General features: G+C 39.7%; 50 protein-coding genes, 3 pseudogenes and 1 riboswitch (1 of these 54 only partly in view). Of the genes and pseudogenes, 21 read left to right on the top strand and 32 right to left on the bottom strand.

Annotated features, from left to right (window positions below; all coding sequences use genetic code 11):
- The 5 genes from D5F11_RS12045 to D5F11_RS12035 all read right to left on the bottom strand — a co-directional run.
- A protein-coding gene (locus D5F11_RS12045; RefSeq protein ID WP_120115594.1) for a sigma-54-dependent Fis family transcriptional regulator crosses the window boundary here: on the bottom strand, positions 1-720 show its beginning. It extends 1,260 nt beyond the left edge of the window; 720 of the gene's 1,980 nt are visible here — the first part of the coding sequence; the start codon lies at positions 718-720; the stop codon falls past the left edge of the window.
- Positions 721-1,060: 340 nt separating this feature from the next.
- On the bottom strand, positions 1,061-1,204 hold the full coding sequence (locus D5F11_RS26385; RefSeq protein ID WP_185830651.1) for a hypothetical protein: 144 nt from the start codon (positions 1,202-1,204) through the stop codon (positions 1,061-1,063).
- Positions 1,205-1,296: 92 nt separating this feature from the next.
- On the bottom strand, positions 1,297-2,781 hold the full coding sequence (gene argH / locus D5F11_RS12040) for an argininosuccinate lyase (protein WP_120115593.1): 1,485 nt from the start codon (positions 2,779-2,781) through the stop codon (positions 1,297-1,299).
- 78 nt (positions 2,782-2,859) lie between these two features.
- On the bottom strand, positions 2,860-3,021 hold the full coding sequence (locus D5F11_RS26380) for a hypothetical protein (RefSeq protein WP_185830650.1): 162 nt from the start codon (positions 3,019-3,021) through the stop codon (positions 2,860-2,862).
- 183 nt (positions 3,022-3,204) lie between these two features.
- Positions 3,205-3,405 (bottom strand): helix-turn-helix domain-containing protein, encoded by a 201-nt coding sequence (locus D5F11_RS12035; protein ID WP_120115592.1) that lies wholly within the window; start codon positions 3,403-3,405, stop codon positions 3,205-3,207.
- A 164-nt stretch (positions 3,406-3,569) separates the two neighbouring features.
- Between D5F11_RS12035 and D5F11_RS12030 the strand changes: the two genes are divergently transcribed.
- Positions 3,570-3,926, top strand: coding sequence for a helix-turn-helix domain-containing protein (locus D5F11_RS12030; protein ID WP_120115662.1), 357 nt, complete (start codon positions 3,570-3,572; stop codon positions 3,924-3,926).
- Positions 3,927-4,235: 309 nt separating this feature from the next.
- Here the strand turns inward: D5F11_RS12030 and D5F11_RS12025 are convergent.
- The 3 genes and pseudogenes from D5F11_RS12025 to D5F11_RS12015 form a co-directional block, all read right to left on the bottom strand.
- Positions 4,236-4,715 (bottom strand): annotated as a pseudogene (locus tag D5F11_RS12025) (RNA-guided endonuclease TnpB family protein); the annotation flags it as partial.
- A gap of 132 nt (positions 4,716-4,847) precedes the next feature.
- Complete coding sequence (locus D5F11_RS12020) at positions 4,848-5,732, bottom strand: polysaccharide deacetylase family protein (RefSeq protein ID WP_120115591.1); 885 nt, start codon at positions 5,730-5,732, stop codon at positions 4,848-4,850.
- Positions 5,733-6,356: 624 nt separating this feature from the next.
- Positions 6,357-7,760 carry an MFS transporter gene (locus D5F11_RS12015; RefSeq protein ID WP_120115590.1) on the bottom strand — a complete coding sequence of 468 codons (1,404 nt, stop codon included), beginning with the start codon at positions 7,758-7,760 and terminating at the stop codon, positions 6,357-6,359.
- Between the two features lie 441 nt (positions 7,761-8,201).
- On the opposite strand from D5F11_RS12015, the gene D5F11_RS12010 reads away from it, so the two are divergent.
- On the top strand, positions 8,202-8,558 hold the full coding sequence (locus D5F11_RS12010; protein WP_120115589.1) for a helix-turn-helix domain-containing protein: 357 nt from the start codon (positions 8,202-8,204) through the stop codon (positions 8,556-8,558).
- A 622-nt stretch (positions 8,559-9,180) separates the two neighbouring features.
- On the opposite strand, the gene D5F11_RS27765 is transcribed toward D5F11_RS12010, so the two are convergent.
- Positions 9,181-9,312 (bottom strand): hypothetical protein, encoded by a 132-nt coding sequence (locus D5F11_RS27765; protein WP_280519813.1) that lies wholly within the window; start codon positions 9,310-9,312, stop codon positions 9,181-9,183.
- Between the two features lie 319 nt (positions 9,313-9,631).
- Here D5F11_RS27765 and D5F11_RS12005 point away from each other — a divergent pair, with 319 nt between their 5' ends.
- The 4 genes from D5F11_RS12005 to D5F11_RS11990 all read left to right on the top strand — a co-directional run bounded on the left by D5F11_RS12005 (position 9,632) and on the right by D5F11_RS11990 (position 14,073).
- Positions 9,632-11,053 carry a sigma-54 interaction domain-containing protein gene (locus tag D5F11_RS12005; protein WP_120115588.1) on the top strand — a complete coding sequence of 474 codons (1,422 nt, stop codon included), beginning with the start codon at positions 9,632-9,634 and terminating at the stop codon, positions 11,051-11,053.
- Positions 11,054-11,257: 204 nt separating this feature from the next.
- The gene (locus D5F11_RS12000; RefSeq protein ID WP_120115587.1) at positions 11,258-11,512 is read left to right on the top strand and encodes a hypothetical protein; all 255 of its coding nucleotides are present in this window, start codon (positions 11,258-11,260) and stop codon (positions 11,510-11,512) included.
- Complete coding sequence (locus tag D5F11_RS11995) at positions 11,512-13,047, top strand: sodium:solute symporter family protein (RefSeq protein WP_120115586.1); 1,536 nt, start codon at positions 11,512-11,514, stop codon at positions 13,045-13,047. The genes D5F11_RS12000 and D5F11_RS11995 overlap by 1 nt, the downstream gene beginning before the upstream one ends.
- 12 nt (positions 13,048-13,059) lie before the next feature.
- A complete protein-coding gene (locus D5F11_RS11990) occupies positions 13,060-14,073 on the top strand; it encodes a carbon-nitrogen hydrolase family protein (RefSeq protein WP_120115585.1) in 1,014 nt (337 codons plus the stop codon).
- Positions 14,074-14,161: 88 nt separating this feature from the next.
- Here the strand turns inward: D5F11_RS11990 and D5F11_RS26375 are convergent, their stop codons facing one another.
- Positions 14,162-14,320 carry a hypothetical protein gene (locus D5F11_RS26375; RefSeq protein ID WP_185830649.1) on the bottom strand — a complete coding sequence of 53 codons (159 nt, stop codon included), beginning with the start codon at positions 14,318-14,320 and terminating at the stop codon, positions 14,162-14,164.
- A 186-nt stretch (positions 14,321-14,506) separates the two neighbouring features.
- Between D5F11_RS26375 and D5F11_RS11985 the strand changes: the two genes are divergently transcribed.
- Positions 14,507-16,171 (top strand): amidohydrolase, encoded by a 1,665-nt coding sequence (locus D5F11_RS11985; RefSeq protein WP_120115584.1) that lies wholly within the window; start codon positions 14,507-14,509, stop codon positions 16,169-16,171.
- A gap of 140 nt (positions 16,172-16,311) precedes the next feature.
- On the opposite strand, the gene D5F11_RS11980 is transcribed toward D5F11_RS11985, so the two are convergent.
- Positions 16,312-16,701, bottom strand: coding sequence for a carbon-nitrogen hydrolase family protein (locus tag D5F11_RS11980; protein WP_281277086.1), 390 nt, complete (start codon positions 16,699-16,701; stop codon positions 16,312-16,314).
- 510 nt (positions 16,702-17,211) lie between these two features.
- Between D5F11_RS11980 and D5F11_RS11975 the strand changes: the two genes are divergently transcribed.
- From D5F11_RS11975 to D5F11_RS11965, 3 genes are all read left to right on the top strand, one after another.
- A complete protein-coding gene (locus D5F11_RS11975; RefSeq protein WP_120115661.1) occupies positions 17,212-17,418 on the top strand; it encodes a helix-turn-helix transcriptional regulator in 207 nt (68 codons plus the stop codon).
- Positions 17,415-17,879 carry an MFS transporter gene (locus D5F11_RS11970; protein WP_120115582.1) on the top strand — a complete coding sequence of 155 codons (465 nt, stop codon included), beginning with the start codon at positions 17,415-17,417 and terminating at the stop codon, positions 17,877-17,879. The genes D5F11_RS11975 and D5F11_RS11970 overlap by 4 nt, the downstream gene beginning before the upstream one ends.
- A 102-nt stretch (positions 17,880-17,981) precedes the next feature.
- A complete protein-coding gene (locus D5F11_RS11965; protein WP_120115581.1) occupies positions 17,982-18,872 on the top strand; it encodes a CPBP family intramembrane glutamic endopeptidase in 891 nt (296 codons plus the stop codon).
- Between the two features lie 90 nt (positions 18,873-18,962).
- On the opposite strand, the gene D5F11_RS11960 is transcribed toward D5F11_RS11965, so the two are convergent.
- The 3 genes from D5F11_RS11960 to D5F11_RS11955 form a co-directional block, all read right to left on the bottom strand.
- Positions 18,963-19,184: a M20/M25/M40 family metallo-hydrolase gene (locus tag D5F11_RS11960; protein WP_120115580.1), complete on the bottom strand. Its 222-nt coding sequence runs from the start codon at positions 19,182-19,184 to the stop codon at positions 18,963-18,965.
- Positions 19,171-19,323 (bottom strand): hypothetical protein, encoded by a 153-nt coding sequence (locus D5F11_RS26370; protein ID WP_185830648.1) that lies wholly within the window; start codon positions 19,321-19,323, stop codon positions 19,171-19,173. The genes D5F11_RS11960 and D5F11_RS26370 overlap by 14 nt, the downstream gene beginning before the upstream one ends.
- 341 nt (positions 19,324-19,664) lie before the next feature.
- The gene (locus D5F11_RS11955; protein WP_120115579.1) at positions 19,665-21,131 is read right to left on the bottom strand and encodes a sodium:solute symporter family protein; all 1,467 of its coding nucleotides are present in this window, start codon (positions 21,129-21,131) and stop codon (positions 19,665-19,667) included.
- Positions 21,132-21,470: 339 nt separating this feature from the next.
- On the opposite strand from D5F11_RS11955, the gene D5F11_RS11950 reads away from it, so the two are divergent.
- The 3 genes from D5F11_RS11950 (at position 21,471) to D5F11_RS11940 (ending at position 25,069) form a co-directional block, all read left to right on the top strand.
- On the top strand, positions 21,471-21,995 hold the full coding sequence (locus D5F11_RS11950) for a DUF6241 domain-containing protein (protein ID WP_120115578.1): 525 nt from the start codon (positions 21,471-21,473) through the stop codon (positions 21,993-21,995).
- A 193-nt stretch (positions 21,996-22,188) separates the two neighbouring features.
- Positions 22,189-23,907, top strand: a complete 1,719-nt coding sequence (locus tag D5F11_RS11945; RefSeq protein ID WP_120115577.1) for an ABC transporter ATP-binding protein — start codon at positions 22,189-22,191, stop codon at positions 23,905-23,907.
- Between the two features lie 304 nt (positions 23,908-24,211).
- A complete protein-coding gene (locus tag D5F11_RS11940) occupies positions 24,212-25,069 on the top strand; it encodes a PhzF family phenazine biosynthesis protein (protein ID WP_120115576.1) in 858 nt (285 codons plus the stop codon).
- A 287-nt stretch (positions 25,070-25,356) separates the two neighbouring features.
- Here D5F11_RS11940 and gad read toward each other — a convergent pair whose 3' ends face one another.
- Positions 25,357-26,967, bottom strand: coding sequence for a glutamate decarboxylase (gene gad, locus D5F11_RS11935; protein ID WP_120115575.1), 1,611 nt, complete (start codon positions 26,965-26,967; stop codon positions 25,357-25,359).
- Positions 26,968-27,367: 400 nt separating this feature from the next.
- Here gad and D5F11_RS26365 point away from each other — a divergent pair, with 400 nt between their 5' ends.
- Entirely contained in the window at positions 27,368-27,538 is a 171-nt protein-coding gene (locus D5F11_RS26365; protein ID WP_185830647.1) for a hypothetical protein, read from the top strand.
- 477 nt (positions 27,539-28,015) lie between these two features.
- On the opposite strand, the gene D5F11_RS11930 is transcribed toward D5F11_RS26365, so the two are convergent.
- A complete protein-coding gene (locus tag D5F11_RS11930) occupies positions 28,016-28,972 on the bottom strand; it encodes a siderophore ABC transporter substrate-binding protein (protein ID WP_120115574.1) in 957 nt (318 codons plus the stop codon).
- Positions 28,973-29,428: 456 nt separating this feature from the next.
- Complete coding sequence (locus D5F11_RS11925; protein WP_120115573.1) at positions 29,429-29,749, bottom strand: MazG nucleotide pyrophosphohydrolase domain-containing protein; 321 nt, start codon at positions 29,747-29,749, stop codon at positions 29,429-29,431.
- Between the two features lie 95 nt (positions 29,750-29,844).
- Between D5F11_RS11925 and D5F11_RS28330 the strand changes: the two are divergent.
- A pseudogene (locus D5F11_RS28330) lies at positions 29,845-30,046 on the top strand (LOG family protein); the annotation flags it as partial.
- 127 nt (positions 30,047-30,173) lie between these two features.
- Here D5F11_RS28330 and D5F11_RS26360 read toward each other — a convergent pair.
- The 5 genes from D5F11_RS26360 to D5F11_RS11900 all read right to left on the bottom strand — a co-directional run bounded on the left by D5F11_RS26360 (position 30,174) and on the right by D5F11_RS11900 (position 36,197).
- Positions 30,174-30,329, bottom strand: a complete 156-nt coding sequence (locus D5F11_RS26360; RefSeq protein ID WP_185830646.1) for a hypothetical protein — start codon at positions 30,327-30,329, stop codon at positions 30,174-30,176.
- A 290-nt stretch (positions 30,330-30,619) separates the two neighbouring features.
- Positions 30,620-32,095 (bottom strand): sodium:solute symporter family protein, encoded by a 1,476-nt coding sequence (locus D5F11_RS11915; RefSeq protein WP_120115572.1) that lies wholly within the window; start codon positions 32,093-32,095, stop codon positions 30,620-30,622.
- A 120-nt stretch (positions 32,096-32,215) separates the two neighbouring features.
- Positions 32,216-33,694: an aldehyde dehydrogenase family protein gene (locus tag D5F11_RS11910; protein ID WP_120115571.1), complete on the bottom strand. Its 1,479-nt coding sequence runs from the start codon at positions 33,692-33,694 to the stop codon at positions 32,216-32,218.
- Between the two features lie 49 nt (positions 33,695-33,743).
- Positions 33,744-34,913, bottom strand: coding sequence for an iron-containing alcohol dehydrogenase (locus D5F11_RS11905; protein ID WP_120115570.1), 1,170 nt, complete (start codon positions 34,911-34,913; stop codon positions 33,744-33,746).
- A gap of 114 nt (positions 34,914-35,027) precedes the next feature.
- Positions 35,028-36,197: a M20 family metallopeptidase gene (locus tag D5F11_RS11900; RefSeq protein ID WP_120115569.1), complete on the bottom strand. Its 1,170-nt coding sequence runs from the start codon at positions 36,195-36,197 to the stop codon at positions 35,028-35,030.
- A 430-nt stretch (positions 36,198-36,627) separates the two neighbouring features.
- Between D5F11_RS11900 and D5F11_RS11895 the strand changes: the two genes are divergently transcribed.
- A complete protein-coding gene (locus tag D5F11_RS11895) occupies positions 36,628-38,262 on the top strand; it encodes a PucR family transcriptional regulator (protein WP_120115568.1) in 1,635 nt (544 codons plus the stop codon).
- A 128-nt stretch (positions 38,263-38,390) separates the two neighbouring features.
- Positions 38,391-38,879 (top strand): DinB family protein, encoded by a 489-nt coding sequence (locus D5F11_RS11890; RefSeq protein WP_120115567.1) that lies wholly within the window; start codon positions 38,391-38,393, stop codon positions 38,877-38,879.
- Positions 38,880-39,009: 130 nt separating this feature from the next.
- Here D5F11_RS11890 and thiO read toward each other — a convergent pair whose 3' ends face one another.
- The 9 genes from thiO to D5F11_RS11845 form a co-directional block, all read right to left on the bottom strand.
- Entirely contained in the window at positions 39,010-40,125 is a 1,116-nt protein-coding gene (gene thiO / locus D5F11_RS11885) for a glycine oxidase ThiO (RefSeq protein ID WP_185830645.1), read from the bottom strand.
- Positions 40,126-40,405: 280 nt separating this feature from the next.
- Positions 40,406-40,516, bottom strand: a riboswitch (TPP riboswitch).
- 109 nt (positions 40,517-40,625) lie between these two features.
- A complete protein-coding gene (wecB, locus tag D5F11_RS11880) occupies positions 40,626-41,786 on the bottom strand; it encodes a non-hydrolyzing UDP-N-acetylglucosamine 2-epimerase (RefSeq protein WP_120115565.1) in 1,161 nt (386 codons plus the stop codon).
- Positions 41,787-41,811: 25 nt separating this feature from the next.
- Positions 41,812-44,517, bottom strand: a complete 2,706-nt coding sequence (locus tag D5F11_RS11875; protein ID WP_126646566.1) for a glycosyltransferase — start codon at positions 44,515-44,517, stop codon at positions 41,812-41,814.
- The gene (locus D5F11_RS11870) at positions 44,510-45,292 is read right to left on the bottom strand and encodes a class I SAM-dependent methyltransferase (RefSeq protein WP_120115564.1); all 783 of its coding nucleotides are present in this window, start codon (positions 45,290-45,292) and stop codon (positions 44,510-44,512) included. Before D5F11_RS11870 ends, D5F11_RS11875 begins: the two co-directional genes overlap by 8 nt.
- 327 nt (positions 45,293-45,619) lie before the next feature.
- Positions 45,620-46,900, bottom strand: a complete 1,281-nt coding sequence (locus D5F11_RS11865) for a nucleotide sugar dehydrogenase (RefSeq protein WP_120115563.1) — start codon at positions 46,898-46,900, stop codon at positions 45,620-45,622.
- A 194-nt stretch (positions 46,901-47,094) separates the two neighbouring features.
- Positions 47,095-48,387 carry a glycosyltransferase gene (locus D5F11_RS11860; protein ID WP_120115562.1) on the bottom strand — a complete coding sequence of 431 codons (1,293 nt, stop codon included), beginning with the start codon at positions 48,385-48,387 and terminating at the stop codon, positions 47,095-47,097.
- A gap of 23 nt (positions 48,388-48,410) precedes the next feature.
- Positions 48,411-49,601 (bottom strand): glycosyltransferase family 4 protein, encoded by a 1,191-nt coding sequence (locus D5F11_RS11855; protein WP_120115561.1) that lies wholly within the window; start codon positions 49,599-49,601, stop codon positions 48,411-48,413.
- A 636-nt stretch (positions 49,602-50,237) separates the two neighbouring features.
- A complete protein-coding gene (locus tag D5F11_RS11850) occupies positions 50,238-50,798 on the bottom strand; it encodes a competence protein ComK (protein WP_120115560.1) in 561 nt (186 codons plus the stop codon).
- Between the two features lie 188 nt (positions 50,799-50,986).
- On the bottom strand, positions 50,987-51,178 hold the full coding sequence (locus tag D5F11_RS11845; protein WP_120115559.1) for a hypothetical protein: 192 nt from the start codon (positions 51,176-51,178) through the stop codon (positions 50,987-50,989).
- Between the two features lie 625 nt (positions 51,179-51,803).
- Here D5F11_RS11845 and D5F11_RS11840 point away from each other — a divergent pair.
- Positions 51,804-53,015, top strand: a complete 1,212-nt coding sequence (locus D5F11_RS11840) for an MFS transporter (protein ID WP_185830644.1) — start codon at positions 51,804-51,806, stop codon at positions 53,013-53,015.
- A 240-nt stretch (positions 53,016-53,255) separates the two neighbouring features.
- Here the strand turns inward: D5F11_RS11840 and D5F11_RS11835 are convergent.
- A pseudogene (locus D5F11_RS11835) lies at positions 53,256-53,764 on the bottom strand (LCP family glycopolymer transferase); the annotation flags it as partial.
- A gap of 527 nt (positions 53,765-54,291) precedes the next feature.
- Between D5F11_RS11835 and D5F11_RS11830 the strand changes: the two are divergent.
- The 3 genes from D5F11_RS11830 (at position 54,292) to D5F11_RS11820 (ending at position 57,641) form a co-directional block, all read left to right on the top strand.
- A complete protein-coding gene (locus tag D5F11_RS11830; protein WP_120115557.1) occupies positions 54,292-54,840 on the top strand; it encodes an NADPH-dependent FMN reductase in 549 nt (182 codons plus the stop codon).
- A gap of 125 nt (positions 54,841-54,965) precedes the next feature.
- Complete coding sequence (locus tag D5F11_RS11825; RefSeq protein ID WP_221768451.1) at positions 54,966-56,096, top strand: LLM class flavin-dependent oxidoreductase; 1,131 nt, start codon at positions 54,966-54,968, stop codon at positions 56,094-56,096.
- A gap of 75 nt (positions 56,097-56,171) precedes the next feature.
- Positions 56,172-57,641, top strand: a complete 1,470-nt coding sequence (locus D5F11_RS11820) for an aldehyde dehydrogenase family protein (protein ID WP_120115556.1) — start codon at positions 56,172-56,174, stop codon at positions 57,639-57,641.
- Positions 57,642-57,671: the final 30 nt, after the last annotated feature.

Here is a 57,671-nt window from a genome sequence, read left to right as displayed (position 1 = left end):
CTCCTCAACCCCTTCCAAGGCCGTATTTAAAAATAAATGATTTTGTAATGCATGTTTGAAAAAATATTGACGAATTGTTTCAGAAATTTGATTGGCTGCTGAAAAGATGTACTGAATCTTTTTCGGGTTCACTTGATGATCAGCGCCAGCAATGTTAATGACGCCTAATAATTCATTTGTGTAAGGGTATAAAATAGGAAAAGCGGCGCAAAACCAATCATGGTTTTTCTCACAAAAATGCTCTGAATACAACACTTGGGAAGATTGCTTTGTTCTCAAGACAAGCCCAACGGCATTCGTTCCCGCCGATTTCTCCGTCCAAATGCCTCCATTATAAATATCAATTTTCTCTGCTTTTTTCAACACATTCTGTTCCCCGCTGGAATGCAAAATCGTCCCTTGCTGATCGACAATGGAAAGCATTGTTTTCGATTCGATTAAAAGATCGGATAAATGGTTCATTTGAGGCGCAGCAAACGAAAGCAATTCCGCATTTTTCTCAAGTCGTTCTTCCAAATCATTTCCATTAACCATTTCATGATTTCGATTTTGAAAAGGATTAATCCCGAGTTTCTTCGAATTCTCCCATGAACCGATAATCGGCTTCCGCAGCCCCTCGCCCGAATACTTCCCTAACTCTTGATAATGTTTCCAAATCTGATTAACCGAAGCATTGTACTCCCTAACCCTAACAAGATCACTAGTCAGCATATTCCCCATCAAATTCCACCACCACAGAATCGGAAATTTTAAAAATATTATATCATAAACAAACTTAGTCCGACGCCTGTGTCACTCTTTGAAAGCGGTATGTATTTATTTCCACCACTGACAAACAAAGATTTGGTAGAGGGCCATATAAAGGGGCTGAAAACATTGGGCCTCAACTTCCGTCTTGAAGCTTTTCATCTTGCCTCGCGCAAGATTTTCGTTTGCAGCTGCCCAACATCCTTTTAATGGATAGACTGAACGACACAGCCAGCACCACTCCGGCTCTGATCATCATCCAAGAAACACATCCTGTCGGCAAAGTAGCTTGGACTCCTCCAGGATATCGTTTTTACTTTTTTCCATAAATATGTCCCTTCAGCCCTGGTTTATTCATTTTGGTTTCCAACACCCTTGCTTCAAATAAATTCAGCAGTATGCGTTCTGCATCTATAATGGTAATTAGATATTCTTTTTTAAGCCAAGTAAATGTCATTCAGGGGTTAATCTCCCAGCCTCCTACTCCACTATCTTTACTATAGAAGTACCCGACATAATGAATCCGCTTTCAATATATACTCCTTCTAACTATGGTGCCTGTCGCAAATCTGTCCTCAACTTATCCTTACTCCAATGATTTTTCTGCACTTGTTGATTCAGCCAATTCTCGTCTTGTGAGAGATTATGTTTAAGTCTCTCTAGCTGATTTTTCACCTCTTGGGAGACTGGTCCGCTTTGAACTTTTTTTGCTTCTACTTTTGTAACAGAATGTAGGGCGCTTTTAATTTTCTCTTGAGGAACAGAAATTCTCTTTCCAAACATTTCGATGGATAATTGTTCAATCAGCTTAGCATCCAATTGTTTGAATGACATTTGATGTTGAAAGATATAATTGATCAGATGTCCGATCAACTGGTGTGCCCGCCGTATCGAAATTCTCGCTTCTCCAACAAGCAGATCTGTCAATTCCGTTACAATGGAAAAGTGGTCAGAGGCCCTTTCTAACATTTCTGGTTCTTTAAATGCCAATGTCTGTATGTTCTCCAATAACAACTCTACAGCAGCTTCAACTTCATTTAATGCGCCCCAGAAATACTTTGTACTTTCGCCCGCTAGATCCGGGCAATGCCCATAAGGAATATTGCTCATACAAGAAGTTGCCGAAACAACCGCAGCCAATACATGAGATGATTTTGCTTTGACATGCTCCGCAGTAATAAGTCTTTTTTTCTGGGACATCGTGTTGCTTGTGGCAGCATTGGAATCTCCGAACTCAACAATTCCATACTCATTCCTCGACAACATATACAAATCATAGCTTAAGCGATTGATGTGACTCATAAAAATGTTCATTGCAGATAAAGACTCAAGAATATAATCACGTGAAGCAATCCCGTCTAATGAGTTTTTCATCGTATCCGTAAACCCTAGTAATCTGGCAGCCTGTTCTCGATTGATGGAAAAAGCTGTGCCCGCCATGCCCCCTAATCCCAAAGGTGAAACATTAGACTGTTGCAGTGCCTTTCGGATACGAGTAAAATCCCGCTCCAATGCATGAAGAGTCGCTGAAAAATAATGACCTAGAGTAATTGGCTCCAATGATTGTATATGTATATAACCACTTATGTCTATATCACAATAATCGTCAGCCAGTTCTATTAGGATAGAACGGAGCTTTAATAAAAGCTTACAAACCTTCTGTAATCTGTCACGGCTATTCATCCTTATGACCGCAGCATCCAGATCATCCCTGCTTCTGCCTATACACAATTGTCCGGCAACCTCTATGCCGACTCTATCAATCAATCCCTGTTCAATAGTGAAATACAAGTCCTCCAACTGATGATCAACTTTCAAATGCTCGACGCCAGCATCTTGTATTTCAATCAATGCTTGCATAATGGTGTGACCTGCTGTTTCTGACACAATGCCTTCAGACATCAACATGGTTAAATGGGCCTTGTTCACATCCATCATATTTTTAAAGGAACGCTCCACCTCGTTCTCAATCGCAGGTTCGAATAAATAGCGAATGACTTTTTCAGGCAACTCTGAAAAAAGTCTTTCTCTCACTTCATTCCACTCCTTCTAAAAAAAATACAATCATTTGGTTATATGGATGTTCGAACAATTACATTAAAGAAGAATCACTTAGACCTTGTAATCAAATGCGCCTTGGCGTATTTGTCCCCAGATTTTATCGAGCTCCGCTCGATAAATTTCCTCTGAAAATCTGTGGCATCCGCCAGAGGCTTTGACTTTATTCAGCCGGGGTTTGAACCCCCACTGAATGAAATACCAATAGGCATTCATCTCCACTTATAGATGTGGGAGACTTCTGCTGAAAGAAATTAAAACGATCATTGCTAAAGCTTCACCATCCGCTGCAACGAACACTGCTATTCTAGTACTCAATTGTAAATCAGGATGTATCGCTACGTTTAGTAGAGAAGGATTTACTTAACCTACTTTACTATCCCAAGATTAACTTTACGTTTATTTTTCCTCCTCCCGAAAAAATAGTGATACTGGTACGTCCAGTACAGCAGCAATCGATTCTAACTCAACTGTCGTTATAGGGCGTCTCCCTCTTTCTTTCATACTGTATGCCTGTACAGTAATACCAAGAGTATTTGCTATCACGGCTTGTTTTACATTTTTAGATCTCCTTATCTCTCTAACTCTCTCATGTAACAAGAATAGATCACCACCGTAATTAAACGAAAAGTTTAATATATAGCTTCATTATATATACAAAAAGTTTAAAGTCAAGTGAACAAATAAACTTTTTGTTTAAAATATTTAACATAGCGTTTATTTGATGTAAACTATTTATATATAATATAAAGCGGTGATGTATGATGAGCTTAGGAGCTCGTTTAAAAAAAGAAAGAGAAAGAAGAAACTGGTCGCAGATTTATGTAGCCGAAAAGATCGGAATAACCAACGCGGTCTTATCCAACTACGAACGGGACTATCGTGATCCTGACACTGAAACCTTAAAAAAACTGGCTTTACTATATGAAGTGAAAACAGATTATTTACTCGGCATTACCGATAACCCCATAGCCTATGAAAAAGATGGTACATTTCCAACCATCATTAAGGACCCCGAACTTGAACGGTGGCACAAGGAATTACCTAAATCCGATGAAGAGGATTTGCGTAAACTGAGGCAAATGTGGGAGATTATTAAAAGTAAGGGAAACAATGAATGAGAATTGACAAATTCGAAAACAATAAATCCCTTACGATCGGGGGACAGGCGGGTTCCTGCCCCAATCCAACGTAAAGGATTCCCCCGTTACAACTTTTAGTTCCACGGCTGTCTGCACACACATCCCCGCCGCTTTCGTCATTCACTTGGCAACTTTTATCTAATCATTTTTTCCCGTCAACCACTTTTCAATGAGCATTCTCTAGCGTAGCTATTTTGGCTTTCATCAGTTCTCTCGAAAACACTTTGAACCTCTCATGACTAAAGTCACGAGATTCTTGGGAAAAGAGCATACTTGTTGGCGTATTTCTTTACCAACAGCGGTTTCTCTTATGAACCAAGCTATCCCCGTAGTTCCTACGGTTCTTTGTTTAGCTAACCTAGGCTTAAGTTTAGGCAGTTTCACGTGTTTCTCTTTCAGTTCGATACTATTATTCACATTTTTGGTTATATAGCTTTGAACAGGATTCTTTTTACTTTTAAATTTTGGTCGATGATTCTGTTTTTTGAAAAAGCGAGAAAACGAATCCGCCAGATTTTTTAAAGAGGATTGAAGGGCCGTGCTATCGACTTCTTTCAGCCAGCAAGTGGCTTCTTCCTGTTTCATTTGAGGAAGTAAGGCAGAACAAGCCTCATAGGACAAACCTTTTCCAGTTTTAGCATACGTCGTATTCCAACGATGAAGAAAATGGTTATAGACAAATCTTGAACAACCGATGGTTTTAGCGATGAAGATTTCTTGTTCTTTCGTTGGATAAATACGAAACTTGTAAGCTTTGTGCCGCAGCATTGGACTCACCTTACTTCATTGCTTTGATAGACAAACAACTCTATACTATTTTAACATTTGTATGAGATCACACATTGTATAGAAGTGATTAAAAATCATTTGATTTTAATAGATGTTGGTTGATTCATATAGCTAAACAAAAGCTGATCCATCTACACGGATAAAGTCGCGAGTATTCTCAGTTGAATGATAAATATTTCCCAAGGTAGTAAACCATGCCCCAGTAGACTCCATATATTGAATAAAACGTTCTAATTCTTTTATAAAATGTGCCCGACCGCTTGTTTGAGGGTGTAATGTTAAGATAAAGCAAGCACCGTCTAGCTTACATGCATAATCATAAGTTGATTTCCATCTTTCAAAAACTTCGTGAACACACCTTAATCCATCTTCTCCTTGATCGCCTACAAACTCTTGTGTAGGAAAATCATCCAAATACCATGACACTGGTATTTCTAATATTTTACTAGGAGGGCCGTATACATTTCCCTTATCTGCATTTACCTTAACTGGACGAATCCAATAAGGGTAAAAATCATTCCCCATTAAACTGCTATCATAGTTAAATCCATATTCCTCTAATATACTGAGTGTATTCTCACTAAAATCCCATGCAGGGGAACGATAGCCTCTTGGTGTAACACCGATTCTTTGTAGTGCTTCTAAGCCTTTTTCCATAACAGTCTTTTCTTCATCATAAGTTAATTCCGTTACATTCTCGTGAGCGTATCCATGATGGCAAATCTCGTGGCCTTTAGCAACCACCTCTTTACAAATATCGGTATATGTATCGATAGTATGGCCTGGGATGCACCAAGACGTTTGTATATCGTACTTTTCAAATAATCTGAGCAATCGGGGAGTACCTACTGCCGCTCCAAACTCCCCCCTTGACATATAGGCAGGAGAAAAAAGCTTATAGGTTCCCAACCAAACAGAGGCCGCATCAAAATCACATCCAATATTAACTGCTACACGCTTTCCTTCGGGCAATCTTAATTTACCTGAAATCTGCAACGAAACATCCTCCCTCAAATAGTTTTGTCTTTCTTGCGGTAGAAAGCCAATTTTCATCTTCATGCCTATACAAACACTACGGAAATTAATTGCCTGCCTTCCCCTCACGATTTTTAATTCCTGTATAGCCAAGCAGTATACCAAAGCACTTTAGACATATGTATCCAACTTTTTACGGCTATCAAATGCGCGTTGGCGTATTTGCGCCCAGATTTTATCGAGCTCCGCTCGATAAATTTCCTCTGAAAATTTGTAGCATCCGCCGGGGGCTTTAACTTTATTCAGCCGGGGTTTGAACCCCCACTGAATGGATTACCAATATGCATTCATCAAGTGGGAGACTTCTGGGTGAATGAAGTTAAAGGGAACTGAGCAAGTAACTATATAAGTATTTGATATGGAAAAGATTATGCCCATTTACCTTGTCTATTTACTAAGAAATTCGAACAGAAACCGAGATACAGATTATAAAACGCTTTCAAAAAACTGACTCCTCAAATCAATACGGCAGCCCCTTTTTGGAACTGAGCCTTGTTAAAGCCTTCAATTTTCCTAAAAAGAGGCGCCTTATGGATGACAACATTCTCATAAGCTGCCCTGACAGAAAGACCTAATAATTTCCTCTTACAATCCACTTATGTTTTTTGTATGCTGAGATGCACTTGTAGGATCCCCCGCGATTTTTGTAAGCTCTAAACCAGTGGTTCTCATCCCTCCAATGAGAATGATAAGACCTGAACATAAAACAATAACAGCCAAAACATATAAGGTGCCTATTCCGCCTATCACGTTTAATAAAGCCACTGTTAGGAAAGGTGCGATGATTCCACCTATTTGACCGCCTCCCTCCGTGATAGCCACCCCGGTTGTTCTAACACGCGTTGGGAATATCTCTGCCATATAAACATAGCCAGCGGAATTCGCGGCAATCATCATAGAGCACATAAAAGCACCCAAAATAACGAAGAAGTTACTTGAAACAATTGTCATAAGACACAGCGAACCCGCAAACACAACCGTCACAAAGAACATAAAATACTTTCTCTCTACTTTATCTATAAAAATTAAAGCGATAAGAGCACCAACTGGGGTACCCAAATAACCTAATGCAGTAAAAAGAAGTCCAGAAGAGGCAGTATTACCAGATTCAATTAATATCGTTGGTGCATAACTCAGATAGGCATAAGTGGTGATGAGCCAAACTAGCCAAAATGCCAGCGTAATAACGGTTCGTTTCAAATATGGAGGTGAAAATAAAGTTTTAGTTACGCTTCCACTACTTTCGTTTTCCGGCGGAACCATAGGGACAGGCGGCAATTCCTTACCCGTTTTCAGCCTGACTCTTCTTTCCATATCAGCTACTAATCTCTCTGCTTCCTCCGCCTTCCCATTTATAACTAACCACCTTGCCGATTCCGGAAGAAAACGCGCTCTCATAAATATCAAAACGATGGCAACTAAAGCTCCCAGACCAAAAATAATTCGCCATCCATTCTCCAGATTAATCAACGCTATTGAAATGAAAGGCGTAACGGTTAAACCAGCAGCTCCCCAAAAATACATCAACTGAAGATATTTCCCTCTACTTTTGGATGGGGAAAATTCCGTAATAATCGTGGATGCTATTGCTATTTCGGCACCTGTTCCAACTCCTGTTATAAACCGGAATATAGATAGTGACCATAAATCCCAGGCAAATGCTGAAAGAAACCCACCTATAGCTACAATTAATACGGTATATAAGAGGGCTTTTCTACGCCCGACACGATCTGCAACCAATGATAACAGGTAGTCCCCAATCACATATCCAATTAAGTACAAGGTAACTGGATAAGCAGCTTCGGTTGCAGTTAATTGAAACACTTCCGTTAGTTTCGGCAATGTAAAACCTATCACACTGATATCAAAGTATACGAAAAAATATGATAACCCTATGATTAAAAAAGTAAGATTACTAAAGCCTAATGTAGGTAATCTATCGATTCTTGCGTTCAAATCAGCAATCTTTTGACCATGAACAGCACCCATACCCTTGCCCCCCTATTGAAATCATTCATTATTATTTTTTCAAAATATTTATAGTAAAAAAATCATTCCTTATCATCGTCTATTCAACCCATGCCCCTCCCTTTTTTAACTTTACGTTTATTTCATTTTTAAAAAAATAGACATCGGTACATCAAGAGAAACTCAAATCGGTGATGGTGAAGAACCTTATATAATCCTTTCATAACTTTACCTCTGCACAATGACCTATGGCATATTTTACATTTTTAGACCTTCTTACCTTTTTAATTTTTCAGATGCTATTAACCACCTTTCAATAAACGTAAAGTTTAAATTAATAATATTAATTATATATACATAAAGTTTAATGTCAAGTTAATAATAAACTAATCGTTTAAAATATTTAACATAGCGTTTATTTGATGTAAACTATTTGTATAATGTATGAAACGGTGATGTATGATGAGTTTGGGTTCTCGCTTAAAAAAAGAAAGAGAAAGAAGAAACTGGTCGCAGATTTATGTAGCTGAAAAAATTGGAATAACCAACGCGGTCCTGTCAAACTACGAACGGAACTATCGGGATCCTGACACCGAAACCTTAAAAAAGCTAGCTTTATTATATGAAGTGAAAACAGATTATCTACTCGGCATTACCGATAACCCTACAGCCACTGAAGAAGACAATGAATTTCCAACCATCATTAAGGACCCCGAACTTGAACGGTGGCATAAGGCATTACCTAAATCCGATGAAGAGGATTTGCGGAAACTGAGGCAAGTGTGGGAAATTATCAAAGGAAATGGGAATAGCGAATAGCCGATAATATAGATAAGAAGAAATTTATTTACAGCTGTCAAATTTATGATCAGACCATTCCAAAAAGTTAATCCTCCTTTTTCCCATTTCACCAAAGGCCTTCAAAATGATCAGAAAAGAACTAGAGAACTAGTGACACAAGATTTAATTACACCTTAAAAAACTAGGTTCGGTCAGCACTGAACCTGGTTTTATTTCCGTTAATCAAATGCGCCTTGGCGTATTTTCGCCCAGATTTTATCGAGCCCCGCTCGATAAAATTTCCTCTGAAGATCTGTGGCATCCGCCGGAGGCTTTGACTTTATGCAGCCGGGGTTTGAACCCCCGCTGAATGGAATAACCAATATGCATTCACCTCACCATTTACAGAAGTGGGAGACTTCTGCTGAATAAAGTTAAATTTTATTTAAGAGCATGTAAAATTTGTGTAAAAACACTTTTTATTAATTTTTCATGAGGTATGCTGTAAATAACCTTTCCTAGGTTACCAAACATCCCCCTGGATATTTCCCTCTAATCCCGGGGGCTTTTTCTATTTCTTATTTAACCCTCCACCTTTGACCAATGATGTTTTCAACCATATCTGTGTTACGTGTGCTTCTATGTATCTAGCCCCCACGCTTTACTTTTCAAGTACAGTCCATTTCCTTTTCAACACAAATAAGTCTTCGATTTCACTGATTTGATTCAACTCGCTAACAGGTTGCTTTATTGGTGGGCAATGGCGGTCAGGGCATCCCCAAACCCTTTTCAAATTCGTATGCCCCCTACATAGTCCAGTTTTTCTACGTATCTATATAAGTTGAACGAAAGATTTGCTGTTTATTCCGATCAAATTTAAACATGTGCAACAATTTGCCGAACCTCGGATAGTACTTCTATATCCCAGACAGTATTCTGCGAACTTCGGACAGTATTTTCATATTCTATATAGTTTGAACGAAAAATCTTTGACTGATTACGGAACTGACTCTAAGCATGTGCAACAATTACAAGGGAAACTTTAATTCTACGTATCTATTCATTTCATAAATGCTATTATAGAAAAAATAATATAACTGGGAGGAGTTTTTATGGATATTTCCGAAATCAATAGCCCCTATTTGCAAAAACATATAGAGACTTTGAAAAATGAAAATGAGGACTTAAAGAAAGCTTTTGAATGCTCTTACGATGGTATATGGATCTGTGATTCAGAGGGAGTGACTCTTAGCATAAACAAGGCGATCGAAAGGATTACTGGCTTAAAGAAAGAAGAAGTGACAGGAAGAAATATGATGGAGCTGGTGGAGAAAGGTATTTTTGATCAAAGTGCCACTTTAAAAGCACTGGAAGAGAAAAATACAGTTACCATCATGCAAAAGGTCATTAGCGGGATTTCGACCATCGTAACGGCTAATCCTATTTTTGATCAGAGCGGCAATATAAAAAAAGTGATTTCCAATGTAAGGGACATCACTGAATTAATTCAACTAAGAGAACAGTTGCAGAAGCTGGAAGAAGAGAAAAATAAATATCAATCAGAGCTAAACAGTTTGCTCCACCACATTGAAGAGGTAAATGATATTGTCCTTAAATCCCCAAACATGAAGAAAGTCATTGAAAAAGTCATGCAGGTTGCCAAATACGACACAACTGTAGTATTGCTGGGAGAATCCGGAACAGGAAAAGAGGTCATGGCACAATTGATTCATGATTCAAGTCCAAGAAAAGAAAAGGGCGAGTTTATCCGGGTAAATTGCAGCGCAATTCCAGCAGAGTTACTTGAATCAGAAATGTTCGGCTATGAATCAGGCGCTTTTACAGGTGCAAAAAAATCCGGAAAACCCGGCCTCATTGAGCTAGCCCATGATGGCACTTTATTCCTGGATGAGATTGGAGAATTACCGTTAAATATTCAAGCCAAATTTCTAAGAGCCATCCAAGAGAAAGAGATTATGAGACTTGGCGGCGTAACACCAATTAAGGTGAACTTTAGAATCATTGCAGCTACAAACCGAAATCTAAATGAAATGGTCGCCAGCGGAGCATTCAGAGAAGATCTATTCTATCGGCTACATGTAGTTCCAGTTACAATCCCGCCTTTAAGAAGCAGAAAAGATGATATACCGAAACTTATTGAAAGCTTTACCAACACTTTTAACAGATACTACCATACAAAAAAATGCTTTTCTCCTGAAGCCATCCGGATGTTAATCGATTATCCTTGGCCTGGAAATGTAAGGGAACTAAAAAACATTGTGGAAAGAATGTTTGTGACAACTTCTTCGGATACAATCTACCAAAAGGATTTACCGGACTTTTTATTAAGCCATGCAAAGCCTGAAGCGTCGTATAAAAACGGCTCCCTAAAAGAACAACTGGCTCAATATGAAAGGGAGCTATTACAAAACACTTTAAGAGTGAGTACTACCACTTACGAAGCGGCCGCCTTATTAGGAATTGATCAATCAACTGTCGTAAGAAAAATGAAGAAATATCAATTATCACTGTAATCTTATACAGATTTAATGCAATTTTACATTTAATGCAATATCGCATCTAGCTTCATCTAATAAAACAATCATCGAATTTGAGTTTATTTTTAGAATTTTTAATGTAAAACTGCATCGACTGATTCAAGAAAAAGTCAATGAAAACAGCTTTTTTCTTTGGCACGATATTTGCTTTTTATACATGACAAGACTGGAGGTGAAAAAATGAGAAATTCTTTTACTGTGATTATGGTGCTTTGGTTCATATTGGTTAATGCTTCTCAGTTTATCCCAGCATTGAACAGGGTAGAGCCCTCTGCTTTTGGCATACCGTTTAACTTACTCTGGATATGGTCATTGAACCTTCTGATCTCGGTCTATTTAGTATATTGTGCAATAAAAGTTTGGAAAACCTACGACATTGATGTCAAAAAAGCTCAAGAAGAAGCTATTAACCAGGGATTGGAGGTCGAAAGATAATGAGTTTACCAACAATGGTCTTTGTATTTCTAGGTATTTCTATGATTGTATACTTATTTATTTGTTACTTGGGTTATAGAGCAACAGACCAATCCTCTATGGATGACTTTTATTTAGGCGGAAGAGATTTAGGGCCGATTGTTTTGTTTCTTACTATTGGTGCTTCTTGGTTCAGTATGTGGTTTTTACTTGGAGCTCCAGGTTCCTTCTTCCTTCACGGTGTCGGCTTTAATTCCTTTTTCATCTTAAACATTGTACTCGGTGTATTTATGTTTGTTTTCGGGAGAAGAATGTGGGCACTTGCCAAAGTATATAATTATGTGACCCCCAGCGATATGTTGGAGCATTACTACAACAGCAGATTTACCCGTCTCATTTCAAGTGTGATCGGAATGTATTTATTATTTCCTTATATAGGCATTCAATTATTAGGTGCTGGCGTCGCATTCGAATTGATCGGAAGTTCCTTTTGGCTTGGCGTAGGAAGTATGCTTGTTCTGGTAACGCTTTATAGTTTAGTCGGCGGAATGAAAGCGGTTGCCTGGACGGATGCTGTACAAGGAGTATTCTATATGCTGCTCACCTGGGGACTCGCCTTTTGGATGCTTAGCAAAGGAGTCACAGGCATCGGCTCGCTGGGGAACTTATTCTCAGCCGTCAACGACAACTTCCCGGATTTCCTTAAATACCCTGGTTCATCTGGATATTTTACTCCTTTAAACTGGTTCGCTTACATTGCTATTTATGTAACAGCGGGAATCGGTCTTCCGCATTTATGGACACGTTATTATATGGCTAAAGATATGAGCGCATTTAAAGTTGTTCCGCTTGGGCATGTCTTGTTTGCCAGTTGGGGATTCGTACCCATTCTCATCGTCGGTATGCTCGGAAAGTTGTTCCTACCGGACATTGAAGTAGTCGACCAAATTTTCCCGGCTATTGTCTTGGAATATTCTCCTGTCCTTGCAGTTGTATTAATCACAGCCGCATTTGCAGCAGCAATGTCGACCGTGGATTCACAATTAATGGCGATGGGAACCATTTTTACAAAAGATATTTGGGAAGTATTCATTAAGAAAGAAAATAGTGAAAAGACCCTTGTATGGGTTGGCCGAATTTCCATGGTTATTTTAATGGCCATCTCCGTGGTCTGGACACTCTATGCTGAAGGATCCATTGTAGCTTTATCCATGATTGCCTTTACCTGCGGCTCCCTTTTATTCATGCCCCTCTTTGGCGTACTTTTTTACCCCAAAGCAGGAAAGTATGCAGCAAACATCAGTCTAATCGCGGGCTTTTTAACACTTTTATTCACCACATATATTGTCCGTGATCCCGGAGGCATTTATGGCGGAGGCTATGCATTGTTAATACAGGTGATTCTATTCTTCATCATCGCCCAGATAGAGAAAAACCACCTGAAAGAAAGAACCATCGCCTATCACAGTATTACTCAAAAATGTATAAATGGTGATTTTCAACCATCGAACAAAGAAGATTACCACAATATAAAGAACGTAGCTGAATCTCAATAGGAGTGATCAACGATGTACAATCAAAAAGAAAAAGTCAAAGTAGCAGCTGTAAACGCTTCACCATATGTTTTTAACTTAGATAAAACCGTGGACAAATGTCTAACCATTATCGAGGAAGCAGCCAGCAATGGAGCTAGATTGGTAGTATTTCCTGAAACGTTTCTTCCCATGTATCCTTGGTGGCTATGGATGTCCGTAGACAATAAAAAGCGACTCGAGCTTTTCAAACAGCTATATTACGAATCTGTAGAAGTTGCAGAGGAACCGTTTCAAAGGATTTGCAGAAAAGCAAAAGAAAAAGAGGTTTATATCGTAATAGGAATTAACGAAAGAGAACGCGGAACCTTATATAATACACAGGTGTTCATCAATGACCAAGGCGATATCATTGGAAAGAGGAGAAAACTCGTTCCTACAAGTGAGGAAAGAACCGTTTGGGGCCGCGGGGATGGAAGCGATTTATTCGTATTAGATACCCCATTCGGAAAAATGGGAGGATTGATCTGTTATGAAAATTCAATGACCCTTTCACGTTACGCTCTCTACTCAATGGGAGAACAAATTCATATCGCAAACTGGCCGGGATCAAACTATAAAAGCCAGCCAAGAGATCGAACAAAAACGATTGAAACAGTATCCAAATTCGTTGCATTTGAAGGGCAATTATTTGTCATCGCCTCTTCCTCCTGCATAGGTCAAGAAGAATTGGATTTCTATACAACATTGGACCCATCTATCAAGGACAGTTTTGACCTGGGTGGAGGCATGTCAGGAATTATTTCTCCATACGGGGAATATGTCTCCCCTCCTGTTATAAATGAAGAAGGCATTGCCTATGGTGAAATTGATCTAGATCAAATTTTAGACGCCAAACATATGATTGATTGCACTGGCCATTATGCTCGACCTGATGTAACAAAGCTCGTATTGAATCAGGTTAAATATTCTGCTTTAAATACAAATGAACAGCCTGCCGTCATGAAGCTGTCCATCGAGGACGAAGAGCAAGCGATTGAAGTAGAATAATGCGGTAGAATGATTAATCAGCTATAGCGTACCAAATCAACGTCCGGAATCCTTGACTCCGGACGTTGATGTTTAAAATTGTAAAGTCTCACTGGAATGGCTTGCATTGATTAACATGTTTTCTATCAAATGCGCCTTGGCGTATTTGCGCCCAAATTTTATCGAGCTCCGCTCGATTAATTTCCTCTGAAAATCTGTGGCATCCGCCGAGGCTTGAACACCCACTGAATGGAATACCAATATGCATTCATCTCACCACTTACAGTAGTGGGAGACTTCTGCTGAATGAAGTTAAACTAGTTAATCAATATCCCCAATAACCCCCATTACTCAAATTAATAACTGAATCTTCCAAAACAATTGAAAGTTCCACTCCAAAGGCCCATAATTTTATTAAGTCAATTAATACAACTTTCAGAAATGAGGTTATTAAATGGTCCAAGCTGATTTAGTTATTTACAATGCCAATATTTTAACGCTTGATGAACAAAGCACAAGGGCAGGCTCTCTTGCCTCCTACAAAGGAAAGATAACAGGAGTTTGGACAGTTCAACAGCCACCCGAGGGTGGTCTGATTAAATCAGATAACTTCAAAGAGATAGACCTGAATGGAGCTACTCTTATTCCGGGGTTTATTGACACGCATAACCATATTTTGATGTACGGACAGCAAAAACACCAGGTGGATTGCCGGTCACCTTTCAATAAAAATATTAAGGATATTCAGCAAAGGCTTGCTGAAGCGGCTCAACAGAAAAATGAAAATGAATGGATTATCGGCTATGGATATGATGACTCCCTTTTGGAAGAGATGCGGCATCCGACAAAAATGGATTTGGATGCAATCAATACCAAACATCCTATTTTCATTCGTCATATCTCCGGCCATTTGGCAGTGACCAACTCTGCCGGTTTGCAGATTGCAGGCATCACCAAGGACACTCCCCAACCGGAAGGCGGACATATCGAAAAAGACAGTCTAGGAGAGCCTACAGGCGTTTTATTTGAACCCGGGGCAATGAATCTCGTATTTTCGCATGTCCCTCTTCCAGACAAGGAAGAGCTGATTCAAATCCTTAAGGAAGTCAATAATGACTACTTAGCTGAAGGTATCACTACAAACACAGATGCCGGCATCGGACTATTTAATGGCGAAGAGGAATTAGATATTTATCTTCAGGCGATAAAAGAAAACCCCCGCTCCATGAAAATGCGATTGATGATCTTGAATGAGTTGTTGATCGATAATGGACCTTTTCACACCTACACTGCCACTGAACTGGATAACGAGATACAGGAAAGAACAAATGGAAAAGCAAGGCTTGACAGCGCTAAAATTTTTCAGGATGGTTCCATTCAAGGCCTGACAGGAGCACTGCGTAAGCCTTATCATTGCGACAATCATCTATACGGCGATTTGATCTATAAGCAGGAAATCATAAATGAATTTGCTCTCGACTTTCACCAAAGAGGATTTCGGATCGCCACTCACGGGAACGGGGACCGCGCAATCGGATCCATTATTGAAGCTTATGAATATGCCTTAAAAAATGGGGAGCAAAGAGATCATAGACATCGAATTGAGCACGTGCAGACAGCCACTGAGAAAGATTTGGAAAAAATGAGCGAATTGGACATTGCTGCATCTTTCTTCATTAATCATGTTTACTATTGGGGTGACCGGCACAGAGATATTTTTCTGGGCCCTGATCGCGCAAAACGCCTCAATCCATTGAAGGAAGCCGATCATTTAAACATTCTTTACACCTTGCACTCTGATTGCCCGATCACGCCTATCTCACCTCTCTTCTCGGTTTGGGCAGCAGTAAACAGGGTTACAAGCAGTGGCGAAGTACTTGGAGCCGGGCAAAAGATTGATGTGGAAACTGCTTTAAAAACAATGACCACCTATGGAGCGAGATTAAATTTTGAAGAAAATGAAAAGGGCACAATTGAGGTTGGTAAAACGGCTGATTTTGCCATTTTGGAAAAAGATCCAACACGTATCAATCCCATGAAAATAAAAGATATACATGTATTAGCAACCTATATTGACGGCAAGCTCGTTTTTGAAAAGGAAAGCCTGAAAGTGAACTAATGAACAGCCTCCATTTGTGTGTATGGATAAGAAAGCTATTTAATCTTGTTCTTAAAAATACAATAACTACCTATCAAATTTACTGGTAGGTAGTTAACACTCACTTTCTCTAGAAGCTAACCAAAATGTTAACAACTTAATCATTTAGTAAGAATGTCGTACATATCAGCTCTTCGGTTCGCAGTGTAACTCCTCATTGGATCAAGTTCTTGCTTAATTGGTAATGAAACTGTTTTAACTTGTTCTTTATCTTTTAACGAAAGTAGAATTTCTTCTGTCGCATCAATCACCATACTATCCCCACAGAAATCAAACTCTCCTTCTGTCCCTAGCCGATTACATATAATGACTGGGATTTCGTTCTCCATTGCACGACATCGTGAAAATAAATGATGATGTAGTTCATATGGATGCATATTTATATTTACAGTTACCATGAAGCCTGCTTTCATTAGTTTAAGTGTACGCGCAATTTCAGGAAACTCCACATCAAAGCAAATTATCATGCCAATTGACCCAAGTGGAGTCAAGTTAACTCAACTATATTTTTTGGGTATTCGGATTATTGTGTGGAAAAATAGGAAAAGAGCACGCAAGCAAATGGACTATGCCGAGACTCCTGTGGAACAGTGAACGCTTTTTGCGAACGAGAAGACCCGTGGAGTGTCCACGGAAAGCGAGCATATCCCATTTGTGTGTTTATAGGTACCTCCATTTCTACATGATTTACCGATAACCCTTCTTTTATCAAATGCGCCTTGGCGTATTTGCGCCCAGATTTTATCGAGCTTAAGCTCGATAAATTTCCTCTGAAAATCTGTGGCATCCGCCGAAGGCTTTGACTTTATTCCGCCGGGGTTTGAACCCCCACTGAATGGAATACCAATATGCATTCATCTCACCACTAATAGAAGTGGGAGATTCCTGCTGAATGAAGTTAAACCTAAATGTTAACTATACTTTACATATCGTTAAATATACTTTACAATGATTTTAACGATGTTAAGTTTATTTAACATAAGGAGGAACAGATTGTGTTCATGAAAAATCGTGTAAAGGAGTTGCGTGCCAGATTCCACTACTCGCAAACAGATCTAGCCGAACAAGTCGGTGTTACTCGTCAAACGATTGCTGCCATTGAAAAAGGCGATTACAGCCCTTCTTTATTATTAGGATTATCGATCTGTAAAATGTTTAATTTGCCAATGGAAGACGTATTTTGGCTAGAAGAGGAGGGTAATGAATGAGATCATCCATTTTTTCCATGATATTAAGTATTTTCACCCTAGTTTTAATAGGATGGGTGCTTGCAACTTTATATGATGCATATACTCAATTTGCTATCATCATGAAAAATCCCACTCCCCCCTGGGAGATAAGTTTATCTATTTGGCCGTTTCTAATACTTGTTCTATACAGCATCCTTTTGTATTTTCTCTATCGCTATAAAAAGAATAATAAAGAGAAAATATCGATCTGGCTTTTCCCACTACAATTTTCAGAAGGAGATGAACGTGAACGGGAGATATCAGGAGAAGCATGTCGCAAAGCCTTTATATCTACTTGGATATCAGTCCCTATTGCCGCATCGGCTTTAGTTTTGTATCCATTATTTGCAGAGCAGTTCCGCTATTTTCCCATTTTCATTGTATTACTGATTCTGATCATTCAGATACTAACCTATTTCTTTCATATTCGAAAAATCTAAAGCTAGTCCTGATCTCGCATTTAGATCCATGAGCAGTGGAGAAGTTCAATGTGTCATTTTTACCTGACTTTTTGAACACCGCACTTAAAAGGAGGCATACAGTTGTTTACAAATCAAAACGGTCAGATCCGCTCCGGTTGGATCATTCTTCTCGGCTTGATCGCGATGTATATTGCCCAAGGTATTTTTTCCATTCCCGGGATGATTTTTTTAGCGGTTACGGAACTCACGCATCAATCCGCTACCATTACCTTTGACATAATGTCGGCTTTCGAAAATCAGCCATGGGTATTATTACTTACCCAAGGAGGTGGCACAATCGGTGGCATCCTGGCAACCATACTTCTTTGGAGGTTCTTGAACAAGAAAACGATCAAAGAGCTAGGATTTAAAGGATCATGGAAAGACCTCCTGTTCGGTCTTTTTCTTGGAGCGATTTCCATCACCATTATTTTTTTCCTATTAATTGCAACAGGAGATATAAAGCTACTGAATCTTATTACGCAGCCAGACTTTAATTCTTTTACCATCAGTTTTCTGATTATGTTTATTTTGGTTGGATTTTTTGAAGAAATGTTTTTCCGAGGTTATGTCATGCAAACAATGGCTTCTCGCCAGAATAAAAAATGGATGATATATCTCGTTTCCGCTGTTGTCTTCAGTGTTGCCCATGGAGCCAATCCTAATGTGAGTATCATCGGTTTACTCAATATTGTCTTTGTTGGTCTATTATTTGCCTATATGTTTGATCGGACGAAAAGCTTGTGGCTCCCGATCGGCTATCATATCACGTGGAATTATTTTCAAGGGAGTGTTTTTGGCTTTGCAGTGAGTGGGATTTCTCCCCATGGCCTGTATCAAATCGATATTACAGGCGGAAATACACTTTTAACAGGTGGAGACTTTGGCCTTGAAGGCGGACTATACGCCACTTTCTTCATTCTCATTGGTTTTCTGATTACCTGGTTCTATACGAAAATTAGAAACGCATAGGCTAACCATTGTCCTTAACGCAGAAAGGCTGTCTACCTTAAGGGGTACATCCCGCCTGGTAGACAGCCTTTTTCTTTGCATAGGAATTTTTTATTGTTCGTTCACAGCTTGAACGACTTCATTCGCTTGCCGCAGCAATGTCTGATATAAAAGAAGTGTTCCTTTTTCGATATCACTCCACCTCGTTCCTTCTTCCAGGCAATGGTTTTTTCCATTTATACTGGGGACAAATATCATGGCTGTTGGTGCTATTTTACTGATATACATGGCATCATGTGCAGCTACGCTCATCATTCTCTTAATTGAAGCCAAGATTGCTGCACTCTTCCTCTATCGAATTCAATAGTTCTTTCGAAAAATGAACTGATGGATGGGTTTTCATTTCTTCTAACAAATAAAGTAATGCAGCATTCGCTGTTTCTTTATCTAGTTTACAAATAGCTTTTGCCAATCCCTCCTCAGAAGGGTGCCGGATATCAGGTAAAGGCCGTTTCTCCTGGAATCACATTATTGGAACCCTGGAAACGTTCTAACCTTGCCAGTAGTAATGAGTGCTCCTCCTGTCTGCTGACAAACCCATTCACTCATTTTATGCTACAGTAACAAGGGAATCCTTTCTCATAGGCATAGGAGTGGTGCCAGAATGATCGGCTTCCCCTTTAATACTCACATTCCACCAGGAAAAACCTGAAATGCCTTCAACGATTCCAATATTTTTTCTCTCTGCTTCCAATTCCGGTCCTACTCAATATGAAGCTCAATATGTTAATCACATCATTCACCACTCTATCGTTATTTCGCCGACGGCGTTGCATCAGTAGCTACATTTATAGCTAAAACCGGATCCTCCATATCTTTCATGGCAAAATAATAGGCAGTAATATCCTCATCCTTGGAATGCTTCGTAAACAAGCTTACTACTACCAAAACTACAAAGGATACCACTAACCCCGGAACAATCTCATGCAGCCCAAAAGGTCGTCCTGCAAAATTCCAGGAAAAAGCAAATATTAAAGATATGATGATACTGGCTTGTACACCTATTTTGGTCGCACGTTTCCAAAACATCGCCGCCATTACAGGCATAACCAGCGAAACTGCTGTTAAGGAAAGAGCATAAGTGTAGATCACAATAATATTTTTAATAAACAAAGCGACACCCAGTCCGATTAAGGCCATTACCGCTACCGAGATTCTGGAGATATTCAATGCTTGTTTATCATTTGCATTGGGAGCAATCCATTTTCTATAAATATCATTGGAGATATTGGTTGCTCCACTCAGTAAAAACGAAGTAGCACCCGTAAGTACTGCCGCAAACAATGAAACCATGAACAACCCGCCTATGGCCGGGTGAGCCACCAAAGTCATAAATTGTGTATAAACAAGATCTTCTGGAGTACCGGCCGACAATACTAGCTTGGCCATAATTCCAATCGGAATTGCAAATAAACCTATTAGTCCACAAACAATGTACCCCACTGTAACAGCACGCACAGCAATTTTTTCCGTCTTTGCAGCCGAAAAACGCTGCCAAGTAGTCTGCCAAACAAGATAAAACGGGCCAAAAATGACCATGTAATTAAACAACTCTGTCTTGTTAAGAGAGAAGAAACTTAAGAATTCAGAAGGTGTTTCCTGAATGAGTGTGTTCATTCCACCCACATAATTCAACCCCATAAAGAATAAAACGATTACACCAAGCAAAATCAAAATCGACTGGACAGCATCTGTCCAAGCAACACTCGGAAGCCCTCCCATCAATGTAAACAAAACACAAACGACAAATCCAAAGATCATGGCCCAAGTCAAGGGCATCCTTACGATGGTGGTAAGAATGGACCCCATCCCTACTATCTGCATACCAAAGGTCGGAGTCATATACAACAAGCTAATAACAAGGGCAGGTATCAAACCTGTAGTCTTTCCAAACCTGCGTACAAATAAGTCGGGGATTGTATAAAGCTTTAACTTTCGTATCGTTTTGCCTAGAACAAGTGCCAATATAATGGAAACAAAAACATAGGGGATACTTCCTGTAAAATAAGACATCCCCATTGTAAAACCTTTTCCGGCCGCCCCAATAACAGCTGCAGCCCCTAATGCAGTCGCTATAATACTGCCTGCAATAGGAAAAAATCCCAAACTGAAATCAGCCATGACATAATCGTCAGCGGATTCAATCTTCCTTGAATAATAAATACTGACAGCAGTGATTCCGGCAATGAACAGCACTAACCATACAATCCACCAGTTCATTCATCTCACTCCTACTATTTAAATTTATTGGCCATGCATTTTTTAATCACTAGACCCCCTTTTTTTGAAAAAATGATATAAAGTTGTATTAAATTCTATTTCCTTCAGATTAAATAGTCAATCTATTCAATAAAATCTGATAATAGAAACAAATAATACAACCTATTATTTATTTAAATAACTAGATGGGTGGAAAATTTTCGGGATCAGAAAGATATCCCGCGGATAGTAAAACAAGGCCCTACAAATGACTATCAAAAATTTCTTACAGATGTTAATGTGTAATAAATAGATTCATCATTTCAAATGAAAAGCCACTATGAATCGGGGGTATTCACTTTGAAACGGATATTTGTCGTGATTGCGGTTTCTGCAAGTGTATTGCTTCTTGCTGGATATGGAGGATTCCAGTATTTAATGAACAAACAGGAGAAAGAAAACCTCGAGGTGAAGGAAAAAGCAAAAGCTGTAGGTGTCACAGAAGAAGAATTCATTGAACAAACGCAGCAAATTGAAGGAATAAGCTACAAGGTTGATCTTGATGAAAACTCCACTCAAGAAGAAGTGATTGATGTGATGCACAAAATGACTCATCAGAAGGTGAGAGCCGAGCAGAAATGGGGAGCGATTCCAATGATCCCTGAAACTATTCACGACGTTTACGAAATCGTTTCTACAAGCAATTTTGACAGAAAAGAGGACCTCCTTGACATCCTCGAAAGATGGAAAAATGAGGACTTCTCCAAAGCTGATGAAGATCACAACTATATTTGGACCTACCGAGGCGGTACAGTTGGCCAGGCATTTGGAATTATGTCTCAGAGTGAGGAAGCGGAATTTATCAAAAATAATTTTAAAGACTAAAATGTTTTTGAATTAACATCATAAATATGGAAGCTGCTATACGCAAAAACAGCAGTCCACCTTTGAGGGCAGCGCCTTTTTATACTAAAACCGCTTGATTTATAAGCTTCTTTTCCTAGAGCAAGAACAGCTCATGGTATCCTTCTGCTGCCAAAGATATCACACACAGATAAAGAGAGGAGCTGACTAAAAGTTGGTACGCCAATTTTTTTCTTACTATAAACCACACCGAAGGTTATTTATTGTGGACTTTACCAGTGCGGTAATCGTTGCCATTCTCGAATTGGCCTTTCCAATCGCAGTGCAAAGATTTATTGACCAGCTGCTTCCAACCGGGAACTGGTCCATGATTGTTACAGTCAGTTTTTTACTGTTATTAGTCTACCTATTAAGTACCTTTTTGCACTATATCGTAGGGTATTTGGGCCATAAATTAGGCATTAATATCGAAACGGATATGCGTCAAGAGCTTTTTTATCATGTTCAAAAGCAGTCTTTTCGATTTTTTGATAATACGAAGACTGGCAATATTATGAGCCGGATCAGTAATGACCTCTTTGAAATTGGAGAGCTTGCTCATCACGGCCCAGAAGATTTTTTCATCGCCATTATGACATTTGTAGGTACTTTTTTTATCATGTTTTCAATCAACATGAAACTCGCCTTGGTCACTATTTTCATCGTACCGTTCCTTGTTTGGGTCATCACCTTTTGCAACGTTCGCATGAACAGAGCCTGGGGACAGATGTACACGAAGATAGCCGATATCAATTCACGTGTAGAAGACAGTGTTTCCGGCGCCAGAGTTGTACAATCTTTTACAAATGAACAATTTGAACAAAAGCGCTTTGATAAGAACAACAAGAATTTCCGCAAGGCAAAGTTGGCTGCCTATAAAGTGATGGCCTTTACCACATCCAATATTTATATGATGACACGATTTGTGACTCTTGTCGTGTTGGTATATGGTGCCTGGCTGACCTTCCAACAAGAGCTATCATATGGGGAATTAGTCAGTTTTGTTTTGTATGTCAATGTACTTATGAAACCTGTTGACAAAATCAGTGCCTTAATGGAGCTTTATCCTCGTGGGATGGCGGGGTTCAAACGATTTCTCGATTTGATCGCCCAACAGCCGGACATTCAGGATAAAAAGAATGCCATTGTTGCTCCTGCTTTTCAGGGAAATATAAGGTTTGATGATGTCCACTTTCAATACGATCCGCAGCAGCCTGTGCTGCAAGGGATCAATTTGTCCATTAAAGCAGGTGAGACCGTTGCCTTCGTAGGACCTTCAGGCGCTGGAAAATCGACGATTTGTTCACTAATCCCCCGTTTTTATGATGTAAATCATGGGGAGATAACCATTGATCACTTGGATATACGCGATGTAACAAAACATTCCCTTCGATCACAAATCGGGATTGTCCAACAAGATGTATTTCTATTTGCGGGAACCATTCGAGAAAATATTGCCTATGGGAACTTAAACGCAACGGATGAAGAAATTCATGAAGCAGCAAGACGAGCCCATCTGGAATCATTTATTCATACATTACCGCAAAAGTATGATACCGAGGTTGGTGAAAGGGGATTGAAACTGTCCGGAGGTCAGAAGCAACGAATAGCCATAGCCCGGACATTTTTAAAAAATCCGCCTATCTTGATTTTAGACGAGGCGACTTCCGCCCTTGATACTGAATCAGAAAAAATCATTCAGAGCGCGTTAAATGAACTAGCTCAAAACCGAACAACATTAATTATCGCTCACCGTTTGGCTACCATCCGCAATGCGGACAGAATTGTCGTTGTCACTGAAGACGGCATTGCTGAGCAAGGAAGCTATGACGAACTGCTTCGCCTTGATGGCATATTTGCTAAGCTTCATCATATTCAATATGAACGAGTGTGAGAAATGTTTATTTAAAAATGTATTTGTAGAACTGAAGAGGCCGTGGAAAACGATTTTCTCGATGGCCATAGTCAATTCGGGCCGAAGATAAATTGTTCAGTTAGCAAGGGAAAAGAGTGACAGGATCAGAATAAAGGTCGATAAGGTAATTTCATGAATGTCAAGATGTCATTAGGAGGTAAGACGATACAAACATTGAGAGCAAGAATTAAAGAATTGGAAGCAGAAAATGCCGGAAAACTGAAATGATTTTAGTTAAGCAACCGCTGTTTATTTGAATTTACTAAATAAGGGAGAATTAGAATTGTTATATTATGTAATTGATGCTTTTACAGAGACAAAATTTGGCGGGAATCCAGCAGGCGTAGTAATTTATGAAAATTTAGACGAAGAGTTTATGCAGAAATTTGCAGCAGAAGTTCGCTTTTCAGAAACAGCATTTATCAAAAAAATAGACAATAAAAATTTTGAAATAAAGTTTTTCACACCGACTTCGCAGGTTGAACTTTGTGGACATGCTACCATTGCATCCTTCAAGGCCCTATTGGACAGTCATGCTATTGAAGATAACAATATATATTTTATGAAAACACTCGCTGGAACACTTTCTGTTGAGGTGAATCAATCATTTATAATAATGGAGCAAGCTGAACCTAAGCTAGGGAAAGTATTTGATGATTATGATTATTTATCTGACCTTTTTAAAATTGATAAAAACCAAATAGGGAATATAAATTTTAATCTAGTACCTCAAGCGGCGAGCACTGGTCTTTGGGATATAATGCTTCCATTAAAAACAAAGGATGCTTTGTACGCTCTAAATCCTGATTTTAAAGCACTTGCTGAATTTACAAAGATCAATTTAGTGGGAGGAGTCCATGCATTTACGCTTGACACAAAAGAAGGAATAGCAGAGAGTAGAAACTTTTGCCCACTCTATGGTATTGATGAGGAAGCTGCAACAGGTACTTCGAATGGGGCCTTAACATATTATCTTTTTAATAACCACGTATTAACTAAATTTAATCAAGAGTACTCTTTCCTTCAAGGGTATAGTATGGGCAGACCTTCTAATATCATTACAAAATTAGTAAATAAGAATAATCCAAAAGTTATGGTAGGAGGAAAAGCAATTATATTGACAAAAGGTAAGCTATACTAAGCGGTATCTTCATATGCTTGGCGCACTTCTAGAATAAAGGATTGGTCAGGACTTTTTTCCCCAAGCTACCAAATTTATTAGCATTTGGTCCCGAATCAGTAAGACCAAAGCCACAACCAACTAAAAGGTTGGTTTCAATCGAGAAAATATTCTTGAAGATTAAAGATAATAAGTATTTCATTCCAATGACGATGTCGTCATTGGAATTACTTCCGTGGTGACTATTCATCAGTATCGTGACATAGGCCGTAAATCAAACAATTAACAGCACCTAAAAAGGCACTGAATCAATGGCGAATACTTATATCGCAATTCGTGTGATCAGGTATCGGACTTTCCAATGAATCCAGAGATGACACGGCCTGTTTAAAGTTCTTCAAAAACATGTGAGCCAAGTTCATGGAAAATCCGTTTCGAACGACAACGCGCATAATCGTTACATTTTCCATGTCAGGGGGTAAAGGATATGCTGGCACTTGCCAGCCAAATGTTAGCAATTGATTGGACAAGTTGTAAAGATTCCAGTTTGATGTATAACCTTCCTTCAGTCGCCACGTTAATACTGGAATATCCGAACCGTCGGTCAAGACTTCAAAAGGTCCCATTGTCTTAATTGCATTGCTGAGAAAACGCGCCACTAATTGAGAATTTCGTTGTACCTCATAGTATCCGGATTTACCTAAACGGAGAAATTTATAGTATTGCAGGAGCACTTGTGCACTGGGACGCGAGAAACTTAAGGTAAATGTTGGGAAGTTCCCGCCTAAATAAGACACATTGAAGATGAGATCCTCGGGGAGATCTTCAGCCTCGCGCCAAATAATCCATCCAATACCCGGGTACACTAGACCGTATTTATGTCCGGAAACATTGATGGATTTTACTCTGGGCAACCGAAAATCCCAGACTAAGTCCGGCTGGAGGAACGGTGCAATAAATCCTCCTGAAGCAGCGTCTACATGTATCGGAATATCGAGACCTGTTCTAGACTGAAGTTCGTCCAATGCCTTCGCGATTTTCTCAACCGGTTCATAAACACCTGTATAAGTCACCCCAAAAGTAGATACCACACCGATTGTGTTTTCATCTACGGCTGCGAGCACACCTTCGGGGTCCATATAAGGGTGATTCGGGGTAATGTTCACATAACGCGGTTCAATATCCCAATAGTTCGCGAATTTTTTCCAAACAATCTGTACGGCAGAACTAAAAACGATATTTGGCCGATCAATCGGCTTCCCTTGTTTCTTACGAGCCTTTTGCCAGCGCCGCTTTAATGCAAGCCCCCCGAGCATGCATGCTTCCGACGATCCCGTTGTCGAAGCACCCATTGTATTAAGCGGACGGGGTGAATGCCAGAGATCGGCGATCATTCGTATACACCGTTCCTCTATCGCTGTTGTCTGCTGGTATTCATACTTATCAATCAAATTCTTGTTGAATGCTTCGGCATATATGCGATCCGCGGAAGATTCCATCCATGTGGTAACGAATGTTGCAAGATTAAGTTTAGGTTTGCCATCAAAAGTAATCTCATCGTGGACAATTTGATACGCGTTTTCAGGTAACATGCCTTCATCAGGTATACGAAAACTTGGACCATGCCCTTTATCATGGTGGAAAAATAAAGGATTTCTAGAAATTTTGTGAGGAGTTATCGTTTGCGCATGATGGAGCGGACGCCATTGAGAGCTGCTTCTTTTTGTCGGCCTAAGAAGATTGTAATAAGGATTCCATAAGGTTCTAGCCCTAAGTGTCTTTTTAGGGGTTAACTGTACAGGGCTTGGTAGCTGATACCCCATATATAAATGAGGCGGGGTGGAGTATGTTTGGTTTATAGATGGGTAAGGACCAAATGGATTTAAAAAGGGAATATACGTTTTATAATGTCTATTCATTGAGGTCCTCCTATTTCAGCAATTAGTTATAAGTATGAAGAACATCTATAATCTAGAATGATTTTGAGAATCGGCGAAAAACTTTGTTTTATTTGTTCCACAATCGGGCGCAAATACGCCAAGGCGCATTTGATTGATAGTGGTTTGGTAGATGGAATTGTTACCTTTATGCGTAAAAAAACCTTAAAACAGGTCATAAAGCGAATGTTTTCGGGATGTATGTAGTACCACCAGACGGTCGAGGGCAGATATTAGGAAAATCACTGAAATTTTTTGCTGTCCATAATCTTTAAAAATTCATGGCTATAGTATGCCTAATAAACTATAGACTGTAGTTAGGATGGAGCTTAAAACTCTGGGTATAATAACTATTCATACAACAATGAATTGGAGTGGTAAGATGACCGTCAATGATAAGAAGAAACAAAAAACAGTATTTAGAGATAATCAAGATATAGTCCCTGAAGGTAACCTACCAGGTAATAGAGAGGATCGAAGTGATAAAATGGGTACGTTAAATTCTGAAGAAATTCGATTTGAAAATGCTGACGATATATATGATGAATATTAATGAAAGGGACAAAAGCTTAGACTCGATCTTCAGCAAAACGGGCGCTATTACTGAGTAATGGCGCTTTAAAGTAGGAAGGATTACAGAAATGATCAAACTTTCTTATAAAGCGACAAACACCGCCTATATTCACGGACGGTGTTATACACATTATTTTCGATCAGAAGTTCTATAGAAGAGTAAACATTAAATATATGTCTTCAAAGTAAAGATATTGATTTTCATGGTTTTTATCACATTTACTATTGATAAGGATGCTGGAGTTAGACTAAGAATTTAAAGTTAAAATAAGTTAGCATGAGATCCCTGCAATGAACTCCTGCCTACAACAATAAAACCCTTCGAAAACGCAAAATCCGGCAGAGGAGAACGAACCGCTCTCTGCCGGATCCATATTTAAGGGGGTAATTGATATATGGCTTTTTAACTTTGAATTATTTCATTTAGCCTTGACATGCTGAACAAAACATTTAGGGATTAATACGCTTCTTCAACGCTTTTAATCATTGCCTTAATGGATTGCAGTCCCCCACCAGAAAGGTACCAGTAGTCCGCATCCAAGTAGAGGATTTTTCCGTCTTTATACGCTGTCGTCTTTTTCACTAGATCATTTTCAATTGCTGCTTTTGCTGGCTCAGCGTCTTTTTCAACTGCTGCGCCCCGGTCAATGACGAACAGAATGTCAGGGTTTGTTTCTAAAATGTATTCAAAAGAAATTCCCTGTCCGTGTGTGGATACTTCAATGTTTTCATCGGCTGCTTTAAAGCCAAGGACATCGTGGATCCATCCAAATCTTGATTTAGATCCATAAGCACTTACTTTGCCTTCATTGGCCAAAACGATCAGTGCTTTTTTATCCATAGACTCCGCTTTTTCATTTACACCTGCAATTTGTTTCTCGACCTCTTCCAGCTCAGCTTTGACTTGGTCTTCCTTGCCGAAAATTTCACCAATTATATTCATGTTCTCCTCAAAGGATTCCATATAACGATTTGTATCAACTCCTATGTATACAGTAGGAGCAATTTCTGCAAATTGGTCATACAAGTCAGCCTGGCGTCCAGAAATGAAGATGACATCCGGCTTTAGTTCATTGATAGCCTCAAAATCCGGCTCTTTCAAGCTTCCAACGTTTGTATAGTCATCTCCTGCATATTTTTCAAGATAAGCAGGAAGTGTCGCCTGTGGTAACCCAGTTACATTGATTCCCAATTCATCCAATGTATCTAGTACACCAAAATCGAAGACAACAATCTTTTCAGGGTTTTTCTTGACTGTTGCATCTCCATATTCATGAGTGATGGTTACCTCTTCCGCCTGCTTCTCCGGCTCGTTCTTTTCTTTCTCTCCGGATTGACTTGTTTCTTTTGAACCACAAGCGGCAAAAACAACTGCCATCACGAAAAGCATAATAAATAAAGTCCACTTTTTCATTGGTTGATTCTCCTTTAATCCGTTGAAATATGTAAAATGAAATCCGTATAAGGATTGCCAACAGACAATATATCTGCTGTCAAACTGCGTATCTAATAATAACTAGCAGCCTCACATCCAAACTTAACAAGATAACATTTTCCAGATTCACCTGCCCCATTTTAACGAAAATGATAATCGTTATCACTTGAGCTCGTATTTTATTATAACACCACCCTCGCAAGAGTCAACAACTAATTGAGAATTTATCTCACTTAAATATTTGTGAAACATGCGGGATGAGCATCGTCAAAACCTCGGGAACAACGCAAACCTGCCGCTGATTATGATGAAAACTGGTCATTTTGGATTATTGGAAAACAGGAAGAAAGTAGGTTAAAAGAAGTTTACCTTCATAATCTTAGTGGACATTCGCCGCGATCCATTTTGACCAAATAGGGTGCCCCTAAAAATAACTTATTCTTCAGAGTAACGTTTTAAGAGCTTCATCTTATGAGAATGAAATACTTCTTCTAAAGAAATGTTATATTTATTCGCAATTACCATTACGTTGCCTAATACATCTCCTAACTCCTCTACCAAAGCCTGTCTATTCTCCTCGAATGATTCAGTTGCCTCGTCTGGTCGATCCCTACCAATTTCAAGGGCTCTTATAGCCCGTGCTACTTCTCCCGTTTCCTCTGCTAAAAAGCCAATTCGAATGAAAATATCTAATTCAGACCAGCCCCTATTCTTATAATAATCATCTACCCATTGTTGAAATTCATTGACATCCATTTTTCTCACTCCTTAAATTCCAGCTGGTAAAAGTTTAACAAAGTATTTGGTTTTTTTGTATGATGTAACGCTGATTTCGCTAGGGAGAGATATTAATGAAAAAGATAGCTGTATTTTTGCGGTTCCAATAACGGAGCATCCAAGGCTTAAATAGAAAGCGCCAAAAAGCTGGGGGAAGAACTAGCTAAACGTAATATTACACTTGTTTATTGAGCCGTTACGAATTCTGTTTTAGAAGAAGGTGGACATGTCATCGGAATCATGCCGAGCTTTTTAGAACAGAGAGAAATATCTCATTCATAAAATGTCCACTCTCGCAAATTTCGAAGAATGAAAAGCACCTATTTCAAGTTCACCCCCATTTGTGGATTAAACATAAAAACCCACCTTACAGTAATGTAAAGTGAGTCCATTTGTTGGCTAGTTATTCGATATGTCGTGATAAACTTTTAATGTGTGCAAGTTTATTTTTTAAATTAGCGCGGTCTTGCTTCATTTGATTCATTCGATTGGTGACAACTTTCTTTCCATACCCTTTTGGAGCGGAGGCAATTAAAATAACATTTTCTTTATTACTCATTTACCAGACCTCCAAATAATGTTTCACAAGGTAACAATATGTGTAGCCCTTTGATTCAAGTATAGCATTAAATCGAAAAGGAAACTGAATTTTGGTGCATAGGCCATTGTTTAAACAGTAGTCCCATCTAGGAACTGCTTACTGGCAGTTCGACCCTTATTGTCATCCAAACTCCAAATGCCAATAGGAAAGGCGGCCGAAGCTCATGAACACTATGGCCGCTTTAATAAACTATCAGGGTTTGAAATCAATATATTTTTTCAATGGGTGAAAGGTGAAGTTCATCAAAACTAGCTACTCTTTTGGAATTCCTCATGATTGTCCTTTTCAGAATCAATTATCATGAAGAATTCTTTACTTCTATTAATATCTTCTTTAGTTGTTGTCATAAGAGTAACTACTACCCCAACTAGGGCAGAGATTATAGCACCAATTGGACTGACAAAATAGGTTGGAAAACCATTGGCTAGAGCAATTGTGCAATATAAAAGTCCTACAAACATTGAGGCAATTGCAGCTGTAGCATTATAACGCCTCCAATAGAGAGAGGTTAAAATAGGGATCGCTACCATTCCCGTAAAGATAGAGAGATACAGCAGTGAATTTTGAATATTACCAACAAAAATTATTCCGAAAATCAGTGTGGAAATAGCTATCGCTGTTAATCCAACCCTACTTGCATTTATATAATATTTTTCACTCTTATCTTTTGCGAAATACCTCTTAACTAGATCATTTATAACAATGGAGACTGCTGAATTCCAAACAGCTACTACTGTACTGATTCCCACTAACAGTAGCGTCACTAGAAGCAATCCTTGAATGATAGGGTGACTGTAATTAGCCACCAACAGTGGTAACGCTTGTTCTGGTTCACTTAAATTCGGCATCGCTACCTTTGCCAACATTGTGGAAACTGCCACAAATCCATATAAAAGTACAATCAATATTGTATTAAAGAGCATCGCCTTATAGGCTATATTTTCATTTTTAGCCGAGAAGACTCTTTGTCCGTACCAAGGAGCTGCTATATAAAGAAATGTTATTTGTAATCCCCAAGTCAACGCGATTGGAAAGTTAACCTCTGTGTCCCAAACTGGTTTTAACGATAAAAGTCGAGGCTCATATACCTGGCTCAAATTAGAAAGCCCGCCAGCAGCTTCTAGGCCAATAAAGAAAATAGCTGGTATGCCAACTACTATCATAATAAAAGCGACAACATCTATTCCAATTGCGGTAACCAGCCCCCCTGTTATTGCTAAAAGTAAACAAATGATAACAACAACAACTGAAAAAGTTATCGGATTTACGCCTAATAATACGTGCCCAATTACTGATATACCAGCTAAATATGCCGCTGGGGCTAGCCAGGTATAAAACAGGGTAATGAATGTGGATAATACACGTATTGTTTCAGAAAATTTTTGATTAGAAAATCTTATATCAAAAAATTGAGGTATGGTTGATATATTTAGTTTTCTATACTTTTTTGCTACTGTGAAAGCGTATACTAAAAAAACCACAATAAAAATTAATGAAGTGTACCAAACCCCAACGGTTCCGAATGCATAAGCCACTGAAGCTCCACCTATTAACGTTGCTGTATTAAACTCAGCTGCTACTAATGTCGCTGTTAAAGCGAACAATCCAGTCTTTTTACCTGCCAGATTGTAATCTTGATAATTGTTTATCCTTTTATAAGATGAGTAGGCGACGTATGCCAAGATTAATAAGAACAACATTAAAATAAAATATTTTATTCCCATGCCAACCTCCGAATTTATAATATTTTGAATTATCAGTGTTCAGAATCCGTATGGGTGTCAAATGTTGTAATGATCCAATGGGGAAACGAATTAGTTTCACCATTGGATAGAATAAAACGACTAATTTAAATTGATCCAAACGCTCTTTACTTCCGTATAATTGTTTAGGGCATATGAACCCATTTCCCGTCCAAACCCAGATTCCTTATATCCGCCGAAAGGTGAGGCTGGGTCTGTTACATTATAACAATTGACCCACACCGATCCTGCTTTTAGTCGACTAGCAACATAGTGGGCATTTTTAACATTCTCGGTCCATAAACCTGCTGCAAGTCCAAAATTTGAGTTATTTGCCCTGTCAATAACTTCATCTAAATTTTCATATGGCATGGCAACAACTACCGGTCCAAAGATTTCTTCTCTTGCTATGGCCATTTCCTCTTTTACATCAGTGAAAATAGTAGGCTCTACAAAGTAACCTTTATCGGAATGTCCCCCACCGCAAAGCATAGTCGCTCCTTCTTCATTTCCTTTGTTTATATATTGAACTACGCGATTTTGCTGTTCTTTAGAGACAAGTGGCCCCATCTCTGTATCAGGGGATATGCCGCTACCCTGCTTTACACTTTGAGCGAAGCTCATTAAATCAGACACCACATTATCAAATGTTTTCTTTTGAATATAAACTCTGGATCCGGCACTGCAAACTTCACCTTGGTTGGCCATTATACCTGAGAAAACCCCAGGTGCTGCCTTAGACAAATCAGCATCTGGCAAAATAATATTTGGAGATTTTCCACCTAATTCAAGAGTGACACGCTTCATCGTATCCGCTGCTTTTTTCATAATCGCTTTACCAACATTTGTCGAACCTGTAAAAGCAATTTTATCCACTTGGGGGTGTTGAACTAATGCGTCTCCTGCAGTCTCTCCAAAACCGGGCACGATATTTATAACTCCTTCTGGAAAGCCGGCCTCTGCTGCCAACTGGGCAAGGTAAAGAGCTGATAACGGAGTTTGTTCTGCTGGTTTCAATACCACCGTACAACCTGTGGCCAGTGCAGGGGCAATTTTCCATGCAGCCATCATGAGCGGAAAATTCCACGGAATAATTTGTCCAACTACGCCAACAGGTTCATGGCGTGTATAGTTAAAATAATTTCCTGAAACTGGGATTGTCTGCCCAACAATCTTAGTCGTCCACCCTGCAAAATACTCAAATTGACCAACCGCATTTGGAATATCATTCCCTAAGACTTCATTTATGGGCTTGCCATTATCAAGAGAATCAATTTCGGCCAACTCTTGTTTATTATCTTCTATTAGTTGGGCAAGTCGATACATCAACCTTCCTCGTTCTGAACCGCTCATTTTAGACCAAGGCCCTTGTTCAAATGCTTTTTTTGCAGCAGCCACGGCTTTATCGACATCCTCAGCCTGAGCTTCACTAACATATGCTAAAACTTCACCATTCGCCGGATTATAGGTTTCAAACGTTTTACCTGAATATGAATCTACAAATTCACCATTGATAAACAACTTTTTGGTACCCTTTAAAAAATCCGCTACCTTATTTGAAAGTTCAATCGTTTGAGTCACTCTAACAACCTCCTATCAAAAATCATTCAATGTTCGCAAGCAAGATAAATTATATAGCTGATTCTAAAATATTATATATGTCCTGCCTGGTTGCTTTTCGTGGATTAGGTGCCATATAAAGCTCATCGTTGAAGGCAATATCTGTTAAAACATTTATGTTTTCTTTATCTACACCAATGGCACTTAGTTTCTCAGGAATACCAACTTCTCTTGTTAAAGTTCTAACCTTTTCAACCGCAGCTTTAGCCGCATCCTCCACGGAAAGGCCCCAAGTATTTACTCGTAATGCTTCACCAACTTGCGCAAACTTATAAGGATCTGCCATCCAATTAAACTCCAGTACATATGGGAGAAGAATGGCATTTACTATTCCATGGGGAGCGTCATACTGTGCACCAATCGCATGTGAAATCCCATGAACCAAACCTAAACCGCCGTTTGCCATTCCAATACCTGTAGATGTACTAGCTTGAACCATCTTATTCATTGCCTCTATGTTATCTGTATTCGCGGTAGCTTCAAGAATGGAAGACCCAATAACCCGCACTGCGTGTAGATTTAATGCATCTGTAATAACCGAGCCATTTCTTGAAACATACCCTTCAATTGCGTGTGTTAATGCATCCATCCCTGTTGATGCTACCAGTGATCCCGGCATACCTCTTAATAGCTCACCGTCTAAGAAGGCTACAGCAGGAAACAATGTTTGCCCAAAAACAAGCTTTTTAGTTTTTAGCTCTGTATTATCTTCCGTTATAACCGCTGCATGCCCTCCCTCACTTCCAGTTCCAACCGTTGTAGGAATAGCAAACAGAGGTGTCGGATCTTTTTTATAGATATCGAAGCCAAAATAATCAGCAATAGATCCGCCATTTGTAAGTAATACTGAAAGTGCTTTTGCACTGTCTATTACACTTCCACCACCTACAGCTAAAATACTTTTAATGCCCCTATCCTTGAATAAATTATATGCTTCATCGGTAGCCGTTACGGTCGGATTTGGTTTAACTTCATCATAAACAATTGTTTCCACATTAGTAGACTTCAATATTGTTTCTACCTTTTCCAGTATTCCAGAATTTTTTATTCCTTTGTCTGTTACAATCAGCATTGTACTGCAGTCATTCTTATTTATTTCATTTTTCAGTTGTTCTACACAACCGGAACCAGTTACCAATTTAGTTTTTGCTAGGAATTCCGTTAATTTGTTTGCACTCATGTTAATTCCTCCCTCAAATTTTGACTGAGCCTTTCTCAGATATTCTTTTTCAAAAGAGATTCATGACACAAATTGCCGATTATTTTTTAAGATCCTATAAAGCACAAAGCTCAATTAGGCAACCACCTCCTTAAATTGAAATCTTTTGGCTAATTCAGCATAATAAGTGATAGAGTCAATATATTGATTCAAGTCAACATATTCATCAGGTTGATGAGCCAGCTTTTCATTACCCGGCCCGTAAATGATGATCGGTATTTTCAGGCTAGGAGAGAAAATAGACGCATCGGTGTAATAATTTGCCCCCATCTCTTCAACGCTTACTTGATTTAATTCTTTATTGGTTTTTAACGCCAATTGTACAAACCTATTATCTTTTTCATTTTCAAGAGCTGGTAAATTATTAATAACATTCAGTTCAGCATGAAAGTGATCAATTTTAGTTTCCAAGTCTTTAAGTATTTCTTCCATTTCCTCTACGATTTGTGCATGCTCGATATCCGGAATTGTCCGTATATCTAATGTCAACTTGCACTGGTCAGGAACTACGTTTGTTTTCACACCTCCATCGATTGTACTGATTGTGAGAGTTGGTTTTCCTAATAGGGCATGTTCTTGATCATAAGAAAATGTAAACTTCTTTAATCTTTCAATAAGCTCGCTCATATGAACGATAGCATTGACCCCCTCACTCGGCATGGACCCGTGGGCTGTCTTTCCAAATAGTTTAATTTCAAGCCACAACGCACCTTTGTGAGCAGTGAAAACCCTTCCATTACTAGGCTCAGCGATTACCATTGCTCCCGCGTTCTTCAATGCATCATCATCAACCATTAAAGAAGCCCCTATACAATCAACTTCCTCGCCTGCCGTTCCAACAAAGATTACATCATGTTCAAGCATTTCATCCCTTTCTTTCAAAATAATCATAGCTTCAATCAATGCGGCCACGCCGCTTTTCATATCACAAGAACCTCGTCCATAGACTTTTCCATCCTCTATCACAGCTGAAAAAGGCTGGTACTTCCATGAATTATCACCGACTGGTACAGTATCAAGATGCCCACTAAATATGAGCGAAGGCTTTTTAGGATTTCTCCCTTTCAATCGAACAATGATATTTGCCCTATCCTTTGAAAACGCTTTAATTTCTGTAGATAAGCCAGCTTTGTTAGCATGTTCAGCTATTGCATTGGCAACCGCAAGCTCATTCCCCGGAGGATTAACACTATTAATACTGATTAACTTTTGCAAAAAATGAATTGCTCTTTTTTGATTAACCATAAGATCAACCGCCTGTTTAATATTTTGAAAATGAATTCTTGATAGAAACAACCCTAATAATTAATTGGTTGTAATTGTTTACAATACTACCACCTGGTGATTTGGATATGGGAACAAATAATGAATAATCCATTTGTACATACGAACAAGCAGGTGTAAAATTCCATGTATATCATAAATATCAAATGCGCCTTGGCGTATTTGCGCCCAGATTTTATCGAGCTCCGCTCAATAAACTTCCTCTGAAAATCTGTGGTATCCGCCGGAGGCTTTAACTTTATTCAGCAGGGGTTTGAACCCCTACTGAATGGAATACAAGTATGCATTTATCTCACCACTTACAGAAGTGGGAGATTTCTGCTGAATGAAGTAAAAAAATTACATCAAGTTGATGTTCTTAAAGTATTTTTAACCAAGGTGATGATGGAAAATGGATATAAATGATGTCATACAATTAGATGTACTCAAAAATGTAGAAATCCTTGCCGGAGAAAAAGGTTTAAAAAATACTGTCTTAAATACCACAATCATTGATGCACCGGATGGATATAAATGGTGTGCCAGTGGCGACTTTATAATATCTACCGGATATCCATTCACAAGCAATATGCATTGGGAAGAAGGAATTACAAAGTTACTGAAACTGCTTATTGAAAAGAATTGTTCTGGCTTAGGAATAAAATTAGGACGTTATATTCCAGGGTTACCTGAGGATGCCATTTCTTTAGCAAATAAGAATAACTTTCCAGTTCTTTCTCTGCCAAATAAGGTTTCTTGGTCAGAAATCATTATGCCTATAGTTACTAGAATAAACAAACAGCATCAGGACGAACTAGAAATGACTCACACTGTTTACGAAATGTTTCATAATCACCTTAAAAAGCAAGGCAATTTAAAAGATCTTGCCCAGTTACTTAATGAGATTTTAAACACTCCAGTCACTATCTACATTAGAAACACCAATCAAAAGTTTGATGTAATGGAACCTTACTTTTCAAAAGAAGAGATAGAGAATATCATATCGGCGTTCTCATGTGATAGAGAACAACCGATACAGAAGTTATATTGGCAACATAAAAGTTTTACCGTTAGGTGGATATACAGTTCAAATAGTTTGGAAGGCGGAGTTTTCTTATGGAAAGAGCATTCACATCTTCACACATGGCAAAAAGCAGCCATTGAACAGACGGCTGTCATATCAGCTTTAGAAATTGAAAGAATGAGAACAGTATCTTCAGTATTTCAACGGTTTAGAAATGATTTTTTGTCCATGCTATTGTCAGAAAAAGTGGAATCACGCGATACCTTATCAAGACGTGCCGAAGAGGTAAATTGGCATTTAAAGGATCGTTATAATGTAGTATTGCTAGATTTTGATATTAAGGTTAACAAATCAAATAACATATCTATTTGGCAACGGAAGGAAAACATTTTAGAAATGCTGGAGTATGAATTAAAGTGGGTTCTTCCTGAAGCACTCATCGGTTTTGATAAAAATAATATATTCACTTTATTAATTCCAAATCAATACACACAAAATGAACTTGTAAATAACTTAACCAAACTAGTAAAAAAGATCAATATAACCTTTTATGGGGGAATTGGACGCGATAACAATGTGGAAAATTTATCCGTTAGTTATAACGAAGCCTTGTTGGCATTAAAAGTTGCCTACGCAAACATGCCTATTGATACTCAAATTAAAGTAGGGCAATTGTACATCCGTAACTTTTCTGAATTAAGTGTAGAACGTATCTTATTTTCGCAGGCCCCCCATTATGAAGCAAAAAAACTTGTAGAAGATTGCTTAGAGAAAATTATCAAGTACGATAACGAAAAAAACAGTGAGCTCTTATATACTTTAAAAACATTTTTAGCGAACAACGCAAACTTTGATCATACTGCTGATGCTTTATATATTCATAAAAATACTGTTAGATATCGCCTAAAGATGATTGAGGACTTAACTCAACTTGATCCTAAAAATATAAAGGACCAACTTCTTTTCCAAATGTCCTTAATAGCTGTAAATGTATTGGATCCTACTTCCAACACAATAAAATAGGTAAGAGATCAGAAAGCAAATCATAGTGCATGAGCGAAAAATTGTAGAAAAAAGACTCTTCAGCCATTGCAGGAATTAGGAATGTTTTGCTTGAATGTATTTGTATCAAACGTAAAGGGGTTTATATGATGAAGCAGCGGCATGAAGTATTGTTTGAGCAGTTGGAAACGTATCGACGTTTAGTTCTGAGCGTACTGGAAGATGTTTCAGAAGAAAAGGCAGAGGTTATACCGAAGGGTTTCAACAACAATATCCGCTGGAATTTGGGACATCTATATCTTGACCAATATTTATGGATCCAAGCTGTAACGAAGGAAAGGACGGTTGTTCCAAATGAATTCAATCAATGGTTTGGATTTGGGACATCACCGAAGGATTTTACAAATAGAACACCTTCCTTTGCTGAACTAAAAAATCTTTTGGAAAAGCAGCACCATGATATAAAAAATGAGTATGGTCATAGACTAGAAGAGGAATTCTCACCAACAGAAATGGGGATGCATACAATCGAACAAGTTTTAATTCGCACAATTTTTCATGAAGGAATGCATTTACAAACCATTTTAGATATAAAGAAAGTAATGGCGGAGAACACAGAAGCCAAGCCTGCCAGATAACACCATTTATAGGAATATGCCTTAAGAGGTAAAAATTGATTCAACTTGTGTGGAACTAATTGAATTTCAAAATTTTGGCTGGCAAGCTTCTTTTTACTCCCTAACCATACCAGGTCTACTCATTGCTGGCTTAAACAGAGAATCGTGCCGGTTCAAAAGGTGTAAGCACCTTTTTCGCCTCCTGGCAGCCTTTAATGTACTCCTTCATCCGTATACCTGTAATGGGGCTTAGCAAAATACCGTTTCGGTAATGTCCGGTACATATATGCAGCCCCTCAATAAACGGGTGAGAACCCATGACCGGCAAATGATCAGCCGCTTGAGGACGCACACCGGCCCATGTTCGATCGACTGCTCCATCTTGAAGCACGGGCAACAAGCGGGAAGCCCGCTTCAAAAGAGAGAGAATACCGCGAGCCGTTACAGACGTATCAAAGGAACCGGGAAGTGACGTTGCTCCGATTAGCATTTCTTTATTTCGCTTCGGGACAATATAACACCCATCTACAGCAAAAACTGTTTTAACCGGTGCAGGGCCGGCCAAACGAATTGATAAGCATTCACCTTTGACAGGAATGACCGGCAGGGAAAAGCCTGTTTCGGCCAAGAGACTGCTGCTCCAGGCACCGGCCGCAACCATGACTTGAGTTGTCTGAAACCGACCGATCGAAGTATCGATTCCAGATATCTGACCTTGCTGAATCACAAGACGAAGAACTTTTGTTTCCTCGTACACATGTACGCCAGCATTCTTCGCCGCTTTCAAAAAAGCCCGGGCGAGCAGTGGCGCTTTTACTTGATGGTCTTTTTCCAGTAAAATAGCACCGGCAGTTCGGGACGTCATACAAGGCTCGACTTCCGGCACTTCCTCCGGCTCAAGCCACTGAATGGATGGGTCTTTTTCAGATAAAAAGCGATATTGCCGGTGCAACTCATCCCGGTCCGATTCCGTGGCGGCTGTTTTTACTAAGCCAGCCGTTCTTAATTCAATGTCAATGCCCGTTTCAGACAGCAATTCGTCGCGAAGGGTAGGAAACATCATCCTGCTTTCCAATGCCATTTCCAACAACGGGTTTTCCCTCTCAAACTCATTTTGTGCCCCTAGCATGCCGCCTGCTGCCATAGAGGCCTTCCCGGCTTTACCTGCATCAAATATAGCCACGCTTAAGCCTTCCTTAGCCAGCCGATAGGCAATAGAGCAACCAATTACACCACCGCCGATAATAATATGGTCATATGCTTTCAATATTTCCACTCCTTATGAGTCAATCAAATGCGCCTTGGCGTATTTTCACCCAGATTTTATCGAGCTAAAGCTCGATAAATTTCCTCTGAAAATCTGTGGCATCCGCCGGAGGCTTTAACTTTATTCAGCCGAGGCTTGAACCCCCACTGTTGGAATACCAATAAGCATTCATCTCACCACTTACGGATGTGGGAGACTTCTGCTGAATGAAGTTAAATAAAAACGCCGCTTTCATAGAAGAAAGCAGCGCTTCATGTAAACAGTGTATAACATACAATTGATTTACGTTTTGCCACTTCCCTCCGCCAGTACGAACTGGATCAGGTTCCAGGAGTCCCAAAGTCAATCACTTTGATCTCAGCCCTTTTCAAAGGCACCTCCAGTGGGTAAATTGTTCATTTTTTTCAGATTAACATACTACTAGAAAGTTGTCACTTGAATCTTTGCATATCAACTCAGAAGTAGTAACAGGCAAGAGCCAATGCCGTCCCACTCCAGTGTCACCGTAAACTGGAAATTCCTGAAAACGGAACCGGCCTCTTGTCCGTAATTTTAAAATAATAGCGAATTGCTTCAGCAATGCGTCTTGAGGCTTCTCCATCCCCGTATGGATTGACCGCTTTGGCCATTTTTTCATGGGCTGATGGATCTGTTAATAGTTCATTTGCCAATTGATAGATCGTTTCCTCTTGAAGTCCGGTTAGTTTCAAAGTCCCCGCTTCGATTCCTTCAGGACGCTCCGTCGTATCCCTTAATACCAGGACAGGAACTCCCAATGACGGAGCTTCTTCTTGTACCCCGCCGGAGTCACTGAGTATCAGATAGGCCTTATTCGCAAAGTTGTGAAAGTCAATCACATCCAGCGGTTCGATTAAATGAATTCTGGGATCGTTTCCCAAAATCTCATTCGCAGTCTCCCGGACTGCAGGATTTAAGTGAACAGGGTAAACCACTTGTATGTCAGGATGGTCCTCTGCCAGACGCTTGACGGCCCGAAATATATTTCTCATGGGTTCTCCCAGATTCTCCCGCCGGTGGGCCGTTAACAGAATGAGACGGTCTTCCCCGACTTTTCCAAGCACCGGGTGCGTATATTCATCCCTTACTGTTGTTTTCAGAGCATCTATGGCCGTATTTCCGGTAATAAAAATCGTTCCTTCCTTTTTGCCCTCTTCCAATAAATTATTGGCGGATTGTTGGGTCGGAGAGAAATGCAAATCGGCCATCACGCCTGTCAGCTGGCGGTTCATTTCTTCCGGAAACGGGGAATATTTATTCCAGGTCCTTAATCCGGCTTCTACATGGCCAACTGGAATCTGATTGTAAAAAGCAGCCAAACTGGCCGCAAAAGTGGTCGTTGTATCGCCATGCACCAGCACAATATCAGGCTGAGTTTTTTTCATAACCTCATCCAAACCCGTAAGTGCAGCCGTTGTCACTCCTGCAAGAGTTTGCCTGTCCCTCATAATGTTCAAGTCATAGTCCGGCTGAATATCAAATATGTTCAGTACTTGATCCAGCATTTGCCGATGCTGGGCCGTTACGGTAACGGTCGTTTCGAAATCATCCGGCCGCCTTTCCAATTCCAATATAAGCGGAGCCATCTTGATGGCTTCAGGTCTTGTTCCAAAAATGGCCATGACTTTGATTTTGTTATTCAACGATGATCAGTCCCCTCCAAAGCGTTCAGGATACCATTGCCTTTTGATGGTCTTCAACAAACTCATTCAAAATTTGCTCATAATCCTGTTCAATCAGAATGCTTTTAAATTTGGCAAGCTCTTCATCCTCATGAACCAGGTGATCCTGGTACAGCGCAAAAATTTTCTCTAGGACCATCACCGATGCGAAGGCCTCTTCTTCTCTGACATTTTTTAATTTATCCAGGTACCAATTTTTAAAATAATAATTAAATCGTTTCTCCATGTATTCCTCAAGTAAACCATGCTTTTTGAGGAATTTTTTTCTTGCATTCTCCAGCAGGTAATATTTTTCGAAAAAACGTTTCGTCACAGTGTTCACAGTGGAGCCCGAAACAGCGGCATAGTATATGTGAATTGGCAAATTAATCACCTTTGTCCGGCGGGCGTGCAAGAGCAACTCGTGAAAGAAGAGAGTATCCTGTCCCGCGGCACCGACAACCATTTCCAGGCCGTTGTTTACGATGACCTCTTTCCGCACAATTAAGGCTTGAATGCTCATGGCCTTAAATTGGCTGCTGCTTAAGTAGTGATGTACATTTTCAGAGATCACGCTACTTCCATTATATTGAATGGCTGTCTGATAATAGTCGAACAGCATCTCATCGTGAGCCAGGCGGACCATGTTGCCGACGGCCATATCATAGCGCCCGCCTTGCACTTCTTTATATAAGTGATCATATCCATCATGAATCGCTTCGTTATCCGGATCAAGATACGCGATGTAATTCGCCGTGGCCAACTCGGCACCTTTATTTCTTGGGCGCGACGCGCTGCCGCTGCCTCCCTCTTCAAAGAAAAAGGTTTTTACATTGGCATATTCATTTGCTATTCTTTTCACGATCCCGGGCGTATAACCGTCCGTCGAGCCGTCATCCACCATGACAATTTCCATATCATCAAACAAAGTGCTTCTCTTTAAGCTCAAAAAACATTTGTTCAACAAGTGGTCCCCATTATTGTAAACAGGGACAATTACGGATAGCTTATATTCTTTTGGCTGAACGGCCTTTTCGATTTTTTTGCTGTTAAATTCAAATCTGTCGATGCTGTATCCATTTTCGATATGGACAGGGCCTTCCATTTTCAATAATGCGGATAACGGAAAGGCGTCCTTCCAAAACACGGTTCTGTATTTATCTTTCATTTGATTCACATAGTCATGTTCGATGCCTTCCACCAGCTGATGGCCATCATAATACGCATCCTTCGTAATATAATCACAATTTGTATACTTAAATCCATTGATCATATCTTCCAGGTAAAACTCTCCATACTCCTTTTGGGGATCAAAAAATGCCACGATATCATATTCTTTTAAGGCTTCTTCATTCACTTCGTTTTCTGCAAACAGCTTTTTATACGGATAGGTTTGCTTGTTAAATGCTGAACAAACAGCCTGCGTTTTTTCCTTCACGATCACAGTTGCTTTTCGATTCTTCGTTCCGGTTTTAAAGCCGATTTTTTCAAGCATTTCTTCTATTCGATGATAGCTCGTTTCTTTGGACATGACCCTTCGAATGCCCCAAACCTGATGTTGATAAACTTCTTCCTTCGTAAAGCTCTCAAAAATCGATTGAATTTCTTTTTCATTATGAATGGTGAACACATTCGGAAATTGATTGTTTACCCCGATACTGTAATTGGAAAGCAAATTGTTCCCCAAAGCCTGCACTTCATAAATCCTATTGGCAAACATCGTATCACTGTATTTCACACTGTTCAGGTTAATGGTCCAGTCAAACAGTTTATACAGCTTTTGTAAATATTGATGTTGGATCGAAGGAGAAACATACTGCAAATACTCTTCTGGGAAAAAAAATTGCTCCAATTTTAATTCAAAGTTCCGATCAATAATTTTCAACCCTTTCCCTGCCTCCAATACCCCGTCAAACAACACTCTTGTCTCTTCCTGGCGATCGGGGTATTTTTCATACCAAGAGCCTGCAAATAACACTTCTTTCCTTTTAGGAAATTTCCGCATGCCGATGGGATGATGATAGGTGGGATTGACGCCGAAACCGAGCAAAAACACATTCTCATTGCCGCAATTCGCTTTATAGCATTCTATTTTTTCTTCCGCTGTCGTAAAAATATAATCACATTTTTGAGCAATTCCCAGAAAAACATGATAATTGACAGGGTCTTCCTTTGAGTAAAATACGATTTTCGTTCCTCTATCCCGGAAATAATCGATGACTTTCTCCAAATCTTCCCTGTGCTTTCGGATGTTCGGATTTCCAAGCCCTTTCCATTTTGAATCGATTCCCTTCCACGCCGATACAACCAAAAGAACATCCAGGTCTTCACGTATTTCTTTGTACCTGTCCCGGTCTATATAAATAAAGTTGGCGACTCCCTGAAAAGAATGAAATAAAAACTCATCACAAATAATGCCGATGTTCGCTTTGATTTGTTCATAAAACCGGCTGCCGTTGCTATCCGGAATTTGATCCAGCAAAGGTTTGATCTCTTCCAAAAAGTGTTTGTCCGATACTTGATCCCTATAGGATAAATAGGCTCCTTTATCTTTTACGCTGCCGATCGATGCATCCAGGAAATCATACTTGCTTTCATAGACAGCGCCGTATTGTTCCATAAGCGTTTTCCGGTCTTCGTTGATTTCTTCTCTTATTTTCTTTTTTAAATGCTTTAATGTGGATAATCTTCGGTCAATCGCTGCTTCATCCACTTGATTTCCCCCCAAAAAGACTTCTGCGTTTTTTCCAATAATATAAAGCAAATTTTCCAAGCTTGGAGTTGCTGAGCGCTTGATACTTTCGCAATAATTCCTTGTAGGAAATGAGCAGCTTTTCCTCTCTCGAGTAAGCTGCTTCCAAATGTTCCTGCAAGTAAATATTCTTCATGATCCGGTCCATGCTGGCTTGCTTTTCCTGCTGCCATGCTTCTTCCATTGTTATCGGAATGCTATTCAAATCCCGATGCAGCGGCCATGCCCCGGAAACTTTTTTAAAGACAGCACCTATCCCATTGCCGAAAAATTGCATCTCAATGATTTGGAGGGATTCCGTTTGAAGCTGATAGACTTCCGTTGCGTAAAAAAATTTCAATGAACGGCCTGATTCATAGGAAACCGTTATGACAAGGCGGCCGTCTTCTTTTAGTAATCCGAAAGCTTTTTCCATTACTTTCCGGGTATCCGTTCCATACTGGAAGATATTCCTTACAATCACGGAGTCAAATGTCTCGCCTTCAACATCATCTGTCAGCACATTGTTGCATCTGCAGTTTGACGGATCTTCACGGTCCAGCAGCGGATTCACACATTGAACCGATTGTTCGGAGAGATCGATCCCGCTGCCTCTTTCTCTTCCCATAAAAATGGAATCCAATCCTTGGGAACATCCAATTTTTAAAATGAGACCGCCTTTCGATTTTTCACAAATCCATTTTTCGATAAGGTTGATATGCTCCTTTTTTTCCATATAATCAAAAGTGTTTTTCACGGTATCAGACTCCCGGTTTATCTCTTATGCTAAGAAAAGCGCAAGGCGCGCAGCCTTAGGCGACAAGCACAAGGCGAATTTTGATGAGGGAGTTCCCCAGCCACCACAGCAATTTATCTTGATCCTTGCGCCGGTGGCGCCTGGCCGCCTCAAGCCGCCACATCCTGTCGCTTCGCTTGCACTAGTACTTCCTGTACGTCGCAGCTAGACATAGAAAAACTAAATTCGAACTAAATATTTCATCTGATTTAATACTTTCTTACTATGTCAGAAAAACAGGTGCGCCGGGGGAAAAATCCTTCCGACAGCACTCTATACGACACACGACTAACGTGTTCCCACCATGGTTTGCTTTTTGAAATGATATAGATTTCCGAAATTGATATATTGAAAGTCTTCCGAACGATTTTGAACGACGTTTTTCGTGTCAAACATCCGCTTGGTTGCCATGCCTGATAATTGGGAGAAGTCCAGCTCTTTAAATTCGTCATGATCGGTTAGCACGACAATCAAATCGGAATGAGCTACCGCTTCCCGGATGTCTTTCATAACAAGTCGGCTGTTGACATGGGGATCATACGCTTTTACGCCATATCGCCCCTCGAACTTCAGTCTTTCCAGCACCTCCATTGCCGGGCTTTTTCTCGTGTCGTCCACATTTCCTTTATAGGTCAAGCCGAACAATGTGACAGTTTTTCCGTTCACCTTTTGCATTAAAGCATTGATGTTCTCTACCACAAAGGCCGGCATGGAGGTGTTCACGCTGCGTGCCAATTGAATGATTTTGGCCGTTTCAGGCGCTTTGGAAACAATGAAATAGGGATCTACGGCAAGGCAGTGTCCTCCGACACCGGGACCCGGGTGATGAAGATTCACTCTCGGGTGTTTATTTGCCATTTGAATGACATCCAAGGCGTTAATTTCCAATTGGTCGCAGACCTTGGTCAGTTCGTTTGCCAATGCAATATTGACATCACGGAAGGTGTTCTCCATCAGCTTGGACATTTCAGCCGTTTTGGCATTCGTCCGGATCATTTCTCCTTGGACAAATGTAGAATAAACCCTTACGCCAGCTTCGGTGCAAGCCGGTGTGATGCCGCCGATAATCCGGTTGTTGTAAATGAGTTCGTGCATAATTTGGCCTGGAAGGACTCTTTCCGGACAATGAACGAGGAAAATGTCTTTCCCTGCAACAAATCCTGCAGCTTCAATGACTGGTTTGATATGATCATCCATGCTTCTGGGGGAAATCGTCGATTCCACAATCACGGTATTTCCTTTTTCCATGCAAGGAAGAATACGGTTCAACGCGTCCAATACATAGGTCAGGTCACATGATTGGTGGGGATCGCGCAAGTTGGGAGTCGGAACGGATAGTATAAAAGCATCCGCTTTTTCCGGATTCAGTGAAGCTTTAAAAGTCCCTTTTTCAATGACTTCCAGCAAGGCTTCCTTTAATCCCGGTTCTTCAATGTGAATTTCACCGGAATTCAGCATGCAGACTACATCTTTTTTCACATCCACTCCAACCACTTCCACACCATGCCTGGCAAACATGATAGATGTCGGCAGCCCTATATATCCCAGTCCCATTACACAAACTTTCATTTGAATTCCTCCAATTCTATGAAATTAGCGGATTACTGTCCGAAGTACGGAAATTACTGTCCAGAATATGAATTTACTGTCCGCGGTTAGAGAATACTGTCCAAAATACAAATTTACTGTCCGAAACTTGGAAACCCTGTTGCACATGTTTAAATTTGATCCGGTATAAACCGTAAATCTTTTGTTCAATTTATCTAGTTTGCTATCAAATAGTCATATACGGATAAAAAGTTTCTTTGCTCCTGCTCCCAATTGTATTTGTGTTTTGCACTCGCACAATTGTTCGCAAGCTGGCGGTATAAAGCTTTATTTTCCAACAGTTCGTTGACGGCACCGGCAATCTCTTTCTCACTGTGCGGGTCGATACAAAGGCCGACCTGTTCCTCTTGTACAATTCTTTTAATCTCCGGAAAATCACAAGCCACCACAGGTACGCCGGCCATCAAGTATTCAAATAATTTATTGGATGATGCGGAATAATGGTTAAAGCAAACGTTATTCAGCACCTGAAACCCGAGATAAGCATTTCTCGTATGTTTGGGCAATTCTTTCAGCGGTACTTTGGGTAAAAATTTCACCTTTTCTTCCAAATTCATATCTTTTACCAGTCGGATCAGGTCCGGTTTGATCCTGCCATCACCAATGAGTACAAGCGTCCCTTCCTTGAACAGGGGGGCCGCTTTAATGAGTTTGTCCAGTCCCCGGCCTGTTTGAATGCCTCCCTGGTACAGCAGAATCTTTTCACCTTTCGGCAATCCCAGTTGTTCGTGCAATGGCGCTTTTTCCGCCGATTGGCCGATTTCTTTAAAAGGGTAATTATGGACCACGTTTGGATAAAAGCCGTAAAGGTTTTCGCTGTATTCGGCCCTTGTGTGATTTTCTACGATCATGGCGTTTATTTTTTGAATAAAAAATCCTTCCATTTTTCCATACAGCGCCGAGTCATAACCTGTTCTGCTTGTTTGGACTTCGTGGGAATCATACACCAGCTTTTTCTTGCGAAATCTCCATTTTGCACAAATATATCCTTGAGGAAGGGTATTTAAATCATTTGAATGATAAATATCATAATCTTTTTTGAACCCGTGACGGATCATTCTTAAAAATATGCTCCCCCTCAACCAGAGCGCCCGGATTTTTTTCTGCATGAGCAATACTAATAGACAGAACAGAATAATGGGAATGTAAGGCGCATAAAACAATAAAACGCCGCCCAAAACCAATAAGGGAATAAGCATCATTTTATTTTTCCTGACGAGCCGGATCCCTTTTTGGAAAAGTTCCCAGACAACCGGATATCTTCTCACACGATAGACATGAAAATGAGGGTTTCTTTCCTCAAATCGGGGCAATCCCTTGTTACTCGGGTCGTGGATGCAAATGAGATCCACTTTATAACCATTTGCCGACAGTGCCGTACACTCTCTCAACACACGGGCATCATTCGTGAAATGATTCCATACAAACATACAAACTTTTTTCTTCATATTTCCATCCCGGCCTTATCCGTTTACTTTTCAATGCAATCGACAAGCGTTTCAATATTTTTCTCCCATATAAAAGATTTCCGGATATATGCTTCGCCATTTCTTGACATTTCCTGGCGCAGTTCTTTGCTTTTCAATAAATAGATGATTTTATGATACAGATCAGCTGCTGACCCGTCCTCACTGACCAAACCTACTTTTTCCTGTTCTATCAATGATTTGGAAAATCCCGAGACAGAGCCGACGATTGGAACTTTGCAAGTCATATAATCTATCACTCTTCCGGGAAGCACCGTGTGAAACACCTCTTTCTGTTTTAATGTAACGATGGCTACATCCGACTTCCCGATTAGGTTTAAACATTTTTTTCGTGTCGTAGGCGATAAAAAGGAGATATTTTTTAATCCGTTCTGCTGTGCAAATTCGTAAAATTGATTTTTTTCGACTCCGTAACCGATCACCGTAAGGCCGATATCATTTTCCGAAAGTTTGACAGCTAGCTCTTTTAACAAGGAAACATCTTGGGCCCGCCCCATATTCCCTGCATAAATCACCTGATTATGCGCCTTTTGAGCGGTTTGGCTTGCCATTTCGCATTGGCGTGCTGCGTTGGGCAAATACACAAGTTTCTCAGAAACAGGGCCCAACAGTTTTTTTATATAGTCTTGAAAACCAAGACTATTAATGATGATAAAGTCGGCTTTTCGGTAAAGGATTCTTTCAATCAAGTAAAATATATACAGGATAAAGGGATGATGAAACACTCCCACACCTTTCAATGATTCGGGCCACAAATCTCTTATATCCAAAATAAGCTTGTTTTTAAATTTCCATTTTGCCAATAGCCCCGCAAGAGCCACAAAGATCGGCGGAGACGACACAAAAATCACATCATACTGCTGCCGGTCTTTCAGGATGGCGAAAATCATCCTCCACATCATTTCCAGATAATAAAATAAGCGGCTCACGAAATTCCCGGAATATTTGCGGCTTCTGATTGGGATACGGGTAATATGCCGATCATTATTTAAATTTTCATCATCCCAAAAAGAAGCGTCCTCATATGTTTTTTTATTCGGGTAGGACGGCTCCGTCGTCAGCACTTGAACCAAATACCCCTTGTTTTTGAGGAGTTCATAGATATTTTTCATCCTGTTCGCGGCACTGCCAATTTCCGGATAAAAATTTTGAGAAATCAAAAGTACCTTTTTCATCTCTCACTTTCCTTCTCAGCTATTTTACTTTCGAAATAGTTTCCGGACAGTTGGGCATTTAACCCGTCCTCACGCCAAACCGGCGACGACTGTGCATCTAGGGATGAAATCATCCTCTCGGAATGGCCGAGTTACCCCCAAGATAACGGATGGGAGATCCAAACCGAACACGTACTACAGTACGCATTTCTATGTGTATACAAGTGTTAATTAAATAGTAGAGAAGTAATGTTAAATAAATATAAATGTTCTGTATGGTTTTTTTAAGGTTTTGTAAAGAAAAAGAAGGGACATTAAGATTGTGTAAAGAATGAAATGACAGATGAAGATTTGATCGAGGCATTAGACAAAGATGAAGGAGTGTCAATATCGGGTTTGTTCTTAGCGGTGGCGTATTGTTACGAACAGCCTTTGCTCCAATATATACGACTACAATTGCACAACACTCACTATATAGAATATGAAAATACTGTCCGATGACCAGAGATTACTGTCCGGAATCCTGGAAATATTATCCTAAATTTGGAAATTTTGTTGCGCATGTTTAAATTTGATCCGGAAAAAAACCGCAAATCTTTTGTTCGACTTATATAAATAATAAAAGGAACAACAGCCCCCGCCATTGTCCCTCACTCGCTACTCTCTTTGCTTCGCAATCCTGTAGTGGTTTCTAGCCCCATCTCTTATAATGTTAAATGACTTCGTGGGGATGTGCAGATAAAGCCATTTACTATGAGCTCTTCTTTCCATAATGTTCTTGAATTTATGCGCTCTATTGACCTTTTTATCAAATCGATAGTATGTACTGTCAATAGTAACAGAAGGGCCGGTGTAAAAATTCACTCTGAGCATCCGATCTTCAATAGGTTCATAGTCTTTGATATGGTCAACTGAAAACCATGCGCAATCTTCGTGCACAATGGACTTACTGGGGAACCAGTAAATCCCTTTGCTTCCACTAATCATGACGGGCGGCATACTTATGTTACCCAACACTTCCTTTGCGCTTACAGTCGCTCCATTCAGACTGCCCCCATAATATTGGATGCTTTTTTTGATAATCGCCAGAGGACTTTCGTTCACCTCATACACTTCTTCTTCCTCAACGACGATCGAACATAGCTTGCCTTTTTCATCATAATGATTCAGAATACACTTAGTTTCCTTTTGAATGACATATTCGTCCAATCTTCTCAAATGTTACTCCTCCTATGTATATATTTTGAAAAGGAGTATACTAACACTAGTCGGTATACTCCGACATAAAAAACCCTTGGATTTAGTCCTCTACGACTCCATAATCCAAGGGTTTTCATATGTACGTTTGATCACATCAGCCTCACCTCCCTTGCTGGTCCAACCATCTCGTCATTTTTATCGATATTTTATTTGTTGTATTTCAAGGTAGAACACTTACTCAATTCGGATCGCTTCTCCTTGTTTCCCCCTTTAGCCACCTTATTCCGATTATAATGGTCGACTTCCTTATCATCAGCTCCTTCCCTCCAACAATTGAGAACGCATACATTTTTTCTTGATAAAAGTTGAATATTACCAGCATCTCTTTTCTTTTTCATTATTACGCCCCTCCAAAAACTCACTCATCACAATTCTTTTATCCTATCATACAGCTACTTTTGCACAGTATTGTCTATTAATTCCCATGTATCCAGTACTTATTAACCAGTATCTTTGACACCTATTATACACAAGTTGTTTAATTTGTCTAATTATTCAACTTTATCCCCAAAAAGTCTTTAAAGCGGCTATTTCGGTCAATATAATGATAGAGCTTCAGTCCATTTCTTGCAGGAAAATGGATGTTTTACTTGAATGTATTTGTATCAATTGACCTACACATGCCTATCTACTCAAAACAAGATGACTCATTTCCAATCATCATGACTTTCCTTTTTATTTTCCTTAATCATTTAATTATCTCCCTTCCTTCTTCATCCACTAGTTGAACAACCAGAGTTGTCATGCTATCATCTAAATAAGTTAAATATTCTGATATATTCTGTTGAGGTTCTATTTATGGTTCTCTCTCCGTGTCAAAAGAAGCCGGAATAATGTCCATTTATGGAGAGTTATTATTCCTATTCTATTCATTTTGCAAAGGAGAGAGGAAGATTGAAACGTTCTCGAACAAGGTGGTTCTTTTTAGCGCCATCCATTTTTTTCCTATGGGCAGTAGGTAACTTGGATAAGGTCGGCATTTCGGTCATTGTGACAAACGATAACTTTTTACAAAGTATGGAGTTAAACGGCAAGTCAACTGAAATTGGTCTGTTAATGACGGGCTTTACGGTATTATACGGACTTTCAAGTGCTTTTTGGGGATATATTGTAGATCGTATTGGACCACGATTAACAGCTATCATAGGATTGATTATCTGGACTGTTAGCTTAATCATGGGAGGATTAGCAGGAAGTTATGGCTCCTTAATAGCTTCGAGGGTAATTTTAGGTTTAGGGGAAGGAATTATGTTCCCTATGACAAATAAATTTATTGCGCAATGGTTTCATCCCAAAGAATTAGGAAAAGCACAGTCTACCTGGGTATATGGTCAATATCTAGGTCCGGCATTAGGAATTCCTATGCTGGTATGGCTTATTTCTATATCAAGTTGGGAAGTCTCTTTCTTTGCTTTAGCTGGGTTTTCCTTATTTATTAACCTGCCTCTTGTCATCTTCCTGACACGGGATACACCTGCACAGCACTATGCTGTGAACAGTTTAGAGTTGGAGTATATTGAGAGCGGAAAAACAGCAAAGTCAAAAGAAGTTCAATTGAAAAGCAATTTTCTAAAAGATAAACGCTATTGGTTGGTATGCCTAGCCTTTTTGATGATCACAGTATTGTTTTATGGAATCAGCTTTTGGATGCCGACCTATTTAGAGAAAGCTCGTGGATTTTCCCCCTCTGAAATGGGTTCGTTAACTTCATTGTCATGGCTTATGGCAATCATTGCCGTATTTACCTGTGGCATCATAATAGATAAAACACGCCGTCCGGCATTAATAGGATCGATTATCTTTGTAATATGCGGATTTTCCATATTAACCACTTCTTTAATATCAAACGCGCTAGTTGCTGCAATCATGCTTGGTCTTGCATTGGCATGTGTTGCCAGTCAATTGCTTGTAAGTCAACTTTTAATAGTTAAATACTCAAATCCAAGAGATACAGGTAAAGCTGCTGGAATTATGGGCGTATTGAATATTGTGGGGGGATTTGTAACAACTATCATGGGGTATATAGTGGACAGTACTGGAGGAAATTATAATATCGCCCTACTATTCTTGGTTTTATTTCCGTTTATTGGGGCACTTAGTTATGCCGGGCTATTCCGTAATGAAAAACAAGATATAGCGACTACAGCATTAACCGGGACAGCAGGTTTCAAATAATTTTACATGCATCACCTGTTTGTCTTGAGTTGGGAGCGACTGTTGACAAGAACCGCTAATGATTAAAGTCGAGAAATAATGAAACTAAATTTGATGAATTTCGTAAGCATCCTGAGGTATTCGTGGTAGGAATTTTAAGGGGCACATCTTTAAAATTTCTTAAATGCAAAAGCAATATCAGGCGAGGTTAGTTTTCCTCGTCTGATTTATTTTAAGAAGATTTTAGATAATCCATTTTTCTTACAACCTCAAATGCTCCTTCAGCCTATTTTGAACACTCGTCCGCTCCTCTTCAGGAACGTTATAATACCAAATGCCGTCAATCTTCGCTCCGCTTCCGTCAATCTGCAATTGTTCAACATGTTTACGTGCCTCACCATAGTTTTTCTGTATACTCTTCATCTCATCGAAGAAGAGATTTGTCTCCACGTTGTTGCCGACAGCTTTCAGCATATCATCGTAATTCCATAAGGTAGAAGCATTTGTTCCTTTTTTCATGACAGCTTGAATAATTTGACGCTGACGCCGCTGGGACCAAAGTCTCCGCGTGGATCGTCATAGCGCATGCGACTATACTTTAATGCTTCGGTCCCATTTAAAGCAAGTTCCCCTTTTGTAAAATGAGATCCCTCATAGGTGAAATCCAAATCATTGTTTACTATGACTTCCCCAGCACCATCAACAATATCCTTAAATTCTTCCATGTTCATCTTCACATAGTAATCAATAAGAATTTCCAAATATTTCTCAGACATTTCGCCTGTGGATCGTTTAGATATTCAAGCAATCCATCCATCACCAGTTCATCCCCAAGGTGTCCATGCCATGCCAAAGTCTGTTTGACGTAGTCAAATGTTATGACGTTCCATAAAAAGCTGCTTAGCTATCCACTAAGATTCGTTTCAAACATAGTAGGTTGTTGCAAAAAAATTGAGGGCATTTATAGACCCCGTTTGATCCCTTTATCATGAAAATACAAAAAACGGTATTTGATATAACCAATGTTTTTTGAAAAAACGATGGATGCCACTACTTTCTATGGCTGGTTTTCGTATTTTGTATAGTCTCTTTTCGTTATACGAGTAGTTCATTTTGATAGTAATTAAATACTATATAAATAACTTGGGGGTAAATAAAACTTTTCACAGGTTAAGCAATTTTGAAAACTATTAAAGAAGAGATGGAATCAATTTCTCAGATTTCCAGCTCACTGAACTTTCTACATCAGCTTGAATTCAGAGAATGAAAAAATAGATGAGCTTAAGGAGGTTTCATTATGGATTTAAAACTAGTAACTATCTATGGAAGTCCTACACCACCAGGTCGTTTGGCTTCCGTTTTGACTGTGGCAGAAAAGTATGCAATTACAAAAGGTGCACAAGTACAGCGTATAGCACCTTCGTTGGATAACAGCGGGAAGTTCTTCTACTGGGAAGAAGAATCTCTTCGTTTGATAGAGGAAGCTAATTCCATTTTGATCGCTTCTCCTGTGTTTCGAGGGTCCATACCGGCAATCCTGAAGGAACTATTGGATCTTCTTCCTGTTCGCTCCCTTCGTTCAAAGCCAGTCGGTTTATTTGTTGTGGGGAATGTGGCGGAACATTATTTAGGTGTAGAAAGGCATATCACTGATATCCTCTCATGGTTTGGAGCGCTTTATGTGCCAGCAACTTGTTATTTTACTGCTCCGTCCCTCAATGATGGAATTCCTGCTAAGAATATGAGCCAAATTGTACAGCTTGTCGACAGTGCTTTGATCCTATCACAAAGCCTCCCAGATATACAGTTGGGACCGCCTCCCCTTGCCGAAGTACATGGACGTTAACACTTCGTGATCTGTATAGATTAGTTTCGTTTTTTGGGTAGTTTGTCCCAGAAACTTTAAATAATATAAAAATAACCCCAAGAAAAAATGGCAATATCCAACTACTAAAGATGAGGTGGTAAAAAATGAGTAAAGTATTAACTGCTGATGAATTATATGAAGCACGTCTTAAAAGTGGGGTCCCCCTATTTAATGATCAAAAAATGAAGCTTGGTGTATTTGGCAGCAATTGTAGTTACGGTGTCATGGCATCGCTTGCTCCTTCAACCTACGAAGTATCATGGGATCATACAGTTAAAATAGCACAACAGGCGGAAAATCTGGGATTTGAGGCAATGGTTCCAATTGCACGTTATAAAGGAATGGGCGGAGAAAGCAATTTTAACGGGGAAAACTATGAAACTCACACATGGGCTGCCGGTCTGGCTCAAGCTACTGAGAAAATTATGGTTTTCTCTACAATTCATGTGCCTGCCAAACATCCTGTTGTTGCAGCAAAAGAATCTGTTACAGTTGACCATATTTCAGGTGGAAGATTTGGATTGAACTTAACTATGGGATGGTACGCAGCCGAAATGGGAATGTTCGGTGTAAAACAGCGTGAACACGATGAACGTTATGCGTATGGTTCCGAATGGACAGACATTTTGAAAAAACTTTGGACGGTAGAGGGGGAATTTGATTACAAAGGGAAATTTTTTGATTTAAAACGTCTTGAAGCAGAGCCTAAGCCAATTCAAGAACCTTATCCGGTGCTCGTTAATGCAGGAAACTCACCTGCGGGCTTAGAGTTCTGTGCAAGGGAGTGTGACTTTAACTTTATTGCTTTTGCTACTCCAGAAGAGGCAAAAGAAACCGCTGCACGCGTACGTGGAATTTCCCGGAATCATGGTAAAAACTTGGGCATCTTAAGTTATGGAAACATCATTAGCCGTGAGACGGAAAAGGAAACTCAAGAACTTTATAAACAAATTCTTGATATGGGGGACTGGAGTGTCGCGGAAAGCGTCTCTAAAGGTTTAGGATCAGAAAGTGAATCCTTTGAACAAATTAAAGCCATGCAAGAAAGGTTTATTACAGGTTATGGGGGATACCCATTAATTGGAACCCCAGAACAAATCGTTGAACAGCTTATAAAAATTTCGGAAGCTGGTGTCGATGGAATGCTATTGGGATTCCTAGACTATCATGAAGATTTGAAGTTTTTCGGAGAGAAAATTTTACCATTGATGAAACAAGCGGGACTGCGTTACTAATCTATAAAAGGAAGGGATTACACATTATTATTTGTAAGCCCTTCCACCCTCAATAGTTCGTTAGGAGTGATGGTTATGACAAGTAGAGTAGGAGCTTTACCTGTAAAAGCTAATTTAATAAATGGTGAATGGAGAAAGTCTGATCAAAAGAATGAAACTAAATCACCGATAAATGGGGAAGTAATCGGATATTATTATGAGCCTTGTGAAGCGGATGTTGAGGAGGCCATTCAAGCTGCCCGGAATGCTTTTGTTCACACGGAATGGCGTCATAATCGCCATATGCGTGCAAAAGCTTTAAATGACCTTGCAGATCAACTCGAAAAGCGGCATGAGGAAATTATTCAACTACTATCCAAAGAAAATGGCAAGGTAATTGGGGAGGCGGAATTTGAATTCAGTCTGACACCACCAAAACTTCGTTATTATGCCGCTCTTGCATTGACAGACACTGGTCAATCAGCCCAAATTCGACAAGATCTTCATTCAACATTGATCAGTGAACCTATCGGTGTTGCTGGTGTGATTGTCCCATGGAATTCACCTGTTATCCTATCTGTACGGTCGTTTGCGCCAGCACTTGCTGCGGGCTGTACATGTGTGATTAAAATGCCGGCCCAAACAGCATTGGTGAACGGCTTGCTTGCAGAGATTATTGCTGACACACCTTCATTACCTGCTGGGGTGCTGAACATCATAACGGAATCAGGCGATATTGTTTCGAAAAAGCTTATTGAGGCGAAGGAAGTTGACGTCATTAGTTATACGGGAAGTACTCAGGTTGGGCGCAAAATAATGGAAGGTTGTTCCAAGCGTTTAAAGCGGATGTCGCTGGAATTGGGCGGAAAAACACCAATGATTGTTTTTAATGATGCCGATTTAAACGCTGCCATCCCAACCCTGGTGGCGGGAATAACAACATTCACAGGTCAGTTTTGTATGACTGGTAGCCGAATCCTCGTCCAAAGTGGCATTGCTGCAGAGGTGCGTAAACGGCTGACAGAAGCCCTATTGACCGTTAAAGTAGGACCTGGAAATGACCCTAACAGCCAGATGGGCCCGCTTATTGATGCGGCCAATGCGGTCCGTGTTGATCAAAAGGTCGAAGAAATGATTGCTGGCGGGGCAGAAGTGATTGTCCGTGGCGGTCGAGGGAAAACAGAGATGTCGGTAGTTTCAGAGAGCGATGCATATTACCGTCCAACTTTACTTGCAACACAAAATTTGAATTCTCCACTCATTCAGGAAGAAATATTTGGTCCTGTAGCAAGCTTTGAAATTTTTGAAACCGACGAGGAAGCTATTGAAAGAGCCAATGCAACCGACTATGGTTTATCAGCATCCATTTGGACATCGAACCGTGACCGTTCAATACGAATGCCGAATAAGATTGATGCAGGCACCGTTTGGATAAATGCATGGGCAGTCGTATTTGATCAGTTTGAAGAAGGCGGCTTCAAACAAAGTGGAATTGGCCGCTTGAACGGGTTGACAGCACTAGCTGAATTTCAAGAATATAAGCATGTAGTTCAGGCAACAAATTAAGATTTTTCCCAATTGAGAGTCTCACCAAAA

The sequence above is a fragment of the Siminovitchia terrae genome, assembly GCF_003605405.2.
GTDB classification, from domain to species: domain Bacteria; phylum Bacillota; class Bacilli; order Bacillales; family Bacillaceae_C; genus Siminovitchia; species Siminovitchia terrae.
The sequence above is the reverse complement of the archived record's forward strand: the minus strand, read 5'-3'. Positions and strand labels throughout refer to the sequence as shown.

What these genes read in the sequence shown, in the direction of transcription:
- D5F11_RS11820 (WP_120115556.1), top strand. Translation starts at nt 56,172, where the DNA reads ATGACAAGTAGAGTAGGAGCTTTACCTGTAAAAGCTAATTTAATAAAT.
- D5F11_RS12015 (WP_120115590.1), bottom strand. Translation starts at nt 7,760, where the DNA reads ATGGGTGCTGTTCATGGTCAAAAGATTGCTGATTTGAACGCAAGAATC.
- D5F11_RS11985 (WP_120115584.1), top strand. Translation starts at nt 14,507, where the DNA reads ATGGTCCAAGCTGATTTAGTTATTTACAATGCCAATATTTTAACGCTT.
- D5F11_RS11865 (WP_120115563.1), bottom strand. Translation starts at nt 46,900, where the DNA reads ATGAAAGTTTGTGTAATGGGACTGGGATATATAGGGCTGCCGACATCT.
- D5F11_RS11860 (WP_120115562.1), bottom strand. Translation starts at nt 48,387, where the DNA reads ATGAAGAAAAAAGTTTGTATGTTTGTATGGAATCATTTCACGAATGAT.
- D5F11_RS12005 (WP_120115588.1), top strand. Translation starts at nt 9,632, where the DNA reads ATGGATATTTCCGAAATCAATAGCCCCTATTTGCAAAAACATATAGAG.
- D5F11_RS11895 (WP_120115568.1), top strand. Translation starts at nt 36,628, where the DNA reads ATGGATATAAATGATGTCATACAATTAGATGTACTCAAAAATGTAGAA.
- D5F11_RS11970 (WP_120115582.1), top strand. Translation starts at nt 17,415, where the DNA reads ATGAGATCATCCATTTTTTCCATGATATTAAGTATTTTCACCCTAGTT.
- D5F11_RS11900 (WP_120115569.1), bottom strand. Translation starts at nt 36,197, where the DNA reads ATGGTTAATCAAAAAAGAGCAATTCATTTTTTGCAAAAGTTAATCAGT.
- D5F11_RS11825 (WP_221768451.1), top strand. Translation starts at nt 54,966, where the DNA reads ATGAGTAAAGTATTAACTGCTGATGAATTATATGAAGCACGTCTTAAA.
- D5F11_RS11990 (WP_120115585.1), top strand. Translation starts at nt 13,060, where the DNA reads ATGTACAATCAAAAAGAAAAAGTCAAAGTAGCAGCTGTAAACGCTTCA.
- D5F11_RS26380 (WP_185830650.1), bottom strand. Translation starts at nt 3,021, where the DNA reads ATGAATGCCTATTGGTATTTCATTCAGTGGGGGTTCAAACCCCGGCTG.
- D5F11_RS11905 (WP_120115570.1), bottom strand. Translation starts at nt 34,913, where the DNA reads ATGAGTGCAAACAAATTAACGGAATTCCTAGCAAAAACTAAATTGGTA.
- D5F11_RS11830 (WP_120115557.1), top strand. Translation starts at nt 54,292, where the DNA reads ATGGATTTAAAACTAGTAACTATCTATGGAAGTCCTACACCACCAGGT.
- D5F11_RS11995 (WP_120115586.1), top strand. Translation starts at nt 11,512, where the DNA reads ATGAGTTTACCAACAATGGTCTTTGTATTTCTAGGTATTTCTATGATT.
- D5F11_RS11855 (WP_120115561.1), bottom strand. Translation starts at nt 49,601, where the DNA reads ATGAAAAAGGTACTTTTGATTTCTCAAAATTTTTATCCGGAAATTGGC.
- D5F11_RS12000 (WP_120115587.1), top strand. Translation starts at nt 11,258, where the DNA reads ATGAGAAATTCTTTTACTGTGATTATGGTGCTTTGGTTCATATTGGTT.
- D5F11_RS26360 (WP_185830646.1), bottom strand. Translation starts at nt 30,329, where the DNA reads ATGAGTAATAAAGAAAATGTTATTTTAATTGCCTCCGCTCCAAAAGGG.
- gad (WP_120115575.1), bottom strand. Translation starts at nt 26,967, where the DNA reads ATGAATAGACATTATAAAACGTATATTCCCTTTTTAAATCCATTTGGT.
- D5F11_RS11930 (WP_120115574.1), bottom strand. Translation starts at nt 28,972, where the DNA reads ATGAAAAAGTGGACTTTATTTATTATGCTTTTCGTGATGGCAGTTGTT.
- D5F11_RS26365 (WP_185830647.1), top strand. Translation starts at nt 27,368, where the DNA reads ATGACCGTCAATGATAAGAAGAAACAAAAAACAGTATTTAGAGATAAT.
- D5F11_RS12010 (WP_120115589.1), top strand. Translation starts at nt 8,202, where the DNA reads ATGAGTTTGGGTTCTCGCTTAAAAAAAGAAAGAGAAAGAAGAAACTGG.
- D5F11_RS11845 (WP_120115559.1), bottom strand. Translation starts at nt 51,178, where the DNA reads ATGAAAAAGAAAAGAGATGCTGGTAATATTCAACTTTTATCAAGAAAA.
- D5F11_RS11915 (WP_120115572.1), bottom strand. Translation starts at nt 32,095, where the DNA reads ATGGGAATAAAATATTTTATTTTAATGTTGTTCTTATTAATCTTGGCA.
- D5F11_RS26385 (WP_185830651.1), bottom strand. Translation starts at nt 1,204, where the DNA reads ATGACATTTACTTGGCTTAAAAAAGAATATCTAATTACCATTATAGAT.
- D5F11_RS11890 (WP_120115567.1), top strand. Translation starts at nt 38,391, where the DNA reads ATGAAGCAGCGGCATGAAGTATTGTTTGAGCAGTTGGAAACGTATCGA.
- D5F11_RS12030 (WP_120115662.1), top strand. Translation starts at nt 3,570, where the DNA reads ATGAGCTTAGGAGCTCGTTTAAAAAAAGAAAGAGAAAGAAGAAACTGG.
- D5F11_RS26375 (WP_185830649.1), bottom strand. Translation starts at nt 14,320, where the DNA reads ATGCATATTGGTATTCCATTCAGTGGGTGTTCAAGCCTCGGCGGATGC.
- D5F11_RS11925 (WP_120115573.1), bottom strand. Translation starts at nt 29,749, where the DNA reads ATGGATGTCAATGAATTTCAACAATGGGTAGATGATTATTATAAGAAT.
- D5F11_RS11975 (WP_120115661.1), top strand. Translation starts at nt 17,212, where the DNA reads ATGAAAAATCGTGTAAAGGAGTTGCGTGCCAGATTCCACTACTCGCAA.
- D5F11_RS11955 (WP_120115579.1), bottom strand. Translation starts at nt 21,131, where the DNA reads ATGAACTGGTGGATTGTATGGTTAGTGCTGTTCATTGCCGGAATCACT.